We start from the raw sequence: 56,789 nt of genomic DNA, 5'->3' as shown, positions 1-56,789 counted from the left end.
GAATGAAGAGTGTGGCTTTCAGCGGCATTAAATGAAATGATTCCGAAGATATCAGTGAAAAAGCGCTCCAATGTGGGACCCGCACTGTTTGGTACAAACTCTGCCCTCATGATGACGCTGGATGTGGTGTTGGGTGCTTGAGTGAGTGAAGGTGAAAAAATGGGACAAGAAGAGCGGATTCAAAACGCCTACCGGGGATTGGGAGGCAAACGGACATTTTATGATGGCATGATCACCTGTTCCACCCTGTCAGGCTGGGCGGTATGCCGCCTGGTATGGGGAATGGGCCGGGCGGAAACCCAAGACTACCTTTGCGCTGCCTTTTGGGGACGGCAGTTTCGACATCGTACTCTCACTCAACGGCTTTCATGCGTTCCCGGACAAGGAGGCTGCCTGGCGGGAGATCTTTCGTGTACTGCGGCCCGGCGGGACCTTCTGCGGCTGCTTCTATGTGCGGGGACAAAACCGCCGCACGGACTGGCTGGTCCGCAGGCTGTATGTGCCAAAGGGCTGGTTCACCCCGCCCTTTGAGACGGCGGAGAGCCTGCGGCGGCGACTGGAGGAAACATTCGGGCCGGCAAAGGTTCGAACCGTTCAGGGCATAGCCTCTTTTGCCTGCCGGAAGGCGAAGGCGAAACACCCGTAAACGAATTGTATACAAATTTTAAATGACAGGGAGGAAAATCGAATGCAGCAAAAGCGTAATCAACAAGCAGAAATCCGTCTTGGCAGCCATGGCGAAGACTACGGAAGCTGGATGTCCAATCCCGTGTTCTATATTATTGGCGGCATCACGGCTCTGGCCGTAGTTTTGGCCGTACTCTCCTTTTCGGTGTTCCATACCACGGCTCTCGGTGTTCTGTTCTCTGTCGTTGTGGCGGCGCTGGTAGCCCTGCTGGTCTGGATCACATGGATCAGGCGTCAGTATGCTTTTGGCGGCGGCGGGATCATGGAACAGGTTCACCGGGTCGTTCTCTCTCACCTGGACTATGACGGCCAGGGCAGTCTCTTGGAAGTCGGCTGCGGCTCCGGGGCCCTGTCGATCCGTGCGGCCCTGACCTGGCCGGAGGCAAAGGTCACTGGCATGGACTACTGGGGAGCTGTTTACAATTACAGCAAGGCCCTCTGTGAGAAAAACGCCGCAAGTGAAGGCGTGGCCTCCCGGTGTGTGTTCCGGCATGGCGACGCCAATCATCTGGATTTCCCCGATGAGAGTTTTGATGCGGTCATCAGCAACTATGTCTACCACAATATTATGGGAGCCGATATGCACAAGCTGCTTTTGGAGAGCCTGCGGGTGCTGAAAAAAGGCGGCGTCTTCGCGCTGAACGATGATATGAAGCCCAAGCTGTACGGCGATATGGACGCCTTTGCTCAAAAACTGCGGGAGATGGGCTATCAGGATGTCCGGCTCATTGATACCGCAGAAGAAGCCTTCGGCTCCCGCCGCCGGGCTGCCATGATGATGCTGGGCTCTTCCCGGCTGCTTGTGGGCAGAAAGTAATTCGTCCAAATAGGAGGGTTGACCATGTCCAAGTTGGGTGTTGTAGAGGACACGCTGTTTGTCCCCATGCTGGGCAGGATCTATGCCAGCGAGTACTGCCCGCAGATCCTGTACGATCCAAAGGCGCTGGAACTGAAAAAGAAACTGCCTTCCAGCCTGCCGGAGCAGGACGGACAGAGCCAGTATACTCTGCTGGCCTCCGCCGCCCGATTCGCCAATATGGACCGGTACATCCGGGCGTTTCTGGAGCACAGGCCGGACGGCGTGATCGTCCAGCTCGGCTGCGGTCTGGAGACGGCCTATTACCGCTGCGACAATGGAAGGTCACGCTGGTATGCGGTGGATCTGCCCCATGTGGTGGAGTACCGGCGGGCGCTGCTGCCGGAGCCGGAGCGGGAGACCTATTTCGCTGGGGACGCCTTTGCCGAGGACTGGATCAGGCAGATCCGCACGGATGCGCCGGATGCTCCCATTCTGGTCACCGCCGGCGGCCTGTTCCACTATTTTGAGGAAAGCAAGGTTGTGGGCCTCCTGCGGATGCTCACGGGGTTTGGAGAGGTCGAAATCGTCTTTGACACCGTGAGCAAGAGCGGTATGGCCATGATGCGGAAAAAGTACATGAAGCAGGTGGGTCATGGGGACGCGCAGATGTTTTTCTATGTGGACTCAGCATCGGAGCTGGCCGGAAAAATTGGGAACAGTGCCAGGGTGCTGGCGGAGGAGCCCTATTACCGCCATATCCCCCGAACGGGATTGAAGCTTCCCACCAAGATCAGTATGGCGGTTTCAGACCGGTTTTGGATGGTCAAGATGGTCCATCTGGCAGCCGAATGATGCCTTCGACAAAAGCCGACCGGAGTTTTCCGGTCGGCTTTCGCACGGAGGTGGCTGTTTCCCCTTGACAAATCATCCCGTAGGCCCTATTATAACGGTGTTATATATCACTGTTATATGGAGGCGCAGATGGAAGAGAAGTCTACCGCGACCCTGGAAAAGATCCAGCAGGCCGCCATGGAGGAGTTTTCAGAGAAAGGCTTTCAGGGCGCCTCCCTGCGGCAGATCGTGAAGCAGGCCGGTGTCACCACCGGTGCATTTTACGGTTATTTTTCCAGCAAAGAGGCGCTCTTTGCATCCATCGTGGAGCCCCACGCCGCTGCGCTGATGGGCCGGTTCATGGAGGCTCAGACTACCTTTGCCGAGATGCCCGAGAAGGAGCAGCCGGAACACATGGGGCTGGAGTCCAGTCAATGTGTGCATTGGATGGTGGACTATATCTGCGACCACCGGGAGCCGGTTAAACTGCTGCTGTACAAAGCCGAGGGCACCAGCTATGAGCATTTCGTCCACAACATGGTGGAGGTCGAAGTGGAATACACCCTCCAATACCTGGAGGTTCTGCACCGTCTGGGGCATGAGTCTCCCCAGTTGGATGCCCAGCTGTGCCACATCATCGCCAGCGGGATGTTCAACGGCATCTTCGAGATCGTCGTCCACGATATGCCCAAGGAGCAGGCCATGCGCTATGTGGATCAGCTGCGGGATTTCTACACTGCCGGGTGGCTGAAGCTGATCGGCCAGTAACATACCGCCAATCTTTTTAGTAAGATCGGGGCTTCGCCCCTTTCTTTTTACACAATCAGTTAGCGGTAGCTAACCTTAAAAGGAGGAGTATTTGTGAAGCAAAAGAAGCAAAATGCGCTGACCGTCCTGCTGGGATATGCGGGCAGCCACAGGCGGCTCACCGTTTTGGGGCTGGGACTGTCGGCGGTGTCCATGGTGTGCAGCATGATCCCGTACCTCTGCATCTGGCTGGCAGCACGGGATCTGATTGCCGTGGCGCCGGACTGGACGCAGGCTCGGAGCGTGACGGACTACGGTTGGATCGCCTTCGCTTTTGCGGTGGGCGGTATCCTCATCTACTTTCTGGGCCTGATGTGTACCCATTTGGCCGCATTCCGCACAGCGGCCAACATCCGCAAGCAGGGCATGGCCCATGTGATGCAGGCGCCTCTGGGCTACTTTGACGCCAACGCCTCCGGCCTGATCCGCAGCCGGCTGGATGCGGCCGCCGCCGATACGGAGACGCTGCTGGCCCATAATCTGGCGGACATCGTGGGCACAGTCACATTGTTTATCGCCATGCTGGTGCTAATGTTTGTGTTTGACTGGCGCATGGGCGCGGCCTGCCTGCTGGCGGCGGTGATTTCCATCCTCGCCATGTGCAGCATGATGGGCGGCAAGAATGCCGCACTGATGGCAGAATACCAGGCGGCTCAGGACCGCATGACCAAATCCGGCACGGAGTATGTGCGCGGCATTCCGGTGGTCAAGATCTTTCAGCAGACCGTGTACTCCTTCAAGGCCTTTCAGCAGGCCATCGAGGACTACAGCGCCAAGGCAGAACACTATCAGGGCGATGTTTGCCGTGTGCCCCAGTCCATCAACCTGACCTTCACCGAGGGCGCCTTTTTGTTTCTGGTGCCGGTGGTGCTGTTCCTGGCTCCCGGTGCGCTGGCTTCCGGTAATTTTGCGGGATTTGTGACGAACTTTGCTTTTTACGCCGTGTTCTCCGCAATCATTTCCACCGCGCTGGCCAAAATCATGTTTGCGGCCTCCGGCATGATGCTGGCCGGCACCGCTCTGGGCCGCATCCAGCCGGTCATGGACGCACCGACACTGGCGGTACCGGAGCATCCCCAGACGCCCAAGGACAATCGGGTGGTCTTCCGGGATGTGAGTTTTACCTACGACGGCGCGCAGTCCCCCGCCCTGTCCCATGTCTCCTTCACCGCCGAACCCGGAGAGACGGTAGCTCTGGTAGGGCCTTCGGGCGGCGGTAAGACTACTGCCGCCAGCCTGATCCCCCGGTTCTGGGATGCGGACACCGGCACTGTCGAAGTGGGTGGCGTGGATGTACGCCAGATCGATCCCCATGTGTTGATGGATCAGGTCGCTTTTGTGTTTCAAAACAACCGGCTGTTCAAGGCCAGTATTCTGGAAAATGTTCGGGCTGCCCGCCCCGACGCCAGCCGTGAGCAGGTGTTGGCTGCCCTGGAAGCCGCCCAGTGCGGCGACATTCTGGAAAAGCTGCCTCAGGGGCTGGACACCGTGATCGGCACCGAGGGGACCTATCTTTCCGGCGGCGAGGCCCAGCGCATCGCCTTGGCCCGGGCCATTTTAAAGGACGCACCTATCGTGGTGCTGGATGAAGCCACGGCCTTTGCCGACCCGGAAAATGAGGCGCTGATTCAGAAAGCCTTCGCACGGCTGACAAAGGACCGCACCGTCATCATGATCGCCCATCGGCTCTCCACGGTGGTGGGCGCGGACAAGATCCTGGTTCTGGAGGGCGGCAGGGTGACGGAGCAAGGCACCCATGAGGAGCTGATTGCGGCAGGAGGATTGTACACACGGATGTGGGCCGACTACAATCGGGCAATCCAGTGGAAAATGGAAAGCGGAAAGGAGGAACGGTAATGTTCGGAGCAAACTTTCAACGGAAATATGCCCTGACGGATCAGGGTGTACAGAACACCAAAAAGGGAACCTTCTGGACGGTAATCGTCAATCTGGTAGTCATGGGCGGGGTCAGCATTTTGTACCTTGTGATGTCCGGCCTGATGGAAACTTTGGCCGGCGGTGTCCTGCCTGCGGCTTTGCCGGTGCTGGCTGGCCTCGTGATATTTGCACTTCTCTCCTTTCTCACGCATCTCCAGCAGTACAAGGCCACCTACGGCCTGGTGTACGGTGAGGTCAAGGCCACCCGCCTGCGTCTGGCGGAGCGGCTTCGCAAGCTGCCTCTCGGCTTTTTCGGCAAGCGGGATCTGGCCGACCTGACGGAGACCCTGATGGGCGATGTCAACCGCATGGAGCACGTCTGGAGCCATGTGCTGGGCTATCTGTACGGCTCCTACCTCTCCACCGCCGTGATTGCGGCGTGCCTGCTCTGGTATGACTGGCGGCTGGCCCTTGCCTGCCTCTGGGGGGTGCCGGTGGCCTTCGGCCTGCTGTTTGGGAGCCGGAAGCTCACTGAGCGCCAGGCGGAGCGGACCAAGCGCGCCGCTGTGCGGGTCTCGGACGGGATGCAGGAGGCGCTGGAAAATGTACGGGAGATCCGTGCCACCAATCAGGAGGAGCGTTACCTTGCCGGGCTGTACCGGAAGATCGACGAGCATGAACGGGTCATGATCCGCGGCGAGCTGGTCACCGGCCTGTTTGTCAACGGGGCCAGCGTCATCATGCGGCTGGGTGTGGCGACCACGATCCTTACGGGCGCGGAGCTGATTTTGTCCGGACAGATCGACTTCATGCTGCTGTTTTTGTTCCTCATGGTCATCACCCGGATCTATGCGCCCTTCGATCAGAGCTTGGCACTGATTGCCGAGCTATTTGTCTCCCAGGTGTCGGCAGACCGGATGAACGCGCTGTTCGACACGCCCATCGCCGAAGGGGCGGAGGTTTTCCAACCCCAGGGACACGACATTGTCTTTGACCATGTGGAGTTCGCCTATGATAAAGAGGCCGTCCTGCACGATGTCAGCTTTACCGCCAAAGAGGGCGAGATCACTGCGCTGGTGGGGCCCTCCGGCTCCGGCAAAAGTACCTGCGCCCGGCTGGCCGCCCGCCTGTGGGATATCACCGGGGGTACGATTAAAGTGGGCGGGGTGGATATCGCCACGGTGGACCCGGAGGTGCTGCTGACCGATTACTCCATGGTTTTTCAGGATGTGGTGCTGTTTGACGACACGGTGATGGAGAATATCCGCCTGGGCAGGCGAGGCGCCTCCGACGCGGAGGTGATGGCTGCGGCCAGGGCCGCCAACTGCGAGGAGTTTGTCAGTAAACTGCCACAGGGCTATCAGACACCCATCGGAGAAAACGGCGCCAAGCTTTCCGGCGGCGAGCGGCAGCGCATCTCCATCGCCCGGGCGCTGCTCAAGGACGCGCCTATCGTGTTGCTGGATGAGGCCACCGCCTCTCTGGATGTGGAAAACGAAACCAAGGTGCAGGGGGCGCTTTCTCGGCTTCTGGCAGGCAAAACGGTACTGGTCATCGCCCATCGGATGCGCACCGTGGCCGGGGCGGATCATATCGTGGTGCTGAAGGACGGAAAAGTGGCGCAGCAAGGCTCCCCGCAGGAGCTGATGGCGGAGGGCGGTCTGTTCCGGCACATGGTGGAGCTCCAGAGTGAAAGCGCCCAGTGGCAGTTGAGATAACTGTGTTTTGGTAGTTCTGAAGCGATAAAGAACCATATTAGACGGTATTACTATAGCCTTGCAGGGAACTGGGATAATCCAAATCAAAAATATAAATAGTGGATATTTTCTCCGCTATGTGCTATTGTGTCTTGCTACAAGGAGGCGGGGCACATGAACGAAACTTTGAGATTGCTGTACGACAAATTCTACACCCCTCTGCCTATGGTGGAATCCGAACAGGAAGTTGAAACCTGCCACCGGCAACTCATCGAGCGCCTGGAAAAACCCGAGAGAAAACTGGTGCTCCGGATCATGGACGCACAGGGCCTGATTGCGGAGGAACGCTCCGTGGACAGTTTTATCTGCGGATTCCGTCTGGCGTGGGAACTGGCAAACGAACTGAATCATTTTGAAACAAACAGGCATCCATCTCCAGAGGAAGAAACGGAGATGGATGCCTGATTCTATCTACTCGATTACGACGCCATCACCCAGCCGGTACCGGCACAGCCCAAAACCAGTTTCGGAGCGTTCCAAAATGGTCTCTGGGATTTGCTTGAGATACTTTCGCCCAAAGCTGGTGGTGCCGAAATATGCGTCAAAGTTGGCCACCGGCAGCACCACCCAGTCGGAATCCTCCGGCTTGTTGGCAAGGTAGTAGGCCGCCAGCGTCTCCACCATCTCCACGGGAACGCCCTTAGGCGTGAGGCTGCGAAGTTGCTCCACCAATGCGGGTGAAAGTATCGGTTCCTCTGTCCGGAGCGGCCCCAGCTCCAGAGCCTGGGCCAGAAAGCTGTCAAACCGCAGTCCCCACTGTCCCTTGGTGGTGGGGGCGAACAGAGGGATCTGCATCTGAATCACCTTGTCCCGCCAGGCTTGGTCAAAGCCTTTCTCAATGGCGGTGTACTTCTTCTGGGCGCTGCTGGATACCCTCTCCGAATTTTCTCGCACGAAATCCACCACTTGATGTACATGTCTGCGAAACCATCCGCTGCCATTTTCATCCACGAGGCCGGGGAATTCCGAATGGAGTTCCCTGAAATCACTGCCGAACTGCCACGCCTCCCGAGGCGTGGCTTTTTTGCTGTCCGGCACACTGCACCAGGCGCACAGGCCCCGCTTGGCATAGTCGATGCGCTCCCGGGGCGCTTCGATTGGTTTGCCATTCTCATTATGAAACAGAAACCCTCTCGCCAGGATGGCCAGCACCCGGTTGAGTCCCTCAAAGTCCAGAATGGTATCGAAGGTGAAGCGGCCCAGATAGGTGGTGTCTTGTTTGTTCCGGGCGGTGTAATTTACCGCACCGGTGTAGTCCTGAAATTCCTTCCACTCATTCAGCATGGTCCACCTCCAGAACATGTTCCTCGATGTGGTCCGGCAGCAGATCCCACAGCAGGTTCCGCTTGCCAATGGCCACCACATAGGGCACTGCCAGGCTGGGACGGACGATCTTATTCAACAGCTTGCGGCAGACCTTGGACACCACGGCCCGCTCGTTGCCGCTGAAGGGGGCAGGCAGATAGGCCTCCATCATCTTCTGGAAGGCCGGGGAATCCGCCGGGCGGCAGAGCTGCTTCCGCTCCCGGGCTGTCTCCAGATCGTCGACATCGCAGACCAGATCTCCCAGCATACGGAACCCGCCGTGGCGGAAGTCGCTCAGAAGATCGTAGTAGTCGGCTCCCTCCGGCAGATGCTCTCGGAGAAAATCTTCTCTCTGTTCTTCTGTCATCAGGTGCCACTGCCGTTCCACAATCGTCTTTCTCAAAGTAGAAATACGCTCCGATGAAAGCTGCTGGAAGAAAGCATACAGTTCGTCGCTGTCGTAGACTTCTTCCTGTCCTCTGGCGTAGAGAATGCGGTCAATGTCCGTTTTCCGCTGTTGTCCCTTGGCGGGGGCGCGGCAGGACCGGATGCGGGAGAGGCAGTGCTCGTAGTCCCGCAGCAAGGCAGAGACAGAGGAAAGAATGTTCTCATCCAACTGCTTCTTCCAACTTCGCTCCTGGGCGAAAGCGAACAACTCGCTGTCCTTTGCCGGTTTCTCCTGAACCTTCGGCGTGTTGCGCTCCAGCTGGCGGGCCAGCCAGGGTAATCGCTCCACCGGGGAGTCCACCATGTCCCAGTCGATCCCGGCAAAGAAGGTCTCCAGCCGCTCCCGGTGGGTGGGCTCATACCAGGCGCGGCGGCGCTCCTCCGCCCGCTCCACCAGATATTTGTACTGGAGGAATGGAGTGCGCTTTACCCTCCGTCCGCCCAGAAATTCATCCAGATTGGGCCGCACACCGGTCTTGGCCGCATCGATCTCCAGCCCGCTGTAAATGGCCAGGGCCTCCAAGTCCTGGCGGCACCGCTTTCGCTCCTCCGGGTCGGCGTGGTCGTTGTAGGCGATGACGCTGCGATCCAGGGCGGCGTTGCAGATCTGTCCAATGCGGGCGGCAAAGGTGTTTTCCACTGTCTGAAACCGGGACTGCCAGTCGTTGGCGTCGGACTTGGGTGCGGAGAGAGCGGGGATCTTCAGCAGGGGCAGGTTGGCGTTGTTGGAGAGCTGCTGGTGGACATCGTAATCATAGTTCCGCTTCACGCAGCGGTTCAGAATGGGATCGGCAATGGTCTTGATGAGGTCGCCGTCATAGTCCGCACCGCCCAACCGTTCCGCTGCCAAACTGTCTGCAGACACCATGACCACATCGGTGAGGTGGCCCAGGTAATGCTGGCGCAGTGCGTCTCCCCCCGGATACACCGACAGCTGCAATTCCTCGTTCCGGGCGATGTGGGGATTGCGGAGAAGGGTGCAGCTGTCCTCATGGTCATAGGCCGCACCGGGCGCAAAGAAGCTATCCTCCGCAAAGAAATCTCCCATCACCTGGTTGCAGAAGTCCCGCTCACCGGGCAGCTGGAATACACGGGGCGCGATCAACTGCCGCAGCAGTTCCAGCAGGTCACCGGAGAGAAAACGGTTGTCCCCTGGTACCAGCAACCGCCCAACGGCGTAGCCTCGGAGGATCTTTCGGGCCTGTCCGTCCAGCTGTTCCGTGTAGATAGGCTCGCGGATAAACTTCGGGTTTTTCTCCAACACCCGGGCCATGATGTTCGCCCGGCTTCCCCTGGGCTGGCTCAGGCCCCGGCGAAAGTATTCCTGCTGATATGCCTCATTGGCGCGAAAGTTATAGTAGGCCGTCTCGGTGGCCTTGGTCAGCCATTGCCGGGGGTCATCCTCCGGACTGTGCTCCCAGCCTTCCGGCAGGTCGGCGGGGCGAAACTCCTCCGGCTGGATGGAGAGGGTGGAGAGAAACTGGTAGTTGAGCTCTACCAGTTTCTCCGGCTCTGTCTTGCTCAGGTTGGTGATGTACAGGGCGTGGTTGTAGTCCCGAAAGGCGTCCCAATAGTCCTCCCAGGTCATACCGTTCTCCCGCAGCCAGCCGTATGCCTTGAACTGACTGCGGGTGAGGATGATGTCCACACTGCGGACGGGGTGCGCCTTGCCCCAGATGTCCACGATGGTCTGGGTGCCGCTGCGCTTCAAAAAGTCTTTGAAATCCACCTGATGGAGCATCCCCTTGATGTAGGGCATCCGAATCTGGAAGGAGGTGTGGGTGTGGCTGCCGCAGCAGGCCTTGTCCACCACCTGGGCGTACTCCTTGGAGATGAGACCTACGCCGTCAAAGCAGGTGATGTCCAGATCTTCCAGTGTATCTGCCCGGTAGAAGGTTCCTGGCTCTCTGCCTTCCCGCAGGGTGATGACAGGGGCTCGCTCCACTCTCTTGTTTGGATTATCGATGACAATGACCCGGTGATTTTTATCAATGCGGATGCCGTCCACCCGGGTTCCGCTGGAAAACATGAGACCGTTGTAGGCGTAGAGTTTACTGAGCTGGCAGCGACTCAGTTCCATGTTCAGCATGATCCGCTGGCGCATGGGCTCGTACAGTTCCGCCCGGATGAAGGAGAGCCGGGACTGGCGGCTCATGCTGGCGGAGCGTTCAAAAGCCACATAGCGGTGTGGGCCGCTGCCGAAGTCCAGAGTGATCCCCTCGGGGCGGAACATGTCTCTGGCCTTCTCCCGGCGGGCCTGCTGCGTCCTTCCGGTTCCACGCCGGTCAAAGATCCCGGCGAAGTCCATATAGAAAGCACATCGGAAAGGGCGGTAACCTTCTCCTCTCCATGCTCCCGCCAGCCCTTCCCGTGGAGTTGGTACATCAGCTGGTGGAACATGGCGCAGCTGTCCTGCTCGTGCTTGGCACCCGGTACCTTGCAGTGTTCGGTGGCGCTGCGGTTCAGAGCAAAGGTGTAAACGCCGTCTTGCTCCGCGGCATAACTCATCACTGCCCGGGCAGAGAGTTCGTAGATCTGATAGGTCGCCATTGGCTCACCTCCGTTTGCTGTATTTTACCACAAACTATTTCAAAATCAAAATGAATACTACTCCCACTTCTTTTGAGGTGGGAGCTTTTTGTATTCAAATTCTTGAAATGGAGGTACCAAACATGAACAACAAAATGAACCATCCCCTCATCACAGTAGACGGCAGAACCCTGATGGATCGCCCACTGGAGCCGCCCAATTTTGTGGTGGATACCCTGATCTCTCAGGGCCTGCACATCCTGGCGGGCTCTCCGAAAGTGGGCAAGTCCTGGCTTGCTCTATGGCTGGCGGTGACAGTTGCCAAGGGAGAACCGGTCTGGAACATGACCACCAAGCAGGGTACCACGCTCTATCTCTGTCTGGAGGATTCCGTTCTCCGTATCCAGAACCGGCTGTTTGAGATCACCGAGGACGCACCAAGCAGCGTCCACTTCTGCACGGAGTGCGCCCTCATCGGCCAAGGGTTGGAGGAACAGGTGGACGCATTTATCGCCGCACACCCGGACACAGTGCTGGTCATCATCGATACCCTGCAGATGGTCCGTCCGATCCACGACGCCACCTACGCCAATGACTACCGGGATCTGTCTGTGCTCAAGCGGCTGGCGGACAAGCACGGCATTGCCATCCTGCTCATCCACCATCTGCGCAAGGAAAAGGCGGAAGATGTGTTCCACCGGATTTCCGGGACCACCGCTATCAGTGGTGCAGTGGATTCCAGATTCACGCTGGTGGAAGAAAAGCGGGGCAGCGGCAGGGCCAGACTGACCTGCGTGGGCCGAGACATCGAATACCGGGAGTTGGAGTTGGAACGCAGCGGTGACAATGTGTGGGAGTTGGTGTCGGACAGCCGGACACAGCCGGAGCTATTGGGGGGGCAAATCGTTGTTCTCCTCTCTGCATTTATGATCAGCAGGACAACATTTATCGGCACTCCCACGGAGCTCTCCGAAAAGATCGACCCTGACAGAATCGAAGGGGTAACGCCCAAAAAGATCTCAAGGCTGATCCTGCAAAGCGTTGAGGCCCTAAGAAAAAATGGGATTCAGGCAACGGTTCGCCGCAGCAACGGGAAGCGAGTGATTGAGCTGCGTCGTGCCGATAGTGTCGATTTGGAGGGTGCCGGAGAAATCGTCCCTATCGACCCTGTCGGGGCGCTGTGCGGCGATTTGCGGGCGGTTTCCGGGCGCGGCGAGTAAACTCCCGCAAGGCAAAAGAAACACCGTGTTGGGCCGCTTGTGGCCGAAGGAGGAGTGAGGGTGTTCGGCGCGGGAGAATCACCTCCTTGGAGGTGGCCAGCATCGCGTTTGTCTGGTCACCGGCACAGCCGCCGCCCGCCTTCCGCATAATTTCCGGGCAGAAGCCCGGACCCACTTTATCTGCGGTTTGGAGGAAACGACATGAAAAAAGATATCAAGTTCAGCACCCGGATGGCATCCGCAGACCGGGAGGCCATCAAGGAATTGGCAAAACGCTCCGGGATGTCCATGAGCGATTATGTGACAGCCTGCTGTCTGGGAAAGCAGGTTGTGGTCGTCGATGGACTGAAAGAAGTGCTCAAGGAGCTGAAGTCAATTGGCAGAAATCTGAATCAACTCGTCACCCTGGCACATATGGGACGCGTCACGGTAGTCAATCTGGACAGCGTACGCCAGGCATTCTCTGAACTCTGCGCCACTGTCCGGTTGATTCTGGAACGAAAGCGGTGGTGAAAAATGGCGATCATCAGCTTCACTAACTACAAGCGAGGACAGACCACCGGATGCATGGGAGCCGTGATGCGGTACACCATGCAGGATAAGAAAACTGAGTTCGATGGGCGGAAGTTGGTCACAGGCATCAACTGCCAGCCGGAATCTGTCTACGCAGACTTCATGACCACCAAGCGACTGCATCACAAAACCGACGGTGTGCTGTTCTACCACATGGTGCAGAGCTTTCCAAAAGGAGAAGCGGTCGATCCGGTCGCCGCTCATGCGGCGGCACTGAAACTGGCTGAGTACTATGAGGGCTATGAAGTTCTGGTCTGTACCCACACAGACCGGGAACACATTCATTCCCACTTTCTCATCAACTCCGTCAACTTCGATACGGGAAAGAAACTGCACATCGCAAAGGAGCGGCTCCAGGAACTGCGGCAGCGCAACGATCAAGTCTGTATGGAGTTTTCTCTTCCTGTGTTCCGGCCTGCGGACAGGAAGCAAAAAACGAAAACCATGACGATTGGTGAATATCATACCGCAGCCCGTGGCCAGAGCAAAAAGCTGCAGCTCATGAATATCATCAACGACTGTATGCGCCACGCCTCTAACCGTGAGGAGTTCATTGCGCTGATGGAGAGCGAGGGCTACAAGGTACGCTGGGAAACCTCCCGGCGGAACATCACCTACACCACACCCAGCGGCTGGCAGTGCCGTGACCGCCTGCTGTTCGGGGACAAATATTTGAAGGAGACTATGGAATATGAATTCAGGATCAGAGAAGAAGTTATCTATGGACGAGCTGTTGGAGAAGAACCGACCTGCGCAGATGGCACAGGCCACACCGCAGCTTCCGGCGCAGGAGCTGACACCGCCTCCCGAAGACCATCCTACGAAAGCGGAGTGGGAGGAACTGCTGAGCAGCCTCTGCACGCTGGGGTACCACACCGAGAGACAGATTGGCTATCTCAAGAAAGTCAGCGAACTGCTGGCGCAGCTCCCGACCCAGACGCAGATGGACGAGCTGCTGAAAGCGGTGAAGCATCTGGAGCAGATGAGCGAACAGGCTGGGAAGCGGAACGAGAAGCGTTTTTCTCTGCCCAATATCAGGCTGCCCAGACTGAGTCTGCCGGACATTCCATGGACCAGTCTGCTGTTGGGACTGGCGGCCCTGGCGCTGACTGGGCTGGTGCTGTGGGTGGTGTGGTCCAGCTTGGACACGCTCTGGAGCGCGGCCAGGGGCCTGCTCCTGTGATGGACGCTACCACTACGCACCACCACACCGACAGCAAGGCCCTCCGGAAAGAACGACAAAAGAAAATCGCCCAAGGTCACGCCGAGGACGATCACGAAGAAGAACAGACTTGGCAGCAGACTATGTAAAGGAGGATGATCACATGAGTTATCAGCAGGCAATGTATGATCGGGAGCATCCCCGATACTCTGAGCCGACAGAATATATCACGATGGAAGTGGACGGACTGATTGTTGCTCTCCGCTTCAAAAACACCATCACAAAGCCTGACACAGTGTCTGAAATTGAGCAGACGCTGTTGATGGCACAGGACTTTGAAAACCTGAACAAGCCCGCTTGATTCAGTAGACTTTTTACCAGTGGTGTGGGATACTGTGTGTGCATATGAACCTTGACAATTTAATCTGAGCAAACCATATGCACCGCAGTCCTATACCAGAAAGGACAAGGTGCAATCATGGAAAAAAACAAGCGAGTATACTGCCTCTATCGAGTCTCTACCAAAGGACAGGTAGAAAAAGATGATATCCCGATGCAGAAACAATACTGCCGTGAATTTGCGGAAAGCCAGGGATGGACGATCATCAAAGAATTTGCGGAAAAAGGTGTCTCGGGTTTCAAGGTGGCTGCCGCTGACCGCGACGCGATTCAAGAGATCCGCCAGGACGCTGAGGAACGGAAGTTTGACATCCTGTTGTTGTTCATGTTCGACCGCCTGGGGCGGCGGGACGATGAGACGCCCTTCGTAGTAGAGTGGTTCATCCGCAACGGAATCGAAGTGTGGAGCGCAATGGAAGGGCAGCAGAAGATGGATGATCATATCGACAAACTGCTGAACTATATCCGTTACTGGCAGGCCTCCGGCGAGAGCCTCAAAACCTCTGCCCGAACAAAGACACGCCTTTCGCAAATCGTGCAGGAGGGGAGGTTCCGGGGCGGGATCGTCCCCTATGGATACCGCCTGGAAAAGCAGGGGCGCTTCAATAAAAAGAATCACGAAGTCAACGAGATTCTGGTTGACCCGGATGAAGCTGCGGTGGTGCGCATCATCTTTGAAAAATATGTCTATGAGGGGTTCGGCGCACAGCGGTTGTCCCGGTGGTTATATAACAACGGCTATCTCAATCGAAAGGGGACCAACTTCGCCAATACCACCATCATCAAAATGCTGAAGAACATCATGTATGTGGGAATCCTGCGCAGTGGGGAAACACGCTCAGAAATCTTTCCGGAGCTACAAATTGTTCCGCTGGATCTGTATGAGCGGGCACAGGAGTTGATGGAGGCCAGGACAATGCACCACAATGAAGTGCCCTTTAACTCCAAGGGGAAGGCGCTGCTCTCCGGGATGGTCTACTGCGCCCACTGTGGTTCCAAACTGGTGCTGACCACCAGCAGCGGCAGAAGAGCCAAGGGTGAGCCCAAACGGGAAACCCATATCCGCTACGCCTGCCACTACAAGATCCGCCATCCTCAGGACTGTGATGGTCAGACCGGATACTCCGGTGAGAAACTGGACGGCATTATTGATAAGATCGTCATCCAACTCTTTGAGCGGATGAAGACTGCACCCAGGAGCCAGCTCATTCAAAAGCAGCGGGAGAAAGAACTCCAACTGGCAAACAGTTCAGTAGCAAATCTGGAGAAACTCCACGCCGCCGCAGAACGGGAACTGGAGAGCTACAAGAAAGAGATCATCAAGACCATCAATGGGACTGGCAGTTTTGGAGCGGACATCCTCGGCGAGATGATAGAGGACACCCGAAGCAAACTGGCGGCGCTGGCACAGGAATTGGAACAGGCCAAGGAAAAAGCGGCTGATCTGAAGAGCTCTGCCGTTGCCGTCCAAAAGGAGTATGACAAGATTATGTCCTGGGCCGACCTGTATGCGGGGAGTAGTATCGAGGGAAAGAAGATGATCCTGCGGCAGCTCATTGAGCGGGTGAATATCGGGAGGAACTTTGAAATCGAAGTGGAATTCAAAATCAGTGTCACACAGTTCTTCGACTTCCTGCATCCGGAAGGGGACAAGAGTGTGTACTATCGTGCATCCTGAAAGCATGAAAAAACTCGGGAGATCTCAAAACGAGATCTCCCGAGTGTGGTGGACCTAATCGGGATCGAACCGACGACCTTACGGATGCGAACCGTACGCTCTCCCAGCTGAGCTATAGGCCCAAATCAACAGTTCCAAAAGCGGAACAGAAGAATAAAGCAATATGAAATTAATAGATGTGGCAGAAAACCGAACCCTTTGCGCTCCCAGCTGAGCTACGAGCCCAAACTCATTTTGCAACGGCAAATGCTATTATACCATAATTTCCTCCATTGTAAAGACTGTTTTTTTCAGAAAGATGAAAATTTTTTGTTGCCAATTTGCAGATGATATAGTAAAATAAATAAGCTAACCTCCTCCGCATGCAGCTGCGGAGCCGGTCTCGCGCAATGGATGCCCGTGAACCATGTCAGGCGGGGAACCGAGCAGCATTCAGCGGGATGTTCCATGTGCCGCGAGGGCGCCGGTTCCGCAGCTGCATACGGAGGATGCTTTTTGGGGAGGTGGCCTTTTGTACCAGGCGCTGTATCGGAAATGGCGGCCCAAGACGTTCTCTGACGTCATCGGCCAGTCCCACATCACGCAGACGCTGCGCAGGCAGGTGGCGGAGGGCCGCACCTCCCACGCGTACCTCTTCACCGGCACCCGGGGCACCGGCAAGACCACCTGCGCCAAGATCCTGGCCAAGGCCGTCAACTGCGAGCATCCGGTGGACGGCGATCCCTGCTGCCAGTGCCCCTCCTGCGTGGGCATCGAAAACGGCAGCTTTCTGGATGTGCTGGAGCTGGACGCCGCCTCCAACAACGGCGTGGACCAGGTCCGGGCCCTGCGGGACGAGGCCATCTACTCTCCCGCCAATGTGAAGAAGCGGGTCTATATCGTGGACGAGGTCCACATGCTCTCCACACCGGCCTTCAACGCCCTGCTGAAGATCCTGGAGGAGCCGCCGGAGCACCTGATGTTCATTCTGGCGACCACGGAGCTCCACAAGGTGCCCGCCACCATCCTCTCCCGGTGCCAGCGGTTCTCCTTCAAGCGCATCAGGCCCCAGGACATTGCGGCGCGGCTGCTGTATGTGGCGGAGCAGGAGGGCATCGGCCTGACGGCGGACGGCGCGGAGCTGCTGAGCCGCCTGGCGGACGGCGCCCTGCGGGACGGACTGAGCCTGCTGGACCAGTGCGCCGCCGTGGGCGGCACCGTGGACAGCCGGGCCGTGCTGGAGGCGCTGGGACTGGCGGGAAATCTCCAGACCGCCCAGCTGATGGAGCGGATCCTGGGCCGGGACGCCAAGGGGGCCCTGCTGCAGCTGGACCAGCTGTACCAGGGCGGAAAGGATGTGGGCGCCGTGCTGGGGGAGCTCAGCACGCTGGTGCGGGACCTGCTGCTGCGGCGGACGGCGCCCGAGGGCGGCGCGGCGCTGCTCTCCGGCGGATACGACAGCAGCACCCTGGACAGGCTGGGGAAGGACATCTCCGCCTCCCGGCTGATCTATCTGGCCACCACGCTGCAGAAGGCGTCGGCGGACCTCTATTACAGTTCCAACCGCCGCACGGATGCGGAGCTGTGCCTCCTGCGGCTGTGTGACGAGTCCCTCTCCGGCGACCTGACGGCGCTGGAGGCCCGGATCCAGCGGCTGGAGGATGGCGTCCAGCGGGGACAGGTGCTGCGGGCAGCCGCGGCCGGGAGCGCCGGAGCGGCGAAGCCGTCTCCGCAGAGCGCGCCGGCCAAGACGCCGGTCCGGGACACGCCTCCATGGGAGGCACCGGCGGAGGAGGCGGAGCGTCCGCCCCTGCCGGAGGAGCCCCCGCTGCCGGAAGAGCCGGGAGAGCGGGTGTTCGACGTGCCGGAGGCACCGCCTGCCGCAGACACGGCGCCAAAGGCACCGGCCGCTGCGGGCACGGCACAGAGCGCGGAGCAGCCCGCTCCGGCCGCCGCGGGCGGCAGCTGGTGGCGGGCGCTGGCAGAGGGCTGCAAGGGCCGCCTGCCGCCCATGTACCGGGTGTTTCTGGACATGTGCACCGGTGTGCTGGAGGGCGACCTGCTGACGGTCTACGCCCCGGACGACATCACGCTGGGGCGGCTGGACAACGACCGGGTGCGGAACGCCCTGGCCGAGGAGGCCGCCGGCGGCGGAGTGCCGGTGCGTCTGGCCTTCCGGGTGGGGGAGCCGCCCAGGGCCACGCCCCGGGAAAATCTGCAGAACCTGCTGAAGTTCGGCAGTCAGTTCGACAATATCGAGATCAAGTAAAGCAAAGGAGAGACCAGTTATGGGATACAGTGCACGCCGCGGATTTACCAACGGCAGCATGAAGATGACCGGCGCACAGCGCCAGGCGGAGATGCAGGCCCGCATCCAGCAGATGCAGGAGCAGGTGAACGCGGCACAGGAGGCCGTGGAGAACCAGGAGTTCACCGCCAGCGTGGGCGGCGGCGTGGTGGAGGCCAAGGTCAACGGCAAGAAGGAAGTGCTGGCCGTGACCATCAAGCCGGAGGCTGTGGACCCTGAGGATGTGGAGATGCTCCAGGACCTGGTGGTGTCCGCCGTCAACGAGGCTCTGCGCCAGGCCGGCGAGGCCATGGACAAGGGCATCGAGCAGGCCACCGGCGGACTGGACCTGGGGGCGTTCGGGCTGTGATGCAACCTCGAGGGGGAGCGGGCTTGCACCGTTGCGGCATTGCGATTCCCGGCCCTATTCGGGCCGCCAATCGCGCCGCTGCCTCGAAAGCGGTTCGCTTCATCCGCCGCTGGCGGCGCTTCACCGCTTTCCCCTCGACCTCCCCCACCACCAGTCTGCGGACTGGTGTGTGCGCCCAGGGCGCACAGGTCAAAGTATTTTCGGCAGGCGCATGTCCTGCCGAAAATGATTGAGATCCTTGATCTGCCGGAGGCAGATCAACTGGGGAAGACCCCTGGTTTTCCCCTAGCCCCTTTTCCTGGGGCAGGATGAGGGAAGGTTTTCCCCTGGCCCCTTTTCCCGGAGCGCGGGATGGGGCAGAACGGATGGAGCGGAGCCGGAGGCTCCGCTCTTTTGGAATGGAGGGCATGCCATGAGGAAACGGATGCTGGCGGCGGCACTGGCCTGCGCACTTCTGGCAGGGTGCGGACCGGTGCGGACGGAGCCGCTGGAGCAGGAGGTGGCCCGGGCGGACGCGCCGGTGATCGCCTATGTTCCCCTGGACGACCGGCCGGACAACGCGGAGCGGGTGGTGTATCTGGCAGAGTCCCTGGGCTATGAGCTGGCCATGCCGGAGCGGGACCTGTACCGCACCCGGCTGGACGGACAGCCCCTGAATGAGAACGGGACCCAGTACGGGGACCGGGGAGCGCTGTACGAGTGGGTGGCGGCCCAGGAGGCCGCCGGGTGCGACCGGTACATCCTGTCTGTGGATCAGCTGCTCTCCGGCGGGCTGGTGAGCTCCCGGGCCATGACCGGCGAGAACCCGGTGACGCTCTCCACCGGCGAGACGCTGACGGAGACAGAGCTGCTGACGGCGGTGATCGATCTGCTGGCGGCGGATGCGGACAACCGGGTCTGGCTGCTGGACACGGTGATGCGGCTGGCGGCCACCACCGGATATGGCGGCTTCGGTCTCAATGAGTACAATGCCCTGCGGTCCTACGGCATGGCCCCGCGGCCCCACCTGGAGGGGGCGGACCTGACCATTGAAAACATCGTGGCGGACTACGCTCTGGGGGCGGACGGCACACCGGTCCCGGTGGAGGCGGAGGAGCCTCTGCCGGAGGGGGCCGTGGCGGACTATCTGGCCGCCCGGGAGCGGAAGCTGCGGCTCAGCGACGAGATGTTCCGCTGCCTGGAGGGAACGGCGGAGGGCCAGTTCCGGGTGCTGGTGGGCATCGACGACTCCTCGGAGGAGGACAGCATCCAGAAAAACGAGATCGCCTATCTCCGGGCGCAGCTGCGGGAGGGGGACGCCCTGCTCTCCGGCGTGGACGACCTGGCCTTCAAGGCGGTGACGAAGCTGTATCTGGAGGAGAGCGGCTGGGACGGGGCGGCGGTGTCCGTCCAGTACTTCGGCGGGACGGAGGACCAGCCCGCCTGCGCCTATGACTACCAGCCGCTGGAGGTCATCATGGCGGAGCACTTCGACTTCTTCGGCCTGACGGCGGCGGAGCCCGGGGCGGAAGAGCTGCAGGTGCTGGTGCTGACCCAGCCGGCAGACCCCGCGGTACAGCAGGCGTATTTCGACAGCCTGATCCGGTGCCTGAACGACAACCGGGAAGCGGGCCTGCCCACGATCCTCATCGACGCCGGAAACGGCACCTACGGCACCGCCTTCCACGAGGCGCTGACGGAGCGGGCGGAGCTGGGCTGGCTCATCAGCTACGCCGGATTTTTGGACATGGCCATCGTTACCGGCACGGCCCTGAGCCACGGTGTGGCCCGGTACGCCTTCCTCCAGAACGGGGAGCAGACGGAGGCTGCGGAACGGGCCTTTATCCGGACAGTGGCGGACAGCATCCTCAAGGACTTCTGCTACAAGAACATCGTGCGCAACGACATTTTGAACTTCGTCCGGAACGACCTCCAGGGTAATGCGGACAACTTCTGGACACCGGACATCGACCGGGAGGCCGTCCTGGACCGGCTGGAGACCGGCATGGCGGAGGCCGCGGCCCCGGTGATCGAAAACCTGGAGCGGAGCAATTTCATCTCCGCGCTGCCCCCCGCTGAGGAGTATGCCGAGCGGGGCTGGGGCGGCGTGGCGCTGGAGGATTACAGCTTCCCCTGGGACCGGGCCTTTGAGATCGGCATGGAGATCCGGCTGGGGGACTTCACAGAGCCCCACGAGTCGTTTTTGGGCGTCTATTATAAGTGAACGAGCAGAGGCGGCCTGTGTGTTCAGGCCGCCTCTTGCTGTCAGGAAACAAAAACGCCCCTTCGGGACATTCCCGAAGGGGCGCGCTTGCAGAACGCTTTAGAGCTGCTTGACCGTGTAGTACACCGCCAGGGCAAAGACCACGATGGCCAGCGCCCACATGGCGTAATAGGCGATGGTGCTGCTGAACAGGGCCACAGCCAGCGCCGCGACGGACAGCCCGCAGGCCAGATAGACGGGTAGGGGATCGGCTCCGGCAGTCAGCACCTGGAGCTTGCCCAGCCTGCCGCCGTTTTTGTCCGCCTTGTTGGCCAGAAAAGCGGCCACCAGCAGCAGAACGATATAGACCACAGCCAGGATCCGCACATAAGTGCCCAGATAGATGCTGTTCAGCACCCGGCGGCAGACCCAGAGGGCGATCAGGGACGTGCCCAGGATCGTCAGGGACCAGGCGCACTCCCGGTCATACAGGTTCCAGAGAATGCCCAGCAGCATGGCAACGGGGACCACCACGCACAGCAGCGTGAGGGCAGAGTCGTAAAACATCTTGATAAACAGAGCGGAGCCGCCCAGGAATACGCCCGCGGCGAATACAGACCAGCCGATCCAGCGGCGGCCGGCGGCCTGGCGCCAGAGAATGGCCAGCACAAGCCCCACCACGGCCACCGCCGCACCGACACCCATCAGATAGGGCAGGGCCGCATCACAGGCCAGGAGCTGCTCCACCGTGCCGTTTACATAGAAGCGGCGGATCACCAGCAGATAGATCTCCGCCACGCAGCCGGCCACGAAGAACTTCAGGGCGTTGCGCATGGGCTCATTGCGCTTGACCGGCTTGGATTTGCTGACAGGATTTTTCGACATATTAGAATAACCTCCAGGGTATTTAAATCGAAAATGACCGCGGAAGAACAGGCTCCACCGTCGGCATACTGTGATAGTATAGCAGATAATTCCCCTTTTTGCAAGGGGAACTGACCAGGGTTTTCCCTTTTTTCCAGCAGGATCCAGGATTGCCGGTTGAGATATGCCGGACGGCGTGATATACTCTCTATTATGGGATTTTTTCTGAAAAATACTGACGACAAGAGGAATTTGCGTATGAGACGTTTTGGCGCGCTGCTGGCGGCGCTGCTGCTGGCGGGGAGCCTGACTGCCTGCGGCGGTGCTGCGGCACAGGAGATGCAGACGGCGCAGGTATTTGCCATGGACACGGTGATGGGGCTGCAGGCCACCGGCGGTGAGACGGCAGAGGCCCTCGCCGCGGCGGAGGACGAGATCTACCGACTGGATGAAGAGCTGTCCCGCACCCGGGAGGACAGCGCGGTGTCTCAGCTGAACCGCGCGGAGGCGGGCACCTCTGTGGAAGTCGGCGCGGAGCTCTATGACCTGATCGCCCGGGCGCTGGCCTTCAGCCAGGCCACAGACGGCGCCTTTGACATCACGCTGGCGCCGGTGTCCTCCGCCTGGGGGTTTACGGAGGACGCCTACCGGGTGCCCGCGCAGGAGGAGCTGGCGGGGCTGCTGGCCCACGTGGGGTCGGAGCACGTCCATCTGGACGGCGCGTCGGCGGTGTCCCTGGACCAGGGGACCCAGATCGACCTGGGCGCCATCGCCAAGGGCTATGCCAGCGACGCCGTGGCGGCGATCTATCAGGAACACGGGATCACCCACGGCATCGTGGACCTGGGCGGCAACACCTGGGTCTGCGGCGGGAATCTGAAGGGAGAGCCCTGGCGGATCGGCGTTCAGGATCCCGCCCGGGCAGGCGAGGCGGAGGCCTACACCGGCATTTTGCGGATGGGGGACGGATTCGCCGTCACCTCCGGCGGCTATCAGCGGTATTTTGAAGAGAACGGGAAGACCTATCACCACATCATCGACCCGGCCACCGGCCATCCGGCGGAGAGCGGGCTCACCTCCGTCACCGTGGTGGCGGACGGGACCGTGGGCAACGGCACCATGTGCGACGCCCTCTCCACCGCCCTGTTCGTCATGGGGGAGGAGCGGGCCCTGGACTTCTGGCGCAGCGGCGTCTACGATTTTGATCTGATCTTGGTGACGGAGGACGGCCGGCTGCTGGTGACGGACGGCATCGCGGACCGGTTCCAGCCGGACGAGACGGCGGGGTATGCGTATGAAGTCATCTCCTAAGCTGCGGCCCAACGGCTGGGACGGCCTGGCCGCGGCCGTCGTGCTGGTGCTGGCGGTGGCCTGCGCCGCGCTGGTCTGGACCGGGGGCGGACAGAGCGGCCCGCTGACGGCCGTGGTGTCTGCGGACGGCGAGACGGTGGACCAGGTGGTGCTGGCGGACCTGACAGAGCCGGAGGAGCGGACCTACACGGCCAACGGCTGCACGCTCCGGGTGACCTTCGGCCCCGGCTCCGCACAGGTGACGGCATCCGACTGCCCCACCCAGGACTGCGTCCACACCGGAAAGATCACCCGCGGCGGCCAGAGCATCGTGTGCCTGCCGGCCCGGATCGTCATCCAGCTGGAGGGCGGCCCGGCGGCGGACAGCGGCGTGGACCTGGTGATCGGATAAGGAGGCGCCATGAAACTGACGACGAGACAGCTGACGCTGTGTGCGGTACTGACGGCCATGGCGCTGGCGCTCAGCTATCTGGAGAATTTCTTCCCCCTGTCCCTGGCCATCCCCATTCCGGGGATCAAGCTGGGGCTGGCCAATATCGTGACGCTGTTCGCCCTGTACGCCCTGGGGCCGGGGCAGGCGCTGCTGATCCTGATGGCCCGGTGCCTGCTGGGTGCGGTGTTCGCGGGGAACATGAACGCCCTGATCTTTTCGGTCCTGGGAGGCGTGACCGCCATGGCGGTGATGATCGGCCTGTCCCGGCTGAAGGGGCTCTCCGTCTACGGCGTGTCCGTGGGCGGGGCGGCGGCCCACAACTGCGGACAGGTGGCGGCGGCGGTGCTGACGCTGGGCAGCACGGCGCCGCTGTACTACCTGCCGGTGCTGCTGGGGGTGTCCCTGTTCACGGGGGCGCTGACGGGACTGATCGCCGCCTGCCTGTTCCGGGCACTGGCGCATACGAAGCTGTGGGGAGCGTGAGCAGATGGACAAGAGCAAAAAGGATGAGATCATCCTGCGGCAGCTGGAGGTGATCCGCTCCATGACGGAGCACAACCTCAGCCGCATGGGCACGGATTTCTGGGGCACACCGGCGCCGGAGAAGCGGGAGCCCGCCCCGCCGGAGAAGCCGGACCAGAAGTCCTCCGCGCCGGAGGGAAAGCGCGGCGCCTCCGGCGGAGGGGCGGAAAAGACCCCGGAGACGGCAGAGGAGAAGCAGGAGACTGCCGCTCAGGTCCCCCCGAAGGAGAAGATCGAGGATCTGCAGAAGGAGCTGGAGAGCTATGTGGGCCTCACCGCGGTGAAGGGGGAGGTGCGGGACCTCATCAATCTGGCCACGGTGGAGCAGCTGCGCCGGAAACACGGCCTGCCCACTGCGGACATGAGCCTCCACATGGTGTTCACCGGCAATCCCGGCACCGGAAAGACCACCATTGCCCGGCTGATGGCCCGGATCTATCACAGCCTGGACATCCTTTCCAAGGGGCAGCTGGTGGAGGTGGACCGCAGCGGCCTGGTGGCGGGCTATGTGGGCCAGACCGCCATCAAGACCCGGAAGGTCATCGATTCCGCCCTGGGGGGCGTGCTGTTCATCGACGAGGCCTATGCCCTGAACGGCGGCGGGGCCAACGACTTCGGCCAGGAGGCCATCGACACGCTGCTGAAGGCCATGGAGGACCACCGGGACGACCTGGTGGTGATCGTGGCGGGCTATGACGGACTGATGGAGCGGTTCATCCACTCCAATCCCGGGCTGGAGTCCCGGTTCAACCGTTTTCTGCACTTTGCGGACTACACGGAGGAGGAGCTGCTGGACATCTTCCGGATGCAGTGCAAAAAGGGGTGCTACACCCTGGATCCGGCGGCGGAGGAGCCCCTGCGGGCCCTGCTGGCGCAGCGGATGGGGGATGCTGTCTCCTTCGGCAACGCCCGGGGCGTGCGGAACCTGTTCGAGCAGATCCTGGTCCGGCAGGCGGGCCGCCTGGCGGCCATGGACACAGTATCCAGGGAGGACCTGATGCGCCTGACGGCGGAGGACGTCCAGACAGCGGATCCGCAGGCGGAGACAGAGCAGTCCCGGACATGAGAGAGGGGAGCGAGGACTGTGCGCACACCAGAACACTACGCGGCGGACGTGCTGTTCTTCTTTGACGGGCACCCGGAAGAGCTGGCGCTGTATGAGGCGCTGTTCCGCGCCGTGGAGGAGGCGTTCCCAGAGGGGAGCGTCCGGGTGCAGAAGACCCAGATCAGCTTCTACGGCCGGCACCTGTTCGCCGCGGCCTCCCTGCCGGTGCGGCGGCGGAAGGACTGGCCGAAGATCTGCCTGGTGGTGACGGTGGGCCTTTCGTACCGGCTGGATTCGCCCCGGGTAGCGGCGGCTTCGGAGCCCTATCCCGGCCGCTGGACCCACCACATCCTGGTGACGGAGGCGGGTCAGATCGATGAAGAGCTGATGGGCTGGCTGCGGGAGGCCTGGGACTTCGCAGAGAGCAAGCGATGACGTACACACCGGAAGAGCTGGCGGAGGCCCGGCGGTCCATCGCCTCCACATTGAGTAAGTGCGAGAAGGCCCTGGAAAAGCTGCGGCCGGGGTCCTCCGCCCACACCCTGACGGTGCGGCGCATCCGGGCCTTTCAGATCGCCCTGGCGCTGATCGACCAAGAGGTGGAGCACGCGAAAGACAGCACAGACGAGGAGGAGCGCCCATGAGCCGTTACGCCTATGGATACTGCGGGATGCCCTGCGCCCTGTGTACCCGCTACCGGACGGCGGGGGACAGCCGGTGCCCCGGCTGCTCCTGTGACGGGTACTACACCGAGCCCTGCAAGGTCCACCGCTGCATCCGGGAGAAGGGCTTGGACCACTGCGGGCAGTGCGGGGACTTCCCCTGCCCCAAACTGGGGAAGATGGGGGACTTCCGGGACCTGAACACAGGACACGTCAAGGAGCGGACCTGCCGGGCCGTGGCGGCCGCGGGACTGCCCGCCTGGCTGGCGGAATATGAGGAGAAGGCGGACCTGCTGACCGCGGCCCTGGAGCGGTACAACAACGGCCGGATGAAGCGGTATCTCTGTGAGCTGTTCCTTCAGCAGGACCTGGAGACCCTGCGGCACATCATGGCCCGGGCGGAGGCGCTGGAGGAGCCGGACCCCAAGGCCCGGGGCCGGGCCTTCCAGGCGCTGGTCCGGGAGATGCTGGACCCGTAAATGCATCAGGAACGTGAAAAACCCACCGGAGCAGATGCTCCGGTGGGTTTTTGAGTTGAATTTATTCCAGCTCGAAGGCGCCGGTGTACAGCTGATAGTACAGGCCGTGCTGGCGGATCAGATCCTCGTGGTCGCCCCGCTCCACGATCCGGCCGTGGTCCAGCACCATGATGGCGTTGGAGTTGCGGACGGTGGAGAGCCGGTGGGCGATGACGAACACCGTCCGGCCGTACATTAGGGAGTCCATGCCCTGCTGGACGATGGCCTCGGTCCGGGTGTCGATGGAGCTGGTGGCCTCGTCCAGGATCATCACCGGCGGGTCGGCCACGGCCGCCCGGGCGATGGCCAGCAGCTGCCGCTGGCCCTGGGACAGGTTGGCGCCGTTGCCGGTGAGCATGGTGTCATACCCCTGGGGCAGGCGGCGGATGAAGTCGTCGGCGTTGGCCAGCTGGGCCGCTGCCTCCACCTCTTCGTCCGTGGCGTCCAGGTTGCCGTAGCGGATGTTCTCCCGGACGGTGCCGGTGAAGAGATTGGTGTCCTGCAGCACGATGCCCAGGGACCGCCGCAGGTCCGGCTTGCGGATGTTGTTGATGGAGATGCCGTCGTAGCGGATCTTGCCGTCGGCGATGTCGTAGAACCGGTTGATCAGGTTGGTGATGGTGGTCTTGCCGGCGCCGGTGGCGCCCACGAAGGCCAGCTTCTGGCCGGGCTTGGCGAAGAGGGAGATGTCGTGGAGGATGGTCTTGCCCTCCTCATAGGCGAAGTCCACATGGTCGAACCGCACGTCGCCGGAGAGCTTGATGAGGTAGTAGTCCTCGCCCTCCACGTTCCGCACGGGGCCCAGGATGGGCCGGTAGAGGACCGTGCCGTCCTTCTCCGACGGATACTTCCAGGCCCACAGCTGGTCGGGGCCCGCGGCCTCCTTCAGCTCGGTGATGGTGCCGTCCTCGTCCTTGCGCACGGGCACCATGGTGATGCCGGTGTTGTGGGGGACCTTCCAGGCCCAGAGGTTGGTGCGCTTCTCGGACTCCTCCAGCTGGTGGCCGTCCTTGTCATAGGCCACGTTCACCAGCGTCACCGTACCGTGATCCTCCTCCGGCTTTTCATCCATCAGGGCGAAGATCCGGGCCGCGCCGGCCAGGGCCATGATGATGGAGTTGAACTGCTGGGAGATCTGGTTGATGGGGTTGGAGAAGCTCTTGGACAGCTGCAGGAAGGAGGCGATGACGCCCAGGGTGATGGTGGTGTCCACGCCGCTGAGGGCCAGGGCGCCGCCCACCATGGCCACGATCACATACTGCACGTTGCCGATGTTCACCATAATGGGCATCAGGATGCTGGCATAGGTGTGGGCCTTGTCGGCGCTGTGGAACATGTCGTCGTTGACGCGGTCGAAGCCGTCCTGGGCCTCCTGCTCATGGCAGAAGACCTTGACCACCTTCTGGCCGTTGATCATCTCCTCGATATAGCCGTTCAGGGCGCCCAGGGTGCCCTGCTGGCGGAGGAAGTAGCGGCTGCTGCGGCCCGCCAGGAACCGGGTCACCAGCAGGGCGAAGAAGACGCACACCAGCACCACCACGGTCAGCAGGGCGTTGGTGAACAGCATGCCCAGGAAGGTGACCAGAATGGTCATGGAGGAGTTGATGACCTGGGGGATGCTCTGGGAGAACATCTGGCGCAGGGTATCCACGTCGTTGGTGTAGACGCTCATCACGTCGCCGTGGGCGTGGGTGTCAAAGTACTTGATGGGCAGGGTCTGCATGTGGCTGAACAGGTCGTCCCGGATGGTTTTCTGAACGCCCTGGGAGACCACGATCATGTTCCGGTTGTAGGCGTACGCACACAGGGCGCCCACCAGGAACAGGCAGCCCATCATCACCAGGGCCCGCACCAGGCCGGAGAAGTCCGGGTCCGCCGCGCTCAGCAGGGGGGTGATATAGTCATCGATCAGACTGCCCAGGAACAGCGAGCCCGCCACATTGGCGATGGCGCTGACCAGGATGCAGAGGATGACCAGCATGAAGCGGACCTTGTACTCCCGCTTGATATAGCCCATCAGCCGGCCAATGATGTGGCGGCGCTGGCCGGGGACTCTGTTTCCGCTGTTGATCTGCTTACTGCTCATCGTCGCTGCCTCCTTTCACCTGGGACTCATAGGTCTCACGGTAAATGTCACACGTTTTCAGCAGCTCCTCGTGGGTGCCCATGGCCACGATGGCGCCGCCGTCCATCACCAGGATCTTGTCGGCATCCTCGATGGAGGACACCCGCTGGGCGATGATGAACTTGGTGGTGTCCGGGATCTCCTCCAGGAATGCCTTGCGGATCAGGGCATCGGTCTTGGTGTCTACGGCGGAGGTGGAGTCATCCAGGATCAGGATCTTGGGATGCTTCAGCAGGGCGCGGGCGATGCACAGCCGCTGCTTCTGGCCGCCGGAGACGTTGGAGCCGCCCTGTTCGATATAGGTGTCATACTTGTCGGGGAACTCCTGGATGAAGGGGTCCGCCTGGGCCAGCCTGCACACCCGGATCATCTCCTCGTCCGTGGCGTCCTTCTTGCCCCAGCGGAGATTGTCCTTGATGGTGCCGGAGAACAGCACGTTCTTCTGCAGCACCATGGCCACCTGGTCCCGCAGGGCGTCCATGTCGTAGTCCCGGACATCCACGCCGCCCACCAGGACGCGGCCCTCGGTGGCATCGTACAGCCGGGGGATCAGCTGGACCAGGGTGGTCTTGGAGGTGCCGGTGCCGCCCAGGATGCCCACGGTCTCGCCGGACTTTACGGTGAGATTCACGTTTTTCAGGCACTCCTTGCTGGGGTCCTTGGCATAGGAGAAGCTGACGTTCTCGAATACCACGGAGCCGTCCTGGACCTCCTGGATGGGGTGGGCCTTGTTCTTCAGGTCGCTCTCCTCATTGAGGATCTCGGTGATCCGCTCCGCAGAGGCCCGGGCCATGATGATCATGGTCAGCACCATGGAGAGCATCATCAGGCTCATCAGCATCATCATGATATAGCTGAACATGCTGGTCAGCTGGCCGGTGGTCATGCTGCCGCCCACGATCAGGTTGGCGCCGATCCAGGACACGGCGATCATGCAGGCGTACACGCAGATCTGCATCAGGGGCATGTTGAAGGCCAGGATGCGCTCCGCCTTGGAGAAGTCCATGTAGATCTCCTGAGAGACGCCCTTGAACTTCTCCTCCTCGTGGTCCTCCCGGACGAAGGACTTCACCACCCGGATGCCCAGCAGATTTTCCTGCACCACGTTGTTCAGGTGGTCGTACCGCTTGAAGACCCGCTCGAAGATGGGGTGGGCCTTGGTCATGATGAGCACCAGACCCACGCCCAGGATGGGGATGATCACCAGGAAAATCAGCGCCAGCCGGGGGTTGATGCGCAGGGTGAGCACCCAGGCGCAGATCAGCATGATGGGGGACCGGACCGCGATGCGGATGATCATCATAAAGGCCATCATCACGTTGGTCACGTCGGTGGTCAGGCGGGTGATGATGCCGCTGGTGGAAAACTTATCGATGTTGGAGAAGGAAAACTTCTGAACGTTCTGATACATCTCCCGCCGCAGGTTCCGGGCAAAGCCCGTGGATGCCTTGGCGCCGAATCGGCCGGACAGGCCGCCGCAGATCAGCGCCAGAACGGCCATCCCCACCACGGTGAGACCGTAGCGGATGATATGGTCCATGCTGCCTGCCCGGACGCCCTCGTCCAGCAGGCGGCCGGTCATCAGGGGGATCAAAACGTCAAACGCCACTTCGCCGATGACGAAGATGGGCGTCAGGATCGTCGCTGGCCAGAACTCCTGAATACAGCTGGCCAGGCTGCGCTTTTTCTTCATATGCATACCTCCTTGTGTCATTCCAGTCCGCCGACGGGATCCTCCGATCCCCGGGCGGCAGGTTCCCGCAGCAGATTGCGCTTGAGCTTCTCAGCGGTGGCGAGGAACTGGTCGATCTCCTCCGGGGAGAGCCCCCGGGTGAGGACCGCCTCCGTGGCGGCGATGCGCCGCTCTGCCTCGTCATTCAGCGCCTGAGCCCGCGCAGTCGCGGTGATGCGCTTCATCCGGGCGTCCTTTTCGCCCATGGACCGCAGGATCAGCCCCTCGTCCTCCAGCCGCTTCAGCAGGCGGGAGGCCGTGGAGCTGCGGATGCAGAAGATCTGTTCCAGATCCTTCTGATAGATCTCCTGCTTCTTATTGTGGCAGAGATAGCCGATCAGAACGCCTTCGATCTCTGTCAGCATCCCCTGGGGATGCTCTGCCGTGCTCATCAACCGCCGCCGCAGAAGATTGGACAGGGCTTTGATCTCAAAGCCCACATACCGTTCATGCTGCATGGGAACACCTCTTTCCTACTCAACAGAGCATTATTTTAGTTAGCGAACTAGGGAATGTCAATAAGAAATGTACACAAATTTGTCTGCTGCCTCTCCTGCGAATTTGACGGGAGATCTCTGCGGCAAAAAGAAAGGGTCCCGCCGGCTCTGCCGGCGGGACATTTTGCGCATTTCAGACCCGGCTTCGGGACCGGTCCGGCAGGAAGCAGAGATGCCCCGCCGCCCGGCTGGCGTTCAGGTCGATGAGCCGCTGGTTGGAACTGCCCCGGAACCGGAGGGTCAGGTCCTTCAGCTCCTCCACGAACCGGCCGTCCACCAGCACGTCCAGCAGAGAGAGCATCTCGTCCGTCGCCTCGCACCGGGGATGGGTGCCGTCGGTGGTCAGTTCCTCGTAAGTGAAGCCGGAAAAGCCCCAGATGGTCTTGTCCGGATACGTCTGCCGCACCCGGCGGAGGAAGGGGAGCAGCGCCCGCTGGTTCTCCGGCTCGAAGGGCTCGCCGCCCAGCAGCGTCAGGCCGTTGATGTAGCCGGGGGAGAGCAGGGAGAGCAGATAGTCCTCCGTCTCGGCGGTAAAGGGCTGGCCGTAGCAGAAGTCCCAGGTCTGGGGCTGGAAGCAGTTCTTGCAGTGATTGGTGCAGCCGGAGACGAACAGGGTGACCCGCACCCCCTCGCCGTTGGCAATGTCGCAGTTTTTGATCTCGCCGTAGTACATCGTGGCCCTCCCAATTACGTGTCCGCAGACACGTAATAAAATCCGATCGTTTTTGCCGAGGACATGTGCCTCGGCAAAAACTCCTCTCGGCCTGCAAGTGCGCGAGCGCAGCGAGTGCGCGCGGCAGGCCGCATCCCTTCCCCCGAAAGGCAACGCCTTTCGGGGGAAATCCGCCCGCTCCGTGAGCGGGCGAGGGGGGGTATCGCAAGGGCCGTGCCGCGCAGCGGCGCGGCCCTTGCGTATCTAGGGGGGACGCAGTCCCCCCTAGAGCATTTACAGATGCAGCACCCGGTCCCGGATCTCCTGGGTCCGGCCCTGGTTCCAGAACTGGGTCCCGATGTAGCCGCAGGTCCGGCGGGCCACGTTCATCTTGTCCTGGTCCGTGTTGCCGCACTGGGGGCACTTCCAGATCAGCTTGCCGTTCTCCTCCACGATCTGGATCTCACCGTCCCAGCCGCACACCTGGCAGTAGTCGGACTTGGTGTTCAGCTCCGCGTAGATGATGTTGTCGTAGATGAACTTCATCACCTGCAGCACCGCCTCCAGGTTGTTCTGCATATCCGGCACCTCCACGTAGCTGATGGCGCCGCCGGGAGACAGGGCCTGGAACTGGGCCTCGAACTTCAGCTTGTCGAAGGCGTTGATGTCCTCCGTCACGTGGACGTGGTAGCTGTTGGTGATATAGCTCTTGTCGGTGACGCCCTCGATGACGCCGAACCGGCGCTGGAGGCTCTTGGCGAACTTGTAGGTGGTGGACTCCAGCGGCGTGCCGTACAGGGAGAAGTCGATGTCGCTCTCCTCCTTCCACTTCCTGCAGGCGTCGTTCATGTGCTGCATCACCTGCAGGGCGAAGGGGGTGGCGGAGGGGTCCGTGTGGCTCTTGCCGGTCATGTACTTCACGCACTCATAGAGGCCGGCGTAGCCCAGGGAGATGGTGGAGTAGCCGTGGTAGAGCAGCTCGTCGATGGTCTCGCCCTTCTTCAGTCGGGCGCAGGCGCCGTACTGCCACAGGATGGGGGCCACGTCGGAGAGGGTGCCCTTCAGCCGGTTGTGGCGGCACATGAGGGCCCGGTGGCACAACTCCAGCCGCTCGTCGAAGATCTTCCAGAACTTGTCCAGATCACCGCCGGAGGACAGGGCCACGTCGGGGAGGTTGATGGTCACCACGCCCTGGTTGAAGCGGCCGTAGTACTTGTGCTTGCCGGGCTCGTAGTTGCCGGCGTTGGCGATGTTGCCGATGCCGGCGTCCGTGAAGCGGTCCGGCGTCAGGAAGGAGCGGCAGCCCATGCAGGTGTACACGTCGCCCTTCAGCTCCAGCATCTTCTTGGCGGAGATGTAGTCCGGCACCATCCGGCGGGCGGTGCACTTGGCGGCCAGCTTGGTCAGGTACCAGTAGGGGGAGTCTTCGTGGATGTTGTCCTCCTCCAGCACGTAGATCAGCTTGGGGAAGGCAGGGGTAATCCACACGCCCTTCTCGTTCTTCACGCCCTGGTAACGCTGCTCCAGCGTCTCCTCGATGATGAGGGCCAGGTCCTTCTTCTCCTGCTCGTTCTTGGCCTCGCCCAGGTACATGAACACCGTCACGAAGGGGGCCTGGCCGTTGGTGGTCAGCAGGGTCAGCACCTGGTACTGGATGGTCTGGACGCCCCGGCGGACCTCGTCCCGCAGGCGGGTCTCCACCAGCTCCTCGATCTTCTCCTGAGAGGGCTGGATGCCCAGGGTCTCCATCTCCTGCTCCACCAGCCGGCGGATCTTCTTCCGGCTCACGTCCACAAAGGGGGCCAGGTGGGCCAGGGAGATGGACTGGCCGCCGTACTGGTTGGAGGCCACCTGGGCGATGATCTGAGTGGCGATGTTGCAGGCGGTGGAGAAGCTGTGGGGCCGCTCGATCAGGGTGTCCGTGATGACGGTGCCGTTCTGCAGCATGTCCTCCAGATTCACCAGGTCGCAGTTGTGCATGTGCTGGGCGTAGTAGTCGGAGTCGTGGAAGTGGATGATGCCCTCCCGGTGGGCCTCCACGATGTCGGCGGGCAGCAGCAGCCGCTCGCTGAGATCCCGGGAGACCTCGCCGGCCATGTAGTCCCGCTGGGTGGAGTTCACCACCGGGTTCTTGTTGGAGTTCTCCTGCTTGGCCTCCTCGTTGCAGCACTCGATGAGGCTGAGGATCTTCTCATCGGTGGTGTTGCTCTTGCGGACCAGAGAGCGGACATAGCGGTAGGTGATGTAATTTTTTGCCACCTCATAGGCGCCATGAGCCATGATCTGGGATTCCACCAGATCCTGGATCTCTTCCACGGAGGGGGAGCGGTTCATCTTCTGGCAGCTGAGCTCCACGGACTCCGCGATCCGCTGGATCTGCACCGGGGTCATCCGGGCGTCCTCCTCGATGGTGTTGTTGGCCTTGGTGATGGCGGCGATGATCTTCGTGATGTCGAAGATGACCTCCGTGCCGTTCCGCTTCATGACTTTCATGGACTCTCCGCCTCTCTTGTAGAATCGATCTCAAATACAATATATCTAGTGAGTATTGCTATCATACCACACTAGATATGGGATTGAAAGTTGCATTTACCATAGCGTCTTCCAAAATTCGGAGAGAAAATTTGTGCGTTCCGGAGAAAAGCGTTCCCGGCGAAAAAATTTGCCCCGCACGGCACCGTGCGGGGCGGGCGGGTCCGGAAAATAATCAGATCAGCTCCGTGTATTTGGCGGCGCTGCCCCGGGCCTTTTCCACCGGGTATTTGGCCGCGTTTTTGTCCACCTTGGCGTTCAGGATCTCGTCCAGATCCAGGCCGCACACGTCGGCCATCAGGACGCAGCAGCTCATCACGTCCGCCAGCTCCTCCCGGATGCGCTCCAGCTTGTCCCGGCACTCCAGGTCCGCGCCGCTCCACTGGAACACCTCCAGCAGCTCCGCCGCCTCCAGGGTGAGGGAGATGGCCAGGTCCTTCGGCGTGTGGAACTGCCGCCAGTCCCGGTCGTCCCGGAACTTCAGCACCCGCCGGATGGTCTCGTCCCGCAGCATGGCTGTCAACTCCTTCTATCTATGAAGATCTTCACTCCGTCCGGACGGCCCACCGCAGCTTGGTGGAGTGGGCCCGGGGGTTTCGGCGGCACTCCTCGGGAGAGGGACGGATGACCTCCCGGGCGATGTCGCTGTAAAGCCCGTCCCGGTACTGCTGGCGGAAGGCCTGCTTCACCAGCCGGTCCTCCCCGGAGTGGAAGGTGAGGATGGCCGCCCGCCCGCCGGGCTTGAGCATATGGGGCAGCTTGTCCAGAAAGGTGTACAGCACCTCGAACTCGCTGTTCACGTCGATCCGCAGCGCCTGGAAGGTCCGCTGGCAGGACTTCTTCACCGCCTCTTTCCGCTCGGCGGCGGGGAGGAAGGAGAGGGCACCCTCGATGAGGGCGTAGAGCTGGCGGGTGGTGTCCACGGTGCCGCCCCGGCGGAACACCTGGCAGACGGCCCGGGCGATGCGGTCCGCGTAGGGCTCGTCGGAATTCTCCGCCAGCAGGTTCTCCAGCTCCTCCTGGTCCAGCTGCCGCAGCCGCTCCGCCGCCGTGACGCCGGAGGAGGGATCCAGCCGCAGGTCCAGGGGGCCGTCCTGCTTGAAGGTGAAGCCCCGGGCCGGGTCGTCGATCTGCATGGAGGACACCCCCAGGTCCGCCAGCACGAAGTCGAAGAGGACGCCGGGGGCCACCTGGTCCACATCGGCGAAGTTCCGGTGCTGGATGGTGAGGATCTCCGGCCCGTAGCCCGCTGCCGCCAACCGGGAGCGGGTCTTTTCCATCTCGATGGGGTCCACGTCCGTGGCGTACAGATGCCCCCGGCCCTGGAGCCGCTCCAGCATGTGACCGGTGTGGCCGCCGTAGCCCAGGGTGGCGTCGTAGCCCACCTGGCCCGGCCGGATCTGGAGGACGTCCAAAATCTCGTCCACCAGGATGGGAATGTGCATTCCCGCCGGGGTCTTGCCGCTTGCGATGATCTTCTCTACATCGGAGCGGTACTTCTCCGGGTCATGCTCCTTGTACTTCTCCTGAAACGTGCGGGGGTGAGTGCCCCTGTACCGGGGGCGGCGCTTGTGCTCCTGTTCCATGGGATCAACTCCTTCTCTGAGACGCTATCATACCACAGCCGCTGCCAAAAGAAAAGCCCCGCCGCATTGACAGACCGGCGGGGAGCGGGTACAATAGGAGACCGACAAGGAGGCGTATCTTCTATGGTAACTTTGGCACAGCGCATCGAGGAGCTGCGGACCGCCAGGGGTTTGAGCCGGCCTGCCCTGGCCGCCGCCCTGGGCCTGCCCCGCACGGCCATCGAGAAGTTCGAGACGGGCCGCCAGACCCCCACCCAGGACCAGCAGAGCAAGCTGGCGTCCTATTTCGGCGTGTCCCTCTTCTATCTCCGGGGGGAGACCAACGACACCACCCAGATGTCCGACTGGATGGACGGGGCGTTCCTGGACGAGCCCGCCCCGGTGCCGGCCACCAAGCGGGCGGTGAAGCCGGTGGCGGCGGCGTCCTCCGGCGGGGAGGGCGGCACCATGTTTGACGCCTTCCTCACCAGCAAGAAGTTCCAGGAGGCATTGCGGACGGCGGTGCTGGACACCCTCCGCACGCCGGAGGGCCAGGAGATCCTGGCCAAGGCCATCCGCAGGGAGCTGGCCAGCCGGCAGAAGTAAAGCGGGCAGAAGAACAGAACAGCGGCGCGGGAGGACCCTCCCGCGCCGCTTCTGTATCACAGGCTCTTGATGAACGTCTCGATCCGGTCCAGACCCTCTTTCAGGTCTGCGTCGGAGTAGCAGTAGCTCAGGCGCATGAAGCCCTCGGTGCCGAAGTGGATGCCGGGGATGACGCCCACCAGGCCCTCCTTCAGCATCCGGGTGCAGAAGGTGTTGGAGTCCATGCCGAACTTGCGGATGTCCACGAACATGTAGAAGGCGCCCTCCGGCTTCTCCACGGTGAGGCCCATGTCGATAAGGCGCTGGTAGACATAATCCCGCCGCTTGCGGAAGATCTCCACCACGTCGCCGGTGTCTGTCTCCAGAGCCCTGACGCAGGCCCGCTGGACGAAGGCGGGCACGGAGGTGACCGCGTACTGGTGGAACACCTGGATGCGGTCCATCAGCCTGGCGTCCGCCATGCACCAGCCCAGCCGCCAGCCGGTCATGGCATAGGGCTTGGAGAAGCTGTTGATGACGATGATCCGGTCCCGCATGTCCTGGTACTCGGCAAAGCTGTGGTAGTCCTCACAATAGGTCAGGGTGCGGTACACGTCGTCGCACAGGACGAAGATAGGCTTGTCCTTGAGGATGTCATGGACGGCGTCCAGCGTCTCCTTGGTGTAGACGCAGCCGGTGGGGTTGTTGGGGGAGGTCAGGATGATGGCCTTGGTCTTGTCGGTGATGGCGGCCTTCAGCTCCTCCGGCACGATCTGGAAGTGGTTGTGCTCCGTGGGCAGGGAGACGGGCACGCCGCCCTGCAGCTGCACCAGCGCCTCGTACAGTCCGAAGGCGGGGGTGGGGATGATGACCTCGTCCCCGGCGTTGAGGATGGTGGAGAAGGCGGCGAACAGCGCCTCCGTGGCGCCCACGGTCAGGATGATCTCACTGGGGGCGTAGCGGAGGCCATGGGCCTCGGCCTCGAACCGAGAGATGGCCTCCAGGGCGTAGGGATAGCCGTTGCCGGGGGGATAGTGGGTGTCGTTATCGTCCAGAGCGGCCTTGGCGGCCTCCTTGATGACATCCGGGGTGTTCAGATCCGGCTCGCCGATGGTCAGGGCGCAGGCGCCGGGGGTGTCCCGCACCAGATAGGTGAACTGCCGGATGCCGGACAGCTCCACGTTCATCACATCTCGATTCAAAGTCAGGTCCATGGGTTTTCACGCTCCTTTTCATTCATGAAAAATAGTATAAGCGGGTGAAAAGGGGTTGTCAACGGCGGTTTCCACAAAAAGGGAAACAGGAAGGCGCCCCGCCGCAGCGTGCGGCGGGGCGCCCTTGGGATCGCGCTCAGGCGGCGGGGGCCGTCTCTGCGTCCGGCTGTGCCGGGGCGGCGTCCGCCGTTTCATCCGGTGCGGCGGCGTCCTCTTCCGGCACGGTGAAGGACACATCCGTCTCCCCGGCCCGGGTGACGGAGGTGCCGGTCAGGATGCTGCCGGACTCGCCGGCGGTGTAGGTGACCGTCACCTGGTCCCCGGCGTTCAGGATCACCGCCAGGGGATTTTCCGCGGCATTGACGGCGTAGAAGACCTCCTGCCCCTCCAGCCGGAGGAAGTAGTAGGAGTTGCCGTCCAGCACGGCGGTGCGGATCTCCGCGACAACGCCGCTGGCCTCCTCCTGGTCAGAGGGGGCGGCCTCCGACTCGCTGTCGGAGATCAGGCCGTTGTCCGCCAGGGTCCGGCGGTAGTTGGCCTCACACTCCGCCACGGTGCCGCCGGTCTCCACGATGTTGTACTGCTGCACGTTCACCATGGCATACATCTTCACCAGACCGTCGTTGCCCTTCAGGGCCATGAAGTAGGTGGGCTGGTCGGCGATGTTCAGCAGCAGGGGGAAGGTGGCGATATAGTTCATCTGCTGGACCTGGCTCTGGGCGGAGGCCTGGGCGGACGCCTCCGTGGCGCCGGAGACGGAGTAGAAGTGGGTCTCCTTGGTCCGCTGGTTGGACAGGATGAAGCCGATGTTGGACTGGTCCGAGGTGACGGAGGTGACGCCGGTGTACATATACACGTCATCGCCGATGGCGATGTAGTTGTACCCCTCAGTGGTCAGCGTCACGTCCCGCTGGCCGAACATGGAGTTGATGAAGCCGTTGTGGTACATGCCGTAGTAATCGTACTGCTCCATGATCATGTCCGCGTCGTACACATGGTCCACCCAGCTGGGGACCTCCTCGAAGTACTGGCTCTCGCCGGTGACGGCGTCCACCAGCACCGCGCCCTGGATGTCCGAGCCGCCGAAGAGGCCGATGGTCTTCACCATCCGGGGGCAGACCCAGTAGGGGTGGCCCTCCTCGTCGATCTCAAACACCGGGTCGGCGAACATGAAGGTGGGATAGTGGAACCGCAGATGCCGGGGCAGATAGCGGCCGAAGTGCTCGGCGGTGGTGTACTTCATGCCCTCGTCCAGGCGGACCACCTCCGCCTCCTGGGTCACCATGTCGATGATCAGGTAGGCGGGCAGGCCGTCGGACCGGTTGGTGAACCACTTGATCAGGTCCCCGTAGGCCAGGGAGGTCACCCGCACCGGGCGGCCCTGGTAGTTGATCTGGGTGTAGGAGGGCAGGATCTCGAACTGGGAGACCATGTCGCTGAGCTCGCCCAGGGTCCGGCTGCCCAGACGGGCGGCAGAGTCCTCGTCCAGCATGGGGATCTGGTCATAGGAGATCTCCTCCACCTCTGTGGCGAAATCACCGGTCTGGACGGAGAGCAGCTCGCTGTAGCTTCCCGCCCGCAGCACCACCCAGGAGGTGAGGCCGCCGATGACGATGGCGGCGATCAGGGCCACCAGGACGAAGAAGGGGATGGTGCACTGCTTCTTCACAAAGCCGAAGTAGCCCTTCACGCCCTCTCCCTGGAAGCCGGAGGTGATGACGGCGCACACGCAGTACACGGCGCACAGCAGGAACAGAAAGACGTAGAATTCCTCCGCGTGGAAGTTCAGGGCAGGCAGCTCGAAATAGAAGTACCCCAGGCCGAACAGCAGCGTCACGCCCAGGTTGATGAGCGTCCGGGTGAAGGCGTTGCCGATGGCCTTGCGGGGCTTGCGCTCCCGCCGGGGCCGCTGGGGCTGGGAGGCCTCTCCGCCGCCGAAGCCGCCGAAGGCGCTGGGGTCGAAACCTCCGAAGTTGAATGTGAATGGCATGAAAACCCAATTCCTCCTTTTTCAGATGGGCCGAATTGACATCCATGATACAGGAAAAGTATGAACAAATCAAGAATTCCCGGAAGAACGCCGTTCCGATTCCGAAAAGAACATGGTAAAATAAACTTCAAACGGTAAGATCTGCACAGAAACTGCGTGTAGAGAGATAGAGAGGGGAGGGGCCGCAATGGAAGACAGCCGGATCGTGGAGCTGTACTGGGACCGGGATGAGACAGCCATCTCGGAGAGCAGCGCCAAGTACGGCGGCTACTGCTATCAGATCGCCTTCCGCATCCTGGCGCTGCGGGAGGACGCGGAGGAGTGCGTGGGGGACACATGGCTGCGGGCCTGGGAGGCCATGCCCCCCAGCCGTCCCGGCCGGCTGGACACGTTCCTGGGGAAGATCACCCGGAACCTGTCTCTGGACCGGTGGCGGGCCCAGCGGGCCCAGAAGCGCTGGCAGGGCCAGGCGGAGGCGGCCCTGGAGGAGCTGGGAGACTGCCTCTCCGCCCCCGGCGGCGTGGAGCAGGAGACGGAGGCCGCCGCCCTGGCGGAGAGCCTGGACCGCTTTCTGGCGGCGCTGCCCCAGGAGAAGCGGGTGCTGTTCGTGCGGCGGTACTGGTATCTCTGCTCCATCGAGGAGCTGGCTGCCTGGAGCGGCAAGCGGCGGGGCACGGTCTCTGCGGCGCTGTTCCGCCTGCGGCAGGACCTGCGGGAACATTTGGAAGGGGAGGGATTCACCGTATGACGAGAGAGCAGCTGCTCCGTGCTGTGGGAGATATCCGGGACACCTTCATCCGGGAGGCCGCGCCGCCGCCCGCCTCGTACCGGAAGCGGCGGGAGTTCCCCTGGGCCGGCGCCGTGGCGGCCTGCCTGGCGCTGGTGATCGTGGGCTCCACATTCTTCCTGTCCCAGCTGGGGATGGGGAGCGGAGATACCAGTGCGAATGACACCGCCTCTGCGGCGGGAGATGCGGCGGAGAACGCGACGGCTGGCGAGTCCGGCGGCGGGATGGACGTCGCCGCGGACGGGGCCGATGAAGCTGCGCCGGAGAACGCCGCTCCCATGGTCACGGTGGACGGCACAGTGTATGTGCTGGCAGACAGCGGCGGCCCCTGGCCGGAGACCTGCCCGGCGGGGCTGGTCCAGGCCGGCGAGGCGGAGCTGCCGGACACCGGCGAGCGCTGCTCCTACTTTGCCCGGCCGGAGGACACCGGAGAGATCTGGGTCTATCAGACCTGCCGGGACCCGGAGACCGGGACCGCCTACAAGGGCTATGTCCGCTATGTGGCGGAGACACCGGACTGACAGCGTCAAAAACGGGCCGCCGGAGGGATATCCTCCGGCGGCCCGTCATACCTGGGGTCACGGCAGCATCAATAGTTTTTCCAGAAAATCCACGCCTTTGGGGAGAACGGCCTCGTCATCGAACGTGAAATCCGGGGCGTGGAGCTTGGGCGTATCCCCGGTGCCCAGGAAGAAGAACAGCCCCGGCACATACTGCTGGTAGAAGGAGAAGTCCTCCGCCGCCAGCACCGGCTTTTCCAAAAGGGCCGGCGCGTCAGCGCCCAGCTGGGCGGCGATCTTCTGGTACAGCTCCTCGTGGTTCCACACGGCGGGGTACCCCTCGCTGAGGTGGACGTCCACGGTGCAGCCGGTCTCCGCCGCCACAGAGCGGCCGATGTCCTTCAGCTGCTGACGGCAGAAACGGAAGGTATCCTCCCGGTAGGTGCGCAGGCTCCCCTCCAGCACGGTATGGCCGCTGATGGCGTTGCGGACCGTGCCGGAGACCATCTTGCCGAACCGCAGCACCCGGGGCTGGTCCGGGGGGAGCTGCTCCATCATGTCATAGGCCCGCTGGAGATAGGAGATCCCCGCCGTCAGGGCGTCCCGCCCCTCGTCCGCCCGGGACATGTGGACGCTGCGGCCCTCCACGGTGACGGTGACCTCGTTGGACCGGGCCATCATCGGGCCGGGGCGGGAGGCGACGGCGCCGGCCTCCAGGCCGGGCCACAGATGGATCCCGAAGATCCGGCGGACCCGGTGCCGTTCCAGCACGCCGGTCTCGCACAGCTTTCCGGCGCCGCCGGTGGTCTCCTCCGACGGCTGGAAGAGGAACAGCACGTTCCGGGGAAGCTCCGCCAGGTGCTCCGCCGCGTATTCCGCCAGAGTCAGGATCATGGCGGTGTGGGCGTCGTGGCCGCAGGCATGCATCCTGCCGGGGTGGACGGAGGCATAGGGCAGGCCGGTGGCCTCCGGGACCGGCAGAGCATCCAGGTCCGCCCGGAAGGCCACGGCATCGCTCTTCCCGGCGTCGAACCAGGCGCAGACACTTCCGGTGATGGGGGAGAACACCCGGCAGGGCAGGGCAGCCAGAACGCTCCGGACCAGCTGGAGCGTCTCCGGCAGCTGGTTATCCAGCTCCGGGATGCGGTGCAGGGCGCGGCGGTGATCGACGACGGACATGGACAGGACCTCCCTCGTTCATAAGATGGCATCAGTAAAAATATCATAGCACAGGCAGGGCGGAGAAAACAGGGGAGGACGGATTTTTCGTCTCTTTTGACAAGGCGGAGGCCGGCGGGCGGGTATTTTTTCTCATTTTTTCTCTTGCCAAGAAGAAACAGAGATGGTATGATAACCCAAAAATGAGATAGAGGCGCGGATGCGATGAGATCACGGGAGCCGACGGGCGAGGATCGTGGGGGAGGCAAGTCCGCCGAACTCCCTGTTCAGGTATGGACAGGAGGTGGGTCCGCGGGGAATACCCGCGGGACTGTCCGCAGAGGAAACTCTGCGGGGGCGCTATCCGCTTACAGGGAACTCCGTTTTTGTCTGGTGGCAAGGGCGTGAAGGAGCTGTCGGTAGGGGCGTGTCTCTACCGACTTTTTTGTTGCTTCAACCAACGGACAAAAAGAAAGACGGAGGACACTCACATGAAATTCGAACATCTGCAGGGATCCATTGTGGCCATGATCACCCCGTTCCACGGGGACGGCAGCGTCAACTTCGACGTGCTGACGGAACTGCTGGAGCGGCAGATCGCCGCCGGGACCGACGGCATCCTGACCCTGGGCACCACCGGCGAATACTCCACCATGAGCCATGAGGAGGACGCCGCCGTGGTGGAGCACACCATCCGGGTGGTGGACGGCCGGGTGCCGGTGATGGTGGGCAGCGGCTCCAACTGCACCGCCACCCAGATCGAGAAGAGCAGGCTGTACCAGTCCATGGGGGCGGACGCCCTGCTGCTGATCGCCCCCTACTACAACAAGGCCAACGCCGAGGGCATGTACCGCCACTTCGCCGAGACGGCGGACGCGGTGGACATCCCCTGCATCCTCTACAACGTGCCGGGCCGCACCGGCTGCTCCATCCCCGTGTCCGTGGTGGAGCGGCTCTCCAGGCATCCCAACATCGCCGGCATCAAGGAGGCCAGCGGCGACATGTCCTACGCCATGAAGATCGCCCGCTGCGTGGGGCTGGACTTCGCCCTGTACTCCGGCAACGATGACATCACCGTGCCCCTGATGAGCATCGGCGGCAGCGGCGTCATCTCCGTCTACGCCAATGTGATGCCTGCCATGTGCCATCAGATCGTGGCGGACTGGCTGGGCGGCGACCGCGCCCGGGCCCTGGAGAACCACCTGCGGTATCTGCAGCTGATGAACGGCCTGTTCCTGGAGGTGAACCCCATCCCGGTGAAGGCCGCCATGAACATGATGGGATTGAACGTGGGCCCCATGCGGCTGCCCCTGTGCGAGATGGGCGAGGCCAACGCCACCGTCCTCCGCCGGACGCTGGAGGAGGCGGGGCTGCTGTGAGGATCGTGCTGATCGGACGGGGAAAAATGGGCACCCTGATCCGGGAGACCGCCTCCGCCGCCGGGGACGAGATCGAGGCCGCCTTCGGCCGGGATGACCTGGACCAGCTGGGCCGGCTGGGGAAGGTGGCGGACGTGGTGATGGACTTCTCCCGTCCCGCCGCCCTGCCGGAGATCGCTGCCTACGTCCGCCGGACCGGGACGCCGCTGCTCTCCGGCACCACCGGGTACACGGAGGCGGAGAGGGAGCGTCTCTTCGCCCTGGGTTCGGCGGTGCCGGTGCTGTGGAGCGCCAACTACTCCCTGGGGGTAGCGGTGCTGGCCAGGGCCCTGCGGGTGATCGCCCCGGTGCTGGGACAGGACTTTGACATCGAGATCACCGAGACCCACCACAACCAGAAGGCGGACGCCCCCAGCGGCACCGCCAAGCTGTTGCTGGAGGCCATGGACCCGCAGCACCGCCTGCGGCCGGTGTACGGCCGGGAGGGCAGCGTGGGCAGGCGGGAGAAGAACGAGGTGGGCATCCACGCCCTCCGGGGCGGCACGGTGGCCGGGACCCACACCGTCCACTTCTTCGGTCCCGACGAGGAGCTGGAGCTGACCCACCGGGCCGCCAGCCGCCGGATCTTTGTGAACGGGGCCCTGCACATGGCCCATCTGCTGCCGGGACGGCCCAACGGGGTCTACGACCTGCAAAAAATCTTGTTTGGAGAGTGACTATGAACGCCCAGGAGATCATCGACTATATCGCCAGTTCCCCCAAAAGAACGCCAGTGAAAATTTATATCAACCTCACGGCCCCGGTGGACTTCGGCTCCGCCCAGGTGTTCGGCGAGGGCGGCAGCCGCGTCGTCTTCGGCGACTGGGCAGAGCTGGCCCCCATTCTGGAGGCCAACCGGGAGAAGATCACCGACCTGGTGGTGGAGAACGACCGCCGCAACTCCGGCGTGCCCCTGCTGGACCTGAAGGACCTCCCGGCCCGGATCGAGCCCGGCGCCATCATCCGGGAGCAGGTGACCATTGGGGAGAACGCCGTCATCATGATGGGGGCCATCCTCAACATCGGCGCCGTGGTGGGCAGGCGCACCATGATCGACATGGGCGCTGTCCTGGGCGGCCGGGCCACGGTGGGGGATGACTGCCACATCGGCGCCGGCGCCGTGCTGGCCGGGGTGGTGGAGCCCGCCTCCGCCACGCCGGTCGTGGTGGAGGACGGCGTCCTGGTGGGCGCCAACGCCGTGGTGATCGAGGGGGTGCGGATCGGCGCCGGGGCTGTGGTGGCCGCCGGTGCCGTGGTGACGGAGGATGTGCCCCCCAATGCCGTGGTGGCGGGGACGCCTGCCCGGGTCGTCAAGATGAAGGATGCCCAGACCACCGGCAAGACTGCCCTGGTGGACGCCCTGCGGAGCATCTGAGATCCCGCAGAAAACAGCCCGGCGGCTTTGTGCCGCCGGGCTGTTTTTATCAGGACGTCAAATTTCAGGACCAAAATTTGGCAGCAATCGTTTGCGGTTTTGATTGCCTGGGGCGGCGCCTTTGTGATATGTTAGAGGCAACCATCGAACAGGGGGGCTGGACATGCTGGTACTGGACTTTATCAACGTGGGCAACGGCGACTCCATCCTGGTCCGGGAGATGGAGGGAGACCGGCCGTGCTTTTCCATGCTGGTGGACTGCGGCCACGACAGCCTGGAACGGGACGACCATCCGCCGGTGGAGGACGCGCGCTCCTGCCGGATCTACGCCGGGGACTTCCTGCGCAAGCAGGGGGTGGAGCACCTGGATCTCCTGCTGGTCACCCACTTCCACCGGGACCACATCGGCGGCCTGGGCCGGGTGCTGGAAGCCGTCACGGTAGGAGAGCTGCTGACCCCCTACGCACCCCCCGCCGACGCCGGTCCCCTGGACCCGGACGGGGACAACGGCCTGCCAAAAGCCGCCCGGAACGTGCTGCGGTGCATGGACCTGTATGCCGGCCCCCTGGGAAAGCACAGGCACCGTATCCGGAAGATCACAGAGCTGCCGGGGGACCGGATGGAGCGCCTCCGGCTGACGGACGACCTCTCCATGGACATCCTGTTCGGCGAGCCTGCACTGTATCCCCGGCAGAAGGCGGTGTACGACGCCGCCTTCCGGGGAGAGCGGAACGGCTATGATCTGATCCACTGGGGCAAGGCCATGAACGTGTCCAGCCTGCGCCAGCGGCTGTACTACCACGGGCGTGAGATCGTGCTGGGTGGCGACGCCTACGCCCACATGTGGGAGACGGAGACCGCCACCCCCTGCGACATTTTGAAGGTGCCCCACCACGCCTCCCTGTCCTCCACCACCCGGAAGCTGCTGCGGATGCTCCAGCCCAGGACCGCTGTGGTCTGCGTGGCCGCCGGCCGGCCGGACGAGCGGCCCCATCCCTATATCGTCTCCCTGCTGCGGGAGTTCACCGAGGACATCCGCTTCACCGACGCCGTGGAGATCCCCGGCCTGGTGGAGCCGGTGTTCCACGAGTCCGTCCATATGGAGCTGCCGTAAGGCGCCGAGCTGACAAAAAGAGCCCCGCCGCTGGCCATTGGCCAGCGGCGGGGCTTTCTGCAGGGGGATTACTGGATGCCCTCCCGGTTCAGCAGCTCCAGGATCCTGGCGTCATCCTCCACCGTGGCGCTGGGCATGGGGAAGGTGCCCACACTGGTGGCGGCGATGCCCCGGAGGCGGCAGGCCTCCTTGATGACGGGCAGGAAGGGACTGCGGACGGTGTACAGGTCCATCAGCCGGTCGATGATCTGCTGGCCCTTGGCGATGCCGGCCAGGTCATTCTCCCGGAAGGCCCGGACCCAGGCGGCGCAGACCTCCGGCACCACATTGCTGAGGGCGCCGATGCAGCCGTCGCCGCCGGAGAGCACGTTGTGGGCGAAGTTGTCGTCAAAGCCGGAGTAGATCTCAAACTGAGGGATGTGGGACTTGACCACCTTGATCAGCTCCCGGGTGTGGTCCATGCCGGCGACGGTGTCCTTCATGCCGACGATGTTGGGATGGATCTTGGCCAGGGCCAGCACGGTCTCCGGGGGGATGGTGTAGCCGGTGTTGTCCGGGAAGTTGTAGATGTAGATGTTGCCGTGGATCTGCTGGGCCAGCCGGTCATAGTACTGCAGCAGGGCGGCGGCGTCAAAGTGGAAATAGTAGGGGGGCAGGATCATGACGGCGTCGGCGCCTGCGTCCAGGCAGAAGTTGGAAAAGCTGACGATCTCGTCCGCCACCATGTGGCTGGTGCCGATGATCAGCTTCACCCGGTGATCCACCGTTTCGATGGCGAATTTGGCCATCTCCCGGCGCTGGTCCATGGGCATGGCGAAGAACTCACTGCTGCTGCCCTCCACCAGGATGCCGTCCACGCCCTGGTCGATCAGGTTGTTGAAGAGCCGTTCCTGGCTGACCAGGTCCAGGGTGCCGTCCTCGTTGAAGAGGGTGATGGCCGGCGTCAGATATGCTGCGTTCATAGTATTCGTGTCCTCCTTAATCGGGTCCGGGGCCCGGAGCCCCGGTGTGGCTTGCTGTACACACGGAAAGATGCGGGAGCCGCCGGATGCATGGATGGTCCTGCGGCACAGGCACAGTCCGGGGGCCGTCCCCGCCTTGCGGGAGCGGCCCCCGGATCATTCTGCCTGAAAAAGCGTCGAGCGGGCTAGGCAGATGCCTCTTACTTGGCGAAGGCGTCCACGTCGGCCTTGGCGGCCTGCATGAAGAGATAGGTGTCGCAGGAGTAGCCGATGAACTTCACGCCCAGATCGCGCCACTTCATGCCGCCCTCCACAGTGTCGGCAAAGCAGCCCAGCTTCACGCCCTTGGCGTTGGCCTTGGCGATGATGCCCTTGATGCACTCCACCACCTCGGGGTGGTCGATCTCGCCCACATGGCCCAGGGAGCTGGACAGGTCGTAGGGGCCCACGAACACCACGTCCACGCCGGGGACGTCCAGGATCTCGTCCAGGTTCTCCACGGCCTTCTTGCCCTCGGCCTGCAGGATCACCACGGTGTCCTGGGCCTTGGAGAAGTACTCGCTGCCGGGCACTGCGCCGAAGCCGGCGGAGCGGACGAAGCGGCAGGTGCCCCGGGTGCCCACAGGGGAGAACTTGGCGGCGGAGACGGCGGCCCGGGCCTGCTCGGCGGTGTCGATCTGGGGGATCATGATGGCGCCGGCGCCCACGTCCAGGGCCTGGTCGATCCAGATATCGCTGCCCCGGGGCACCCGGACCACCGGGCACACGCCTGCCACGTTGGCGGCGCGGATCAGGTGGGGCAGGGTCTGGAAGGTGGTGGTGCCGTGCTCCATATCCAGCAGCACGAAGTCATAGCCGGCATAGCCGGCGGCCTCCACAAAGGCGGGGTCGGTGCCGATCATGAAGGGGCCCAGGGCGCCCTTTTCGGAGTCCATGGCGGCCTTGAAACGAGCAACGCTGTCCATCGTGGGCATATTCACAGAATACATTGCGATCATCCTTTCTTGCGAACCTGCGGCATTTCGCCGCGCAGCTCTGATTCTCCAATTTTATCCCCTGGCAGCAGGCTTGTCAACCTGCGGCAGGCAAGGGGTCAGGCCTTGTACTGGGTGTCATAGTCCCAGGGGGCACCGCCGCAGAGGCAGCCGCCGTCGATGTGGTACGCCTGGCCGGTCATGTAGCTGGAAGCGTCGGAGGCCAGCAGGATGGCCATGCCCACCAGCTCGTCCGGATCACCGGGACGCCTCATGGCGATGCGCTCCCGCAGCCAGGGGGCCCGGGTGGGATGGTCCCAGGTGACCTGGGTCAGATCCGTCAGGATGTGGCCGGGGCTGATGGCATTGGCCCGGATGCCGTACTGGGCGAACTCCACAGCCATGGCCCGGGTCAGGGCCACCACGCCGCTCTTGGTGGCGCCGTAGACAGAACAGCCGCCCAGCATCCCCTCGTCGTTGTGGGAGCCGATGTTGATGATGCTGCCGGTGCGGCGCTTGTACATCTCCCGGGCCACCGCCTGGCTCATGAAGAACAGGCCCTTCAGGTTGGTGTTCATGATGCGGTCGTAGTCCGCCTCCTCCACGTCCAGAAGCCCCTCCCGCTTGTTGACGCCGGCCACGTTGAACAGCACGTCGATCTTGCCGTACCGGGCCATGACCTCGTCCACACAGGCGTGGATGCTGTCCAGGCTGGTGACGTCCAGCTGGTGAACGGAGGCGGTGCCGCCCTCGGCGTTGATCTTGTCCGCCAGAGGCTGGCACTTGGCCGGGGTGCGGTTGCACATGGCGACCTCCGCGCCGGCTCGCAGCAGGCCCTCGCTGATGGCCAGGCCGATGCCGCCGCCGGCGCCGGTCACTACGATGGTCTTGCCCTCCAGGCCGAAGAGAGAGCCGAGATAGCTGTCACTTTTGATTGCCATAACCTTTCATCCTTTCCAGAGCTGCCGCTGTTTGTGCCGGAACCGCGTCCGCCCCGGCCGTTTGGGGCCGGGGCGGGGCGAATCAGCTGAAACGCGGACACCGGCAGTTTGTCAAATTATCCCGCAGGCGCGGTCCCTGCCGCCGGAGCGGGGGAGCCGCTGCGGAAGCCGTGTCGTTTCGTTCTGTATGTGCTTATTCCAGGCCGGCGCCCTTCATAGCGGACAGGGCGTGGTCGGTGTAGAGCTTGTAGAAGCCCTTCCGGGGCTCCCGGGGGATGATGCCGGCCTTGGAGCGCTCCTCCAGGACCTTGGTGGCCTCCTCCACAGAGCAGGGGACACCGTGGATGCCGGTGAGGTTGATGGTGCGGTTCTCCACGCTGTAGGAGATCAGGTCGCCCTCCTCAATGAAGGCGATGGGACCGCCGGCGGCAGCCTCGGGGCTGACGTGGCCGATGGCGGCACCGCGGGTGGCGCCGGAGAAGCGGCCGTCGGTGATCAGGGCCACGGAGCCGTTGATCCGCTCGTCGCAGACGATGGCCTCGGTGGTCATCAGCATCTCGGGCATGCCGCAGCCGCGGGGGCCCTCATAGCGGATGATGACCACTTCACCGGGATTGATCTTGTTCTCCACCACGGCGTCATGGGCGTCCTCCTCGCTGTTGAAGACGCGGGCCACGGCGTTGACCACCTCGCGCTGGTTCATGGCGCAGGCGGAGTACTTCAGCACGGAGCCCTCGGGGGCGATGTTGCCCTTCAGGATGGCCACGGAGCCCTTCTCGGGGGCCTTCTCCACGGGGAAGATCACCTGGTCGCGGGTCAGGCCGTAGTTGGCCAGGTACCCCAGGTTCCGGTCGAACCAGTTGTCCTTCTGCAGATCCTCCAGGTTCTCCCCCAGGGTCTTGCCGGTGACGGTCATCACGTCCAGATCCAGCATGTCCCGCAGCATCCACTGCACCATGGGCACGCCGCCGGCGAACCAGAAGGACTCCGTCAGCTGGGTGCCGGAGGGATTGATGTTGCCCAGGTGGGGCACCTGGTGGTTGATCTCGTCGAACAGCTCGATGGGCAGGTCATAGCCCAGCTCCCGGGCGATGGAGGGCAGATGGATGGTGGCGTTGGTGGAGCCGCCGATGGCGCTGTGGACGATGATGGCGTTGCGGAAGGCGGCAGGGGTCATGATCTGGGAGGGGGTGATGTTCTTCTCCACCAGCTCCATGATCTTCCGGCCGGCATAGCGGGAGTACTGGAGGATGTCCCGCATGGTGGCGGGCACCAGAGCCGCGCCGGGCAGGGTCAGGCCCAGGGCCTCAGCCATGCACTGCATGGTGGAGGCGGTGCCCAGGAAGGTGCAGGCGCCCACGGAGGGGCAGCCGGTCAGCTTGTAGTCCCGGACCTCCTGCTCAGTGATGGCGTCCTTGCGCTTCTGGCGCAGGGAGATGTCGCCGGCCACCAGGGAGGTGGTCATGTTGGGGCCGGGCCGCATGGAGCCGCCGGGCATGAAGATGGTGGGCACGTCCATCCGGGCTGCCGCCTTCAGGTGGGCGGGGATGGACTTGTCGCAGCTGGAGGAGAGGATGATGCCGTCCCAGGGCACTGCGGAGGCGTGGACTTCCACCATGTTGGCAATGGCCTCCCGGGAGGCCAGCACCACGTTCATGCCGTCATGGCCCTGGGCGCAGCCGTCGCAGATGTCGGTGGCGTAGTACTTGGCCGGCTTGCCGCCTTTTTCATACACGCCGTACACGGCCTGCTCCACCATCTGGTTCAGATGATAGCTGCCGGGATGGGAGTCGCCGTAGACGCTCTCCACCATGATCTGGGGCTTGAGGATGTCGGTGTCGTCCCAGCCGGTGCCCATTTCCAGGGAGTCGAACTGGGCCCACAGCATCCGGTCGTCATGGCTTTTCTGAATCATAAACATTCTCCTTTTATATAATGTGGGGTTCGTGCAGAAGTCACAGGAATCAAAACAGAGGCGGCCCGCCGCAAAGGACCGGGCCGCCTCTTTCAAGCCGCAAAGCGCTGCCTTTTCCGGAGACAGAAATCAACGGCCGGGGAAACGAAGATCAGTGGATCAGACCCACCGTGTTCAGGATGAACACCAGGATGAAGCCGATCACACCGGCCACAGCGTCCGGAATGGTGATGTACTTCAGACCCTGCTTCAGATCCAGGTTGAAGAACTTGCTGACCACCCAGAAGCCGGAGTTGGTCACGTGGTTGAAGATCAGGGTGCCGGCACCGATGGCCAGAGCGGTGGAGACGGGCTCCAGGCCCAGCATATCCATCATGGGAGCCACAACGCCCACGGCGGTGACGCCGGCGGTGGTCATGGAGCCCACGGCGGTCATCATGATGGCGCCCACCAGGAACGGGATCAGCAGGCCGGGCACGCCGGAATCCTGGATCAGCAGAGCCAGGTCGTTGATGCCGGGGAAGGACTTGATGACCTGGGAGAAGCCGCCGCCCATGGCGGTGACCAGCAGGGCGATCAGGGCTACTTCCATGCCGCGGGCGATCCAGCTGTTCAGCACGACCTCACGGAAGCACTCGGGATCCTTGCCGGTGGCGTCCAGATTGCTCTTGCGGACGGAGGCCTTGTGGCCCAGGGCCAGGAACATGGTGTAGATCACGCCCATGGCCAGAGCCACGACCTTGTCGCTGGCGATGGCCACCAGGGTGCGGACCAGAGCGTCATCGGGAGTGGACTCGGGGATCAGCATGCCGACGAAGGAGCCGCCGGCGATCAGGATGACGGGGATCAGGATGGTCAGGAAGGAGGCAAAGGTGCCGGGCAGATCCTTATCCTTGATCAGCAGATCGTCCACGTTGTCGGAGTTGGTCTCCTCGATCTCAGCGGTGACCTCGGGCACGGCGGGGATCCACTCCTTGGCGGCCCAGCGCTTCAGGATGAGCCAGGTGGCAAAGAAGGTGATGATGGTCACCACGATGCCCCAGGAGATCACCAGGCCCAGGTCGGCAGACAGGGCCACGGACACGGCCAGGATGCCGGGCGTGGGGGGAACCATGGCGTGGGTCAGGTTCAGGCCGGTCTGGGTGAAGGAGGCCATGGTGGACATGGAGATGTGCTTGCGCTTGCCCAGAACGTTTGCGATGTTGGAGCACAGGATGGTGGTGATGTCGCCGAACACGGGGATGGACACCACGTAGGCAGTCAGGGACGGAGCCAGCTCCAGGTTCTTGCCCTTGAAGAGCTTGATGAAGAAGTTGGCGATGGACTTGGCGGCGCCGGTGTCCTGCACGCCCATGGCCAGCACGGCGCCCAGGATGATGGGCATACCCAGGCTGCCCAGGGTGCTGCCGAAGCCGGTGGTGATCATGTTCAGGGTGTCCATGAAGGAATACCCCTCGGTCCCGAAGACGCCGAGGACGACGCCGAAGGCCAGGGCCACCACGAACAGAGACATCACGGGATTCAGCTTGACCTTTGTCATCAGCAGCATCAGTACGACGATGGCGATGACAAGGAGGACCAAGAATCCAATTGCAGACATTTGTTGATACTCTCCTTTCCAATGTAACGGCGTCCGGCAGCAGCCGGACTCCGGTCCAAGGCCCCGGCAGAGCCGCGGACTTTGGACCACACACGAATGGCGGAGCATGCCCCGGAAAAGCAGGCTCAGCCAGTCCACAAAAATTTATACAACATTTTACACCCCAAGTCAATTTAAAAATTTTGCGATTTACTGAGAAAATTATGTCCAATTTGACCGAAAACGGTCAATTTTGGTTAATTTTTTAACAAAAATAAAAGGAGGCGTCTGTCAAGATGCTGTTAATCGACTGTGAAAACCAGGCAAAAACGGTCATTTTCTGGAAAGTCCCGGCAGCAAAAAGATTTTTGTTGCGCAGGGTCCTCACCTTGGTATATAGTTATACGTGTATGTGTGTTAAGAGCTGCACACGTCAGATGCGGCGGCGCATGCCCGGGCGTTTTGGGAAAACGCTCCTGCGGGAAGGGCCCCTGGCGGGCTCTGTCTGCGGCCGGGCCTGGTCCGCCGCCGTGCAGACCACTGAGAACAAGAGACGCGGGCCGCCCCGGCGGCCGGTGTCACGAGGAGGAATTTATGGAGCGCAGTGAAAAAATCCTACAGGGCCTGGGGAACCAGTATTACCGGGCCACATTGAAGTCCATGGGCTTCACGACGGAGGACCTGAAGCGGCCGGTGATCGGCATCGCCAACGCCTGGAGCGAGTGTGTGCCCGGCCACTACAATCTCCGCCAGGTGGCCCAGCGGGTGAAGGACGGCATCTACCGGGCCGGCGGCACCCCCATCGAGTTCGGCGTCATCGGCGGCTGCGACGGCATGGGCCAGGGCCACGACGGCATGCACTACATCCTGCCCTCCCGGGAGCTGATCGCCAACTCCATCGAGTCCATGGCCCAGATCAACCTGTTTGACGGCCTGGTGCTGCTGGGCTCCTGCGACAAGATCGTCCCCGGCATGCTGATGGCCGCCGCCCGGCTGGACATCCCCTGCATCTTCCTGCCCGGCGGCCCCATGGAGGGCGGCGTGGAGTTCGACGGCCGGCAGTCCGACCAGACCTCCAGCACCGAGGCCTACGGCATGCTCTCCGCCGGCAAGATCACCGAGGCGGAGTACGTGGCCCTGGAGGACACCGCCTGCCCCGGCTGCGGCTCCTGCTCCTACCTGGGCACCGCCAACACCATGTGCGCCCTGGCCGAGGCCCTGGGCATGACGCTGCCCGACGGCGGCCTGGCCCCCGCCACCTCTGCCGTCCGCATGATGATGGCGGAGGAGACCGGCGTGAAGATCATGGAGCTGGTGGAGAAGAACATCACCGCCCGGAAGATCATCACCAACGGCTCCGTCCGCAACGCCATCAAGGCGTGCCTGGCCATGAGCGGCTCCACCAACGCCGTCATGCACCTGACCGCCATCGCCCATGAGGCGGAGCTGGACATCAAGGTGCTGGACGAGTTCGACAGCCTGTCCCGCACCACCCCCCAGATCGCCAAGATGAACCCCGCCTGCAAGTACAACGTCATCGACTTCTACTATGACGGCGGCGTGCCCCGTCTGATGGAGCGGATGCAGACCATCCTGGAGACCGGGGAGATGACGGTCACCGCCCACACGGTGGCGGAGAACATCGCCTCCCACAAGTACCGCTATCCCGCCACCGGCCTGGTGGTGCGGACCATGGAGGATCCCTTCGGCTTCTCCGGCGGCGTGGCGGTGCTGCGGGGCAACCTGGCGCCCGACACCGGCATCACCAAGCCCGGCGCCTTTGACAAGAGCCTGCACCACTTCGAGGGCGAGGCCATCTGCTTCGACTCCGAGGAGGCGGCGGAAGAGGCCATCCTGGCCGGCAAGGTCCATGACGGGCACGTGGTGGTCATCCGGTACGAGGGTCCCAAGGGCGGCCCCGGCATGCGGGAGATGTACAAGGCCATGAAGTACCTGTATGGCCGCGGCCTCAGCAAGACCACGGCGCTGATCACCGACGGCCGGTTCTCCGGCACCAACAACGGCTGCTTCGTGGGCCATATCTCCCCCGAGGCGGCGGAGGGCGGCCCCATCGCCATCGTCCATGACGGGGACCGGATCGTCATCGACATCGAGAGCCGCCGGCTGGACCTGATGGTGCCCCAGGAGGAGATCGAGGCCCGTCTGAAGGCCTGGAAGCGGCCGGAGCCCAAGTTCAAGAAGGGCTGGCTGGGCCTGTACTGCAAGATCGCCGCCTCCGGCTCCGAGGGCGCCGTCCTCAAATTTGAAAACCTGTAAGAGGTATTCCCGGTCCCCTGCCGATCTGGCAACTGTGTTAATACATCTGATTTAGGAGATGAGTATCCCAATGAAAAAGAAGTATGTGGTGATGGACGGCAACACGGCTGCGGCCCATGTGGCGTACGCCTTTACTGAAGTTGCGGCCATCTATCCCATCACGCCGTCCTCTCCCATGGCGGAGAAGGTGGACGAGTGGTCCGCCAAGGGCCGCAAGAACCTGTTCGGCTCCACGGTGGACGTGATCCAGATGCAGTCCGAGGCCGGCGCAGCCGGCACCTGCCACGGCTCCCTGCAGGCCGGCGCACTGACCACGACCTTCACCTCCTCCCAGGGCCTGATGCTGATGATCCCCGCCATGTACGCCATGGGCGGCCAGTTCCTGCCCAGCGTCATGCACATCGCCTCCCGGGTGGTGACCAGCAACCACCATTCCATTTTCGGCGATCACACCGACTTCATGACCTGCCGCACCACCGGCTACGCCATGCTGATGTCCTCCTCTCCCCAGGAGGCCATGGACCTGGGCGCTGTGGCCCACCTGTCCGCCATCAGCGGCAAGTACGCCTTCATGCACTGCTTTGACGGCTTCCGCACCTCCCACGAGATGCAGCGGATCGAGGCACTGGACTATGAGGACCTGCGCCCCCTGGTGGACCAGAAGGCCCTGCAGGAGTTCCGCAGCCACTCCCTGAACCCGGAGCATCCCACCAACCGGGGCAACAACGTCAACCCCGACGTGTACTTCCAGTGCAAGGAGGGTGCCAATGTCAAGGCCGCCTCCATCCCTGACACGGTCCAGCATTACATGGATGAGATCAGCAAGCTGACCGGCCGGGACTACAAGCTGTTCAACTATTACGGCGCTCCCGACGCGGAGGAGGTCATCGTGGTGATGTGCTCCGCCAGCGAGGCCGTGAAGGAGACCGTGGACTACCTGAACAAGCAGGGCCGCAAGGTGGGTATGGTGCAGATCCATCTGTACCGTCCCTTCTCCGTGAAGCACTTTGCCGCCGCCATCCCCGCCACGGTCAAGAAGATCGCCGTGCTGGACCGGTCCAAGGAGACCGGCTCCGTGGGCGAGCCCGTGTACCTGGACGTGGTCACCGCCCTGAACCAGGCGGGCCGGGGCGACATCCGCGTGGTGGGCGGCCGGTACGGCCTCAGCTCCAAGGACACCACCCCGGGCCAGTTCATCGCCGTGTATGACAACCTGAAGCTGGAGAATCCCAAGAACAGCTTTACCATCGGCATCAACGACGACGTGACCCACACCTCCCTGGACTACAAGGAAGTGGAGCTGCCCCATCCCGGCGAGGTCTCCTGCAAGATCTGGGGCCTGGGCGGCGACGGCACCGTGGGCGCCAACAAGAACGCCATCTCCACCATCGGCCTGGTGGCCAACAAGTACGCCCAGGCGTATTTCTCCTATGACTCCATGAAGTCCGGCGGCCTGACCCAGAGCCACCTGCGCTTCGGAGACGAGCCCATCCGCTCCACCTATCTGGTGTCCTCCGCGGACTTTGTGGCGGTCCATGCCCCCACCTATGTCACCAAGTACGACACCACCGAGGATCTGAAGGAGGGCGGCACCTTCCTGCTGAACTGCCCCTGGAGCGTGGAGGAGCTGGAGGAGCGCCTGCCCGGCAAGATGAAGCGGGATCTGGCCCGGAAGCACGCCAACTTCTACATCATCGACGCCGCCAAGCTGGCGGTGCAGGTGGGCCTGGGCGAGAAGCGGACCAACAACATCCTCCAGGCGGCCTTCTTCGCCCTCACCAAGGTCATTCCCCTGGACGTGGCCGTGGAGGACATGAAGAAGAACAACTACAACTCCTACTTCAAGAAGGCCGGCCAGGAGATCGTGGACAAGAACGACAAGGCCGTGGACCTCGGCATCAGCGCCGCTGTGAAGGTGGAGATCCCCGCCTCCTGGGCGGATGCGGCGGATACCCCTGTGGCTGAGCCCAAGAATGCTTCCGCATTCGTCCGTGACATCGTGCTGCCCATGGACCGGCAGCAGGGCGACAAGCTGCCCGTGTCCGTGTTCCAGAAGCACGGCGTGCTGGACGGCACCTGGGAGAACGGCACCTCCGCCTTCTCCAAGCGCGGTGTGGCCACCAAGGTGCCCAAGTGGAACGCCGAGAGCTGCATCCAGTGCAACCGCTGCGCCATGTGCTGCCCCCACGCCGCCATCCGGCCCGTGCTGCTGACCGAGGAGGAGAAGGCCCAGGTGCCCGCGTCCTTCGAGACCGTGCCCGCCAAGGGCCTGGGCAAGGACGCCCCCAGCTACTTCTTCCGGATGCAGGTCTCTCCCTATGACTGCCTGGGCTGCGGCGTGTGCCTGACCGCCTGCCCCGCCAACAGCAGCGACAAGACGGCGGACGCCCTGGTGATGACCCCCTTCGAGGAGATGAAGCCCGAGCAGGTGAACTTCGACGAGGTCGCCATGAACGACAAGTACCTGAAGAAGGACGTCATCAGCAGCAAGACTGTCAAGAACATGCAGTTCGCAAAGCCCTACTTCCAGTTCTCCGCCGCCTGCGCCGGCTGCGCCGAGACCACCTACATCAAGCTGCTGAGCCAGATGGTGGGCGACCGGATGTATGCGGGCAACGCCGCTGGCTGCTCTTCCGCCATCTCCGGCGGCGC

Annotated in this window: 50 protein-coding genes, 1 tRNA gene, 1 other RNA gene and 1 riboswitch (1 of these 53 running past the window's edge); of the genes, 32 read left to right on the top strand and 20 right to left on the bottom strand. The window is 62.5% G+C overall.

Going from position 1 to position 56,789, the window contains the following annotated elements:
* The first annotated feature begins 316 nt into the window (after window positions 1-316).
* The 7 genes from H9X91_RS02870 to H9X91_RS02840 all read left to right on the top strand — a co-directional run bounded on the left by H9X91_RS02870 (window position 317) and on the right by H9X91_RS02840 (window position 7,164).
* Window positions 317-646, top strand: a complete 330-nt coding sequence (locus H9X91_RS02870) for a class I SAM-dependent methyltransferase (RefSeq protein WP_243414409.1) — start codon at window positions 317-319, stop codon at window positions 644-646.
* Between the two features lie 42 nt (window positions 647-688).
* Entirely contained in the window at window positions 689-1,504 is an 816-nt protein-coding gene (locus H9X91_RS02865; protein ID WP_204802321.1) for a class I SAM-dependent methyltransferase, read from the top strand.
* A gap of 24 nt (window positions 1,505-1,528) precedes the next feature.
* On the top strand, window positions 1,529-2,338 hold the full coding sequence (locus H9X91_RS02860; RefSeq protein WP_204802319.1) for a class I SAM-dependent methyltransferase: 810 nt from the start codon (window positions 1,529-1,531) through the stop codon (window positions 2,336-2,338).
* Between the two features lie 129 nt (window positions 2,339-2,467).
* Window positions 2,468-3,085, top strand: coding sequence for a TetR/AcrR family transcriptional regulator (locus H9X91_RS02855; protein ID WP_204802317.1), 618 nt, complete (start codon window positions 2,468-2,470; stop codon window positions 3,083-3,085).
* A gap of 93 nt (window positions 3,086-3,178) precedes the next feature.
* Entirely contained in the window at window positions 3,179-4,981 is a 1,803-nt protein-coding gene (locus H9X91_RS02850; RefSeq protein WP_204802315.1) for an ATP-binding cassette domain-containing protein, read from the top strand.
* Window positions 4,981-6,720 (top strand): ABC transporter ATP-binding protein, encoded by a 1,740-nt coding sequence (locus H9X91_RS02845; RefSeq protein WP_204802313.1) that lies wholly within the window; start codon window positions 4,981-4,983, stop codon window positions 6,718-6,720. Before H9X91_RS02850 ends, H9X91_RS02845 begins: the two co-directional genes overlap by 1 nt.
* 153 nt (window positions 6,721-6,873) lie before the next feature.
* Complete coding sequence (locus H9X91_RS02840; RefSeq protein WP_204802311.1) at window positions 6,874-7,164, top strand: DUF6809 family protein; 291 nt, start codon at window positions 6,874-6,876, stop codon at window positions 7,162-7,164.
* 6 nt (window positions 7,165-7,170) lie between these two features.
* Here the strand turns inward: H9X91_RS02840 and H9X91_RS02835 are convergent, their stop codons facing one another.
* Window positions 7,171-8,043 (bottom strand): hypothetical protein, encoded by an 873-nt coding sequence (locus H9X91_RS02835; RefSeq protein ID WP_204802309.1) that lies wholly within the window; start codon window positions 8,041-8,043, stop codon window positions 7,171-7,173.
* Entirely contained in the window at window positions 8,033-10,744 is a 2,712-nt protein-coding gene (locus tag H9X91_RS02830; RefSeq protein WP_204802307.1) for an RNA dependent RNA polymerase, read from the bottom strand. The genes H9X91_RS02835 and H9X91_RS02830 overlap by 11 nt, the downstream gene beginning before the upstream one ends.
* Before the next feature lie 439 nt (window positions 10,745-11,183).
* Here H9X91_RS02830 and H9X91_RS02825 point away from each other — a divergent pair, with 439 nt between their 5' ends.
* The 5 genes from H9X91_RS02825 (at window position 11,184) to H9X91_RS02805 (ending at window position 16,072) form a co-directional block, all read left to right on the top strand.
* Window positions 11,184-12,260 (top strand): AAA family ATPase, encoded by a 1,077-nt coding sequence (locus H9X91_RS02825; RefSeq protein ID WP_204802305.1) that lies wholly within the window; start codon window positions 11,184-11,186, stop codon window positions 12,258-12,260.
* A gap of 201 nt (window positions 12,261-12,461) precedes the next feature.
* Window positions 12,462-12,773: a plasmid mobilization protein gene (locus H9X91_RS02820; RefSeq protein ID WP_204802303.1), complete on the top strand. Its 312-nt coding sequence runs from the start codon at window positions 12,462-12,464 to the stop codon at window positions 12,771-12,773.
* Between the two features lie 3 nt (window positions 12,774-12,776).
* Window positions 12,777-14,144 (top strand): relaxase/mobilization nuclease domain-containing protein, encoded by a 1,368-nt coding sequence (locus tag H9X91_RS02815; RefSeq protein WP_204802300.1) that lies wholly within the window; start codon window positions 12,777-12,779, stop codon window positions 14,142-14,144.
* Window positions 14,145-14,158: 14 nt separating this feature from the next.
* On the top strand, window positions 14,159-14,356 hold the full coding sequence (locus H9X91_RS02810) for a hypothetical protein (protein WP_087181419.1): 198 nt from the start codon (window positions 14,159-14,161) through the stop codon (window positions 14,354-14,356).
* A 117-nt stretch (window positions 14,357-14,473) separates the two neighbouring features.
* Complete coding sequence (locus tag H9X91_RS02805; RefSeq protein ID WP_204802298.1) at window positions 14,474-16,072, top strand: recombinase family protein; 1,599 nt, start codon at window positions 14,474-14,476, stop codon at window positions 16,070-16,072.
* Between the two features lie 46 nt (window positions 16,073-16,118).
* On the opposite strand, the gene H9X91_RS02800 is transcribed toward H9X91_RS02805, so the two are convergent.
* Window positions 16,119-16,194: transfer RNA gene (locus H9X91_RS02800), tRNA-Ala, on the bottom strand.
* A 251-nt stretch (window positions 16,195-16,445) separates the two neighbouring features.
* On the opposite strand from H9X91_RS02800, the gene ffs reads away from it, so the two are divergent.
* The 4 genes from ffs to H9X91_RS02780 all read left to right on the top strand — a co-directional run bounded on the left by ffs (window position 16,446) and on the right by H9X91_RS02780 (window position 20,911).
* Window positions 16,446-16,545, top strand: an RNA gene (gene ffs / locus H9X91_RS02795) — signal recognition particle sRNA small type.
* A 38-nt stretch (window positions 16,546-16,583) separates the two neighbouring features.
* The gene (gene dnaX, locus H9X91_RS02790; RefSeq protein WP_204802296.1) at window positions 16,584-18,320 is read left to right on the top strand and encodes a DNA polymerase III subunit gamma/tau; all 1,737 of its coding nucleotides are present in this window, start codon (window positions 16,584-16,586) and stop codon (window positions 18,318-18,320) included.
* Window positions 18,321-18,339: 19 nt separating this feature from the next.
* Window positions 18,340-18,708, top strand: a complete 369-nt coding sequence (locus H9X91_RS02785; RefSeq protein ID WP_204802295.1) for a YbaB/EbfC family nucleoid-associated protein — start codon at window positions 18,340-18,342, stop codon at window positions 18,706-18,708.
* A gap of 412 nt (window positions 18,709-19,120) precedes the next feature.
* Complete coding sequence (locus H9X91_RS02780) at window positions 19,121-20,911, top strand: DUF4127 family protein (RefSeq protein WP_204802293.1); 1,791 nt, start codon at window positions 19,121-19,123, stop codon at window positions 20,909-20,911.
* 99 nt (window positions 20,912-21,010) lie between these two features.
* On the opposite strand, the gene H9X91_RS02775 is transcribed toward H9X91_RS02780, so the two are convergent.
* Window positions 21,011-21,775: a hypothetical protein gene (locus H9X91_RS02775; protein WP_204802291.1), complete on the bottom strand. Its 765-nt coding sequence runs from the start codon at window positions 21,773-21,775 to the stop codon at window positions 21,011-21,013.
* A 237-nt stretch (window positions 21,776-22,012) separates the two neighbouring features.
* Between H9X91_RS02775 and H9X91_RS02770 the strand changes: the two genes are divergently transcribed.
* The 7 genes from H9X91_RS02770 to H9X91_RS02740 are packed head-to-tail and all read left to right on the top strand — an operon-like array spanning window position 22,013 to window position 26,206.
* Window positions 22,013-23,065: an FAD:protein FMN transferase gene (locus H9X91_RS02770; RefSeq protein ID WP_204802289.1), complete on the top strand. Its 1,053-nt coding sequence runs from the start codon at window positions 22,013-22,015 to the stop codon at window positions 23,063-23,065.
* On the top strand, window positions 23,049-23,456 hold the full coding sequence (locus H9X91_RS02765) for a NusG domain II-containing protein (protein WP_204802287.1): 408 nt from the start codon (window positions 23,049-23,051) through the stop codon (window positions 23,454-23,456). Before H9X91_RS02770 ends, H9X91_RS02765 begins: the two co-directional genes overlap by 17 nt.
* Before the next feature lie 9 nt (window positions 23,457-23,465).
* Window positions 23,466-23,981, top strand: a complete 516-nt coding sequence (locus H9X91_RS02760; protein WP_204802285.1) for a Gx transporter family protein — start codon at window positions 23,466-23,468, stop codon at window positions 23,979-23,981.
* Between the two features lie 4 nt (window positions 23,982-23,985).
* Window positions 23,986-25,086 (top strand): AAA family ATPase, encoded by a 1,101-nt coding sequence (locus H9X91_RS02755; protein ID WP_204802283.1) that lies wholly within the window; start codon window positions 23,986-23,988, stop codon window positions 25,084-25,086.
* An 18-nt stretch (window positions 25,087-25,104) separates the two neighbouring features.
* A complete protein-coding gene (locus H9X91_RS02750) occupies window positions 25,105-25,500 on the top strand; it encodes a DUF5655 domain-containing protein (RefSeq protein ID WP_204802281.1) in 396 nt (131 codons plus the stop codon).
* Window positions 25,497-25,709, top strand: coding sequence for a hypothetical protein (locus H9X91_RS02745; RefSeq protein ID WP_204802279.1), 213 nt, complete (start codon window positions 25,497-25,499; stop codon window positions 25,707-25,709). The genes H9X91_RS02750 and H9X91_RS02745 overlap by 4 nt, the downstream gene beginning before the upstream one ends.
* Entirely contained in the window at window positions 25,706-26,206 is a 501-nt protein-coding gene (locus H9X91_RS02740) for a DUF3795 domain-containing protein (protein WP_204802277.1), read from the top strand. Before H9X91_RS02745 ends, H9X91_RS02740 begins: the two co-directional genes overlap by 4 nt.
* Window positions 26,207-26,267: 61 nt before the next feature.
* Here the strand turns inward: H9X91_RS02740 and H9X91_RS02735 are convergent, their stop codons facing one another.
* From H9X91_RS02735 to rsmH, 7 genes are all read right to left on the bottom strand, one after another.
* Window positions 26,268-28,331 carry an ABC transporter ATP-binding protein gene (locus tag H9X91_RS02735; RefSeq protein WP_204802275.1) on the bottom strand — a complete coding sequence of 688 codons (2,064 nt, stop codon included), beginning with the start codon at window positions 28,329-28,331 and terminating at the stop codon, window positions 26,268-26,270.
* Window positions 28,321-30,063, bottom strand: a complete 1,743-nt coding sequence (locus H9X91_RS02730) for an ABC transporter ATP-binding protein (protein ID WP_204802273.1) — start codon at window positions 30,061-30,063, stop codon at window positions 28,321-28,323. Before H9X91_RS02730 ends, H9X91_RS02735 begins: the two co-directional genes overlap by 11 nt.
* 17 nt (window positions 30,064-30,080) lie before the next feature.
* A complete protein-coding gene (locus H9X91_RS02725) occupies window positions 30,081-30,560 on the bottom strand; it encodes a MarR family winged helix-turn-helix transcriptional regulator (protein ID WP_204802271.1) in 480 nt (159 codons plus the stop codon).
* Between the two features lie 172 nt (window positions 30,561-30,732).
* Window positions 30,733-31,272: an anaerobic ribonucleoside-triphosphate reductase activating protein gene (gene nrdG / locus H9X91_RS02720; RefSeq protein ID WP_204802269.1), complete on the bottom strand. Its 540-nt coding sequence runs from the start codon at window positions 31,270-31,272 to the stop codon at window positions 30,733-30,735.
* Between the two features lie 273 nt (window positions 31,273-31,545).
* Window positions 31,546-33,744 (bottom strand): anaerobic ribonucleoside-triphosphate reductase, encoded by a 2,199-nt coding sequence (nrdD, locus tag H9X91_RS02715; protein ID WP_204802267.1) that lies wholly within the window; start codon window positions 33,742-33,744, stop codon window positions 31,546-31,548.
* A gap of 214 nt (window positions 33,745-33,958) precedes the next feature.
* Complete coding sequence (locus tag H9X91_RS02710) at window positions 33,959-34,297, bottom strand: nucleotide pyrophosphohydrolase (protein ID WP_338111918.1); 339 nt, start codon at window positions 34,295-34,297, stop codon at window positions 33,959-33,961.
* A gap of 31 nt (window positions 34,298-34,328) precedes the next feature.
* On the bottom strand, window positions 34,329-35,369 hold the full coding sequence (gene rsmH, locus H9X91_RS02705) for a 16S rRNA (cytosine(1402)-N(4))-methyltransferase RsmH (RefSeq protein WP_204802265.1): 1,041 nt from the start codon (window positions 35,367-35,369) through the stop codon (window positions 34,329-34,331).
* A gap of 123 nt (window positions 35,370-35,492) precedes the next feature.
* Between rsmH and H9X91_RS02700 the strand changes: the two genes are divergently transcribed.
* Complete coding sequence (locus tag H9X91_RS02700) at window positions 35,493-35,954, top strand: helix-turn-helix domain-containing protein (RefSeq protein ID WP_204802263.1); 462 nt, start codon at window positions 35,493-35,495, stop codon at window positions 35,952-35,954.
* Window positions 35,955-36,010: 56 nt separating this feature from the next.
* Here H9X91_RS02700 and H9X91_RS02695 read toward each other — a convergent pair whose 3' ends face one another.
* The gene (locus tag H9X91_RS02695; RefSeq protein WP_204802261.1) at window positions 36,011-37,147 is read right to left on the bottom strand and encodes a pyridoxal phosphate-dependent aminotransferase; all 1,137 of its coding nucleotides are present in this window, start codon (window positions 37,145-37,147) and stop codon (window positions 36,011-36,013) included.
* A gap of 136 nt (window positions 37,148-37,283) precedes the next feature.
* Window positions 37,284-39,137 (bottom strand): CvpA family protein, encoded by a 1,854-nt coding sequence (locus H9X91_RS02690; RefSeq protein ID WP_204802259.1) that lies wholly within the window; start codon window positions 39,135-39,137, stop codon window positions 37,284-37,286.
* A gap of 187 nt (window positions 39,138-39,324) precedes the next feature.
* Between H9X91_RS02690 and H9X91_RS02685 the strand changes: the two genes are divergently transcribed.
* Window positions 39,325-39,885, top strand: a complete 561-nt coding sequence (locus H9X91_RS02685; RefSeq protein ID WP_204802257.1) for an RNA polymerase sigma factor — start codon at window positions 39,325-39,327, stop codon at window positions 39,883-39,885.
* On the top strand, window positions 39,882-40,445 hold the full coding sequence (locus tag H9X91_RS02680; protein WP_204802255.1) for a hypothetical protein: 564 nt from the start codon (window positions 39,882-39,884) through the stop codon (window positions 40,443-40,445). Before H9X91_RS02685 ends, H9X91_RS02680 begins: the two co-directional genes overlap by 4 nt.
* A 57-nt stretch (window positions 40,446-40,502) precedes the next feature.
* Here H9X91_RS02680 and H9X91_RS02675 read toward each other — a convergent pair whose 3' ends face one another.
* A complete protein-coding gene (locus H9X91_RS02675; protein WP_204802253.1) occupies window positions 40,503-41,603 on the bottom strand; it encodes a M20 metallopeptidase family protein in 1,101 nt (366 codons plus the stop codon).
* A gap of 180 nt (window positions 41,604-41,783) precedes the next feature.
* A riboswitch (Lysine riboswitch) is annotated at window positions 41,784-41,953 on the top strand.
* 120 nt (window positions 41,954-42,073) lie between these two features.
* On the opposite strand from H9X91_RS02675, the gene dapA reads away from it, so the two are divergent.
* From dapA to H9X91_RS02655, 4 genes are all read left to right on the top strand, one after another.
* Window positions 42,074-42,961 carry a 4-hydroxy-tetrahydrodipicolinate synthase gene (gene dapA, locus H9X91_RS02670; protein ID WP_204802251.1) on the top strand — a complete coding sequence of 296 codons (888 nt, stop codon included), beginning with the start codon at window positions 42,074-42,076 and terminating at the stop codon, window positions 42,959-42,961.
* Window positions 42,958-43,677 carry a 4-hydroxy-tetrahydrodipicolinate reductase gene (dapB, locus tag H9X91_RS02665; protein ID WP_204802249.1) on the top strand — a complete coding sequence of 240 codons (720 nt, stop codon included), beginning with the start codon at window positions 42,958-42,960 and terminating at the stop codon, window positions 43,675-43,677. Before dapA ends, dapB begins: the two co-directional genes overlap by 4 nt.
* 2 nt (window positions 43,678-43,679) lie before the next feature.
* Window positions 43,680-44,375 (top strand): 2,3,4,5-tetrahydropyridine-2,6-dicarboxylate N-acetyltransferase, encoded by a 696-nt coding sequence (gene dapD, locus H9X91_RS02660; RefSeq protein ID WP_204802247.1) that lies wholly within the window; start codon window positions 43,680-43,682, stop codon window positions 44,373-44,375.
* 163 nt (window positions 44,376-44,538) lie between these two features.
* On the top strand, window positions 44,539-45,489 hold the full coding sequence (locus H9X91_RS02655) for a ComEC/Rec2 family competence protein (RefSeq protein WP_204802245.1): 951 nt from the start codon (window positions 44,539-44,541) through the stop codon (window positions 45,487-45,489).
* 68 nt (window positions 45,490-45,557) lie between these two features.
* Here H9X91_RS02655 and H9X91_RS02650 read toward each other — a convergent pair whose 3' ends face one another.
* The 6 genes from H9X91_RS02650 to H9X91_RS14855 form a co-directional block, all read right to left on the bottom strand.
* The gene (locus H9X91_RS02650; protein ID WP_204802243.1) at window positions 45,558-46,451 is read right to left on the bottom strand and encodes a dihydrodipicolinate synthase family protein; all 894 of its coding nucleotides are present in this window, start codon (window positions 46,449-46,451) and stop codon (window positions 45,558-45,560) included.
* Window positions 46,452-46,651: 200 nt separating this feature from the next.
* Entirely contained in the window at window positions 46,652-47,440 is a 789-nt protein-coding gene (locus H9X91_RS02645) for an HpcH/HpaI aldolase family protein (protein ID WP_204802241.1), read from the bottom strand.
* Between the two features lie 104 nt (window positions 47,441-47,544).
* The gene (locus tag H9X91_RS02640; RefSeq protein WP_204802239.1) at window positions 47,545-48,366 is read right to left on the bottom strand and encodes an SDR family NAD(P)-dependent oxidoreductase; all 822 of its coding nucleotides are present in this window, start codon (window positions 48,364-48,366) and stop codon (window positions 47,545-47,547) included.
* Between the two features lie 193 nt (window positions 48,367-48,559).
* Window positions 48,560-50,281, bottom strand: coding sequence for a dihydroxy-acid dehydratase (gene ilvD / locus H9X91_RS02635; RefSeq protein ID WP_204802237.1), 1,722 nt, complete (start codon window positions 50,279-50,281; stop codon window positions 48,560-48,562).
* Window positions 50,282-50,432: 151 nt separating this feature from the next.
* Window positions 50,433-51,881 (bottom strand): GntP family permease, encoded by a 1,449-nt coding sequence (locus H9X91_RS02630; protein ID WP_204802235.1) that lies wholly within the window; start codon window positions 51,879-51,881, stop codon window positions 50,433-50,435.
* A 244-nt stretch (window positions 51,882-52,125) separates the two neighbouring features.
* Window positions 52,126-52,248: a hypothetical protein gene (locus H9X91_RS14855; protein ID WP_476739236.1), complete on the bottom strand. Its 123-nt coding sequence runs from the start codon at window positions 52,246-52,248 to the stop codon at window positions 52,126-52,128.
* A 206-nt stretch (window positions 52,249-52,454) separates the two neighbouring features.
* Between H9X91_RS14855 and ilvD (H9X91_RS02625) the strand changes: the two genes are divergently transcribed.
* Window positions 52,455-54,137: a dihydroxy-acid dehydratase gene (gene ilvD / locus H9X91_RS02625; RefSeq protein ID WP_204802233.1), complete on the top strand. Its 1,683-nt coding sequence runs from the start codon at window positions 52,455-52,457 to the stop codon at window positions 54,135-54,137.
* A 70-nt stretch (window positions 54,138-54,207) separates the two neighbouring features.
* Window positions 54,208-56,789, top strand: partial view of a pyruvate:ferredoxin (flavodoxin) oxidoreductase gene (gene nifJ / locus H9X91_RS02620; protein WP_204802231.1) — the 5' portion only. Its footprint extends 964 nt past the window's final position; the window shows 2,582 of its 3,546 coding nt (coding positions 1-2,582); the start codon lies at window positions 54,208-54,210; the stop codon falls past the right edge of the window.

It is taken from the genome of Oscillibacter valericigenes, assembly GCF_016902445.1.
Lineage (GTDB): Bacteria > Bacillota > Clostridia > Oscillospirales > Oscillospiraceae > Oscillibacter > Oscillibacter avistercoris.
This window is presented reverse-complemented; position numbering and strand designations above follow the sequence as displayed.

What these genes read in the sequence shown, in the direction of transcription:
- H9X91_RS02765 (WP_204802287.1), top strand. Translation starts at nt 23,049, where the DNA reads ATGAAGTCATCTCCTAAGCTGCGGCCCAACGGCTGGGACGGCCTGGCC.
- H9X91_RS02735 (WP_204802275.1), bottom strand. Translation starts at nt 28,331, where the DNA reads ATGAGCAGTAAGCAGATCAACAGCGGAAACAGAGTCCCCGGCCAGCGC.
- H9X91_RS02640 (WP_204802239.1), bottom strand. Translation starts at nt 48,366, where the DNA reads ATGGCAATCAAAAGTGACAGCTATCTCGGCTCTCTCTTCGGCCTGGAG.
- H9X91_RS02780 (WP_204802293.1), top strand. Translation starts at nt 19,121, where the DNA reads ATGAGGAAACGGATGCTGGCGGCGGCACTGGCCTGCGCACTTCTGGCA.
- H9X91_RS02645 (WP_204802241.1), bottom strand. Translation starts at nt 47,440, where the DNA reads ATGTATTCTGTGAATATGCCCACGATGGACAGCGTTGCTCGTTTCAAG.
- H9X91_RS02840 (WP_204802311.1), top strand. Translation starts at nt 6,874, where the DNA reads ATGAACGAAACTTTGAGATTGCTGTACGACAAATTCTACACCCCTCTG.
- H9X91_RS02815 (WP_204802300.1), top strand. Translation starts at nt 12,777, where the DNA reads ATGGCGATCATCAGCTTCACTAACTACAAGCGAGGACAGACCACCGGA.
- H9X91_RS02805 (WP_204802298.1), top strand. Translation starts at nt 14,474, where the DNA reads ATGGAAAAAAACAAGCGAGTATACTGCCTCTATCGAGTCTCTACCAAA.
- H9X91_RS02845 (WP_204802313.1), top strand. Translation starts at nt 4,981, where the DNA reads ATGTTCGGAGCAAACTTTCAACGGAAATATGCCCTGACGGATCAGGGT.
- H9X91_RS02785 (WP_204802295.1), top strand. Translation starts at nt 18,340, where the DNA reads ATGGGATACAGTGCACGCCGCGGATTTACCAACGGCAGCATGAAGATG.
- H9X91_RS02655 (WP_204802245.1), top strand. Translation starts at nt 44,539, where the DNA reads ATGCTGGTACTGGACTTTATCAACGTGGGCAACGGCGACTCCATCCTG.
- H9X91_RS02830 (WP_204802307.1), bottom strand. Translation starts at nt 10,744, where the DNA reads ATGTTCCGCCCCGAGGGGATCACTCTGGACTTCGGCAGCGGCCCACAC.
- H9X91_RS02835 (WP_204802309.1), bottom strand. Translation starts at nt 8,043, where the DNA reads ATGCTGAATGAGTGGAAGGAATTTCAGGACTACACCGGTGCGGTAAAT.
- H9X91_RS02650 (WP_204802243.1), bottom strand. Translation starts at nt 46,451, where the DNA reads ATGAACGCAGCATATCTGACGCCGGCCATCACCCTCTTCAACGAGGAC.
- H9X91_RS02710 (WP_338111918.1), bottom strand. Translation starts at nt 34,297, where the DNA reads ATGCTGCGGGACGAGACCATCCGGCGGGTGCTGAAGTTCCGGGACGAC.
- H9X91_RS02855 (WP_204802317.1), top strand. Translation starts at nt 2,468, where the DNA reads ATGGAAGAGAAGTCTACCGCGACCCTGGAAAAGATCCAGCAGGCCGCC.
- dapD (WP_204802247.1), top strand. Translation starts at nt 43,680, where the DNA reads ATGAACGCCCAGGAGATCATCGACTATATCGCCAGTTCCCCCAAAAGA.
- H9X91_RS02770 (WP_204802289.1), top strand. Translation starts at nt 22,013, where the DNA reads ATGAGACGTTTTGGCGCGCTGCTGGCGGCGCTGCTGCTGGCGGGGAGC.
- H9X91_RS02690 (WP_204802259.1), bottom strand. Translation starts at nt 39,137, where the DNA reads ATGCCATTCACATTCAACTTCGGAGGTTTCGACCCCAGCGCCTTCGGC.
- H9X91_RS02730 (WP_204802273.1), bottom strand. Translation starts at nt 30,063, where the DNA reads ATGAAGAAAAAGCGCAGCCTGGCCAGCTGTATTCAGGAGTTCTGGCCA.
- H9X91_RS02685 (WP_204802257.1), top strand. Translation starts at nt 39,325, where the DNA reads ATGGAAGACAGCCGGATCGTGGAGCTGTACTGGGACCGGGATGAGACA.
- nrdD (WP_204802267.1), bottom strand. Translation starts at nt 33,744, where the DNA reads ATGAAAGTCATGAAGCGGAACGGCACGGAGGTCATCTTCGACATCACG.
- nrdG (WP_204802269.1), bottom strand. Translation starts at nt 31,272, where the DNA reads ATGTACTACGGCGAGATCAAAAACTGCGACATTGCCAACGGCGAGGGG.
- H9X91_RS02695 (WP_204802261.1), bottom strand. Translation starts at nt 37,147, where the DNA reads ATGGACCTGACTTTGAATCGAGATGTGATGAACGTGGAGCTGTCCGGC.
- H9X91_RS02755 (WP_204802283.1), top strand. Translation starts at nt 23,986, where the DNA reads ATGGACAAGAGCAAAAAGGATGAGATCATCCTGCGGCAGCTGGAGGTG.
- H9X91_RS02740 (WP_204802277.1), top strand. Translation starts at nt 25,706, where the DNA reads ATGAGCCGTTACGCCTATGGATACTGCGGGATGCCCTGCGCCCTGTGT.
- H9X91_RS02630 (WP_204802235.1), bottom strand. Translation starts at nt 51,881, where the DNA reads ATGTCTGCAATTGGATTCTTGGTCCTCCTTGTCATCGCCATCGTCGTA.
- H9X91_RS02680 (WP_204802255.1), top strand. Translation starts at nt 39,882, where the DNA reads ATGACGAGAGAGCAGCTGCTCCGTGCTGTGGGAGATATCCGGGACACC.
- ilvD (WP_204802237.1), bottom strand. Translation starts at nt 50,281, where the DNA reads ATGATTCAGAAAAGCCATGACGACCGGATGCTGTGGGCCCAGTTCGAC.
- H9X91_RS02725 (WP_204802271.1), bottom strand. Translation starts at nt 30,560, where the DNA reads ATGCAGCATGAACGGTATGTGGGCTTTGAGATCAAAGCCCTGTCCAAT.
- ilvD (WP_204802233.1), top strand. Translation starts at nt 52,455, where the DNA reads ATGGAGCGCAGTGAAAAAATCCTACAGGGCCTGGGGAACCAGTATTAC.
- rsmH (WP_204802265.1), bottom strand. Translation starts at nt 35,369, where the DNA reads ATGGAACAGGAGCACAAGCGCCGCCCCCGGTACAGGGGCACTCACCCC.
- H9X91_RS02745 (WP_204802279.1), top strand. Translation starts at nt 25,497, where the DNA reads ATGACGTACACACCGGAAGAGCTGGCGGAGGCCCGGCGGTCCATCGCC.
- H9X91_RS02675 (WP_204802253.1), bottom strand. Translation starts at nt 41,603, where the DNA reads ATGTCCGTCGTCGATCACCGCCGCGCCCTGCACCGCATCCCGGAGCTG.
- H9X91_RS02700 (WP_204802263.1), top strand. Translation starts at nt 35,493, where the DNA reads ATGGTAACTTTGGCACAGCGCATCGAGGAGCTGCGGACCGCCAGGGGT.
- H9X91_RS02865 (WP_204802321.1), top strand. Translation starts at nt 689, where the DNA reads ATGCAGCAAAAGCGTAATCAACAAGCAGAAATCCGTCTTGGCAGCCAT.
- H9X91_RS02820 (WP_204802303.1), top strand. Translation starts at nt 12,462, where the DNA reads ATGAAAAAAGATATCAAGTTCAGCACCCGGATGGCATCCGCAGACCGG.
- H9X91_RS02810 (WP_087181419.1), top strand. Translation starts at nt 14,159, where the DNA reads ATGAGTTATCAGCAGGCAATGTATGATCGGGAGCATCCCCGATACTCT.
- H9X91_RS02860 (WP_204802319.1), top strand. Translation starts at nt 1,529, where the DNA reads ATGTCCAAGTTGGGTGTTGTAGAGGACACGCTGTTTGTCCCCATGCTG.
- dapA (WP_204802251.1), top strand. Translation starts at nt 42,074, where the DNA reads ATGAAATTCGAACATCTGCAGGGATCCATTGTGGCCATGATCACCCCG.
- H9X91_RS02775 (WP_204802291.1), bottom strand. Translation starts at nt 21,775, where the DNA reads ATGTCGAAAAATCCTGTCAGCAAATCCAAGCCGGTCAAGCGCAATGAG.
- H9X91_RS02760 (WP_204802285.1), top strand. Translation starts at nt 23,466, where the DNA reads ATGAAACTGACGACGAGACAGCTGACGCTGTGTGCGGTACTGACGGCC.
- H9X91_RS02825 (WP_204802305.1), top strand. Translation starts at nt 11,184, where the DNA reads ATGAACAACAAAATGAACCATCCCCTCATCACAGTAGACGGCAGAACC.